At 72.4% G+C, this 47,819-nt stretch carries 39 protein-coding genes and 2 tRNA genes; 17 read left to right on the top strand and 24 right to left on the bottom strand.

Features of this window, described 5'->3' with window-relative positions; translation table 11 throughout:
• Positions 1-50: 50 nt before the first annotated feature.
• The 5 genes from lat to J0911_RS19820 all read right to left on the bottom strand — a co-directional run bounded on the left by lat (position 51) and on the right by J0911_RS19820 (position 5,280).
• Positions 51-1,367 (bottom strand): L-lysine 6-transaminase, encoded by a 1,317-nt coding sequence (lat, locus tag J0911_RS19840; RefSeq protein ID WP_207277239.1) that lies wholly within the window; start codon positions 1,365-1,367, stop codon positions 51-53.
• 109 nt (positions 1,368-1,476) lie between these two features.
• Positions 1,477-2,163 (bottom strand): hypothetical protein, encoded by a 687-nt coding sequence (locus J0911_RS19835; protein WP_207277238.1) that lies wholly within the window; start codon positions 2,161-2,163, stop codon positions 1,477-1,479.
• 13 nt (positions 2,164-2,176) lie between these two features.
• A complete protein-coding gene (locus J0911_RS19830) occupies positions 2,177-2,734 on the bottom strand; it encodes a peptidoglycan-binding domain-containing protein (RefSeq protein ID WP_207277237.1) in 558 nt (185 codons plus the stop codon).
• Between the two features lie 138 nt (positions 2,735-2,872).
• The gene (locus J0911_RS19825) at positions 2,873-3,319 is read right to left on the bottom strand and encodes an Lrp/AsnC family transcriptional regulator (protein WP_278186886.1); all 447 of its coding nucleotides are present in this window, start codon (positions 3,317-3,319) and stop codon (positions 2,873-2,875) included.
• A 2-nt stretch (positions 3,320-3,321) separates the two neighbouring features.
• On the bottom strand, positions 3,322-5,280 hold the full coding sequence (locus tag J0911_RS19820) for an ABC-F family ATP-binding cassette domain-containing protein (RefSeq protein WP_207277235.1): 1,959 nt from the start codon (positions 5,278-5,280) through the stop codon (positions 3,322-3,324).
• A gap of 116 nt (positions 5,281-5,396) precedes the next feature.
• Between J0911_RS19820 and J0911_RS19815 the strand changes: the two genes are divergently transcribed.
• From J0911_RS19815 to J0911_RS19805, 3 genes are all read left to right on the top strand, one after another.
• A complete protein-coding gene (locus tag J0911_RS19815) occupies positions 5,397-6,428 on the top strand; it encodes an acetylxylan esterase (protein ID WP_207277234.1) in 1,032 nt (343 codons plus the stop codon).
• Positions 6,429-6,492: 64 nt separating this feature from the next.
• The gene (locus J0911_RS19810; RefSeq protein WP_207277233.1) at positions 6,493-7,314 is read left to right on the top strand and encodes an acetylxylan esterase; all 822 of its coding nucleotides are present in this window, start codon (positions 6,493-6,495) and stop codon (positions 7,312-7,314) included.
• A gap of 108 nt (positions 7,315-7,422) precedes the next feature.
• On the top strand, positions 7,423-8,673 hold the full coding sequence (locus J0911_RS19805; protein WP_307865188.1) for an MFS transporter: 1,251 nt from the start codon (positions 7,423-7,425) through the stop codon (positions 8,671-8,673).
• 8 nt (positions 8,674-8,681) lie between these two features.
• Here the strand turns inward: J0911_RS19805 and J0911_RS19800 are convergent, their stop codons facing one another.
• Both J0911_RS19800 and J0911_RS19795 read right to left on the bottom strand, forming a co-directional pair.
• Positions 8,682-9,272 (bottom strand): MarR family winged helix-turn-helix transcriptional regulator, encoded by a 591-nt coding sequence (locus tag J0911_RS19800; RefSeq protein WP_207277231.1) that lies wholly within the window; start codon positions 9,270-9,272, stop codon positions 8,682-8,684.
• A gap of 62 nt (positions 9,273-9,334) precedes the next feature.
• Complete coding sequence (locus tag J0911_RS19795) at positions 9,335-9,934, bottom strand: TetR/AcrR family transcriptional regulator (RefSeq protein ID WP_207277281.1); 600 nt, start codon at positions 9,932-9,934, stop codon at positions 9,335-9,337.
• 234 nt (positions 9,935-10,168) lie between these two features.
• Here J0911_RS19795 and J0911_RS19790 point away from each other — a divergent pair.
• The 6 genes from J0911_RS19790 (at position 10,169) to pth (ending at position 15,509) form a co-directional block, all read left to right on the top strand.
• Positions 10,169-10,240, top strand: a tRNA-Gln gene (locus J0911_RS19790).
• Between the two features lie 64 nt (positions 10,241-10,304).
• Positions 10,305-11,807, top strand: a complete 1,503-nt coding sequence (glmU, locus tag J0911_RS19785) for a bifunctional UDP-N-acetylglucosamine diphosphorylase/glucosamine-1-phosphate N-acetyltransferase GlmU (RefSeq protein WP_242637070.1) — start codon at positions 10,305-10,307, stop codon at positions 11,805-11,807.
• A 1-nt stretch (position 11,808) separates the two neighbouring features.
• The gene (locus tag J0911_RS19780) at positions 11,809-12,792 is read left to right on the top strand and encodes a ribose-phosphate diphosphokinase (RefSeq protein WP_207277229.1); all 984 of its coding nucleotides are present in this window, start codon (positions 11,809-11,811) and stop codon (positions 12,790-12,792) included.
• A 101-nt stretch (positions 12,793-12,893) separates the two neighbouring features.
• A complete protein-coding gene (locus J0911_RS19775) occupies positions 12,894-14,078 on the top strand; it encodes a glycosyltransferase (RefSeq protein ID WP_207277228.1) in 1,185 nt (394 codons plus the stop codon).
• 207 nt (positions 14,079-14,285) lie between these two features.
• Entirely contained in the window at positions 14,286-14,882 is a 597-nt protein-coding gene (locus J0911_RS19770; RefSeq protein ID WP_207277227.1) for a 50S ribosomal protein L25/general stress protein Ctc, read from the top strand.
• 21 nt (positions 14,883-14,903) lie between these two features.
• On the top strand, positions 14,904-15,509 hold the full coding sequence (gene pth / locus J0911_RS19765) for an aminoacyl-tRNA hydrolase (protein ID WP_207277226.1): 606 nt from the start codon (positions 14,904-14,906) through the stop codon (positions 15,507-15,509).
• 110 nt (positions 15,510-15,619) lie between these two features.
• Here the strand turns inward: pth and J0911_RS19760 are convergent, their stop codons facing one another.
• Both J0911_RS19760 and J0911_RS19755 read right to left on the bottom strand, forming a co-directional pair.
• Positions 15,620-17,230 (bottom strand): amidohydrolase family protein, encoded by a 1,611-nt coding sequence (locus J0911_RS19760; protein WP_207277225.1) that lies wholly within the window; start codon positions 17,228-17,230, stop codon positions 15,620-15,622.
• Between the two features lie 151 nt (positions 17,231-17,381).
• Positions 17,382-18,437, bottom strand: coding sequence for an acyltransferase family protein (locus J0911_RS19755; protein ID WP_207277224.1), 1,056 nt, complete (start codon positions 18,435-18,437; stop codon positions 17,382-17,384).
• 205 nt (positions 18,438-18,642) lie between these two features.
• Here J0911_RS19755 and mfd point away from each other — a divergent pair, with 205 nt between their 5' ends.
• Positions 18,643-22,326 carry a transcription-repair coupling factor gene (gene mfd / locus J0911_RS19750; RefSeq protein ID WP_207277223.1) on the top strand — a complete coding sequence of 1,228 codons (3,684 nt, stop codon included), beginning with the start codon at positions 18,643-18,645 and terminating at the stop codon, positions 22,324-22,326.
• 55 nt (positions 22,327-22,381) lie between these two features.
• On the opposite strand, the gene J0911_RS19745 is transcribed toward mfd, so the two are convergent.
• The 12 genes from J0911_RS19745 to J0911_RS19690 form a co-directional block, all read right to left on the bottom strand.
• Complete coding sequence (locus J0911_RS19745) at positions 22,382-23,650, bottom strand: type II toxin-antitoxin system HipA family toxin (RefSeq protein ID WP_207277222.1); 1,269 nt, start codon at positions 23,648-23,650, stop codon at positions 22,382-22,384.
• Between the two features lie 35 nt (positions 23,651-23,685).
• Positions 23,686-23,988 (bottom strand): helix-turn-helix domain-containing protein, encoded by a 303-nt coding sequence (locus tag J0911_RS19740; RefSeq protein WP_207277221.1) that lies wholly within the window; start codon positions 23,986-23,988, stop codon positions 23,686-23,688.
• Positions 23,989-24,086: 98 nt separating this feature from the next.
• The gene (locus J0911_RS19735; protein ID WP_207277220.1) at positions 24,087-24,896 is read right to left on the bottom strand and encodes a serine hydrolase; all 810 of its coding nucleotides are present in this window, start codon (positions 24,894-24,896) and stop codon (positions 24,087-24,089) included.
• Positions 24,896-25,597: a type 1 glutamine amidotransferase gene (locus J0911_RS19730; protein ID WP_207277219.1), complete on the bottom strand. Its 702-nt coding sequence runs from the start codon at positions 25,595-25,597 to the stop codon at positions 24,896-24,898. The genes J0911_RS19735 and J0911_RS19730 overlap by 1 nt, the downstream gene beginning before the upstream one ends.
• Positions 25,594-26,697 (bottom strand): ABC transporter ATP-binding protein, encoded by a 1,104-nt coding sequence (locus tag J0911_RS19725; protein ID WP_207277218.1) that lies wholly within the window; start codon positions 26,695-26,697, stop codon positions 25,594-25,596. Before J0911_RS19725 ends, J0911_RS19730 begins: the two co-directional genes overlap by 4 nt.
• On the bottom strand, positions 26,690-27,889 hold the full coding sequence (locus J0911_RS19720) for an ABC transporter ATP-binding protein (protein WP_207277217.1): 1,200 nt from the start codon (positions 27,887-27,889) through the stop codon (positions 26,690-26,692). The genes J0911_RS19725 and J0911_RS19720 overlap by 8 nt, the downstream gene beginning before the upstream one ends.
• Before the next feature lie 70 nt (positions 27,890-27,959).
• A complete protein-coding gene (locus J0911_RS19715; RefSeq protein ID WP_207277216.1) occupies positions 27,960-28,850 on the bottom strand; it encodes an ABC transporter permease in 891 nt (296 codons plus the stop codon).
• Positions 28,843-29,847, bottom strand: a complete 1,005-nt coding sequence (locus J0911_RS19710) for an ABC transporter permease (RefSeq protein ID WP_207277215.1) — start codon at positions 29,845-29,847, stop codon at positions 28,843-28,845. Before J0911_RS19710 ends, J0911_RS19715 begins: the two co-directional genes overlap by 8 nt.
• 46 nt (positions 29,848-29,893) lie before the next feature.
• Positions 29,894-31,543, bottom strand: coding sequence for a peptide ABC transporter substrate-binding protein (locus J0911_RS19705; protein ID WP_207277214.1), 1,650 nt, complete (start codon positions 31,541-31,543; stop codon positions 29,894-29,896).
• Between the two features lie 192 nt (positions 31,544-31,735).
• Positions 31,736-35,815: an endo-1,4-beta-xylanase gene (locus J0911_RS19700; protein ID WP_207277213.1), complete on the bottom strand. Its 4,080-nt coding sequence runs from the start codon at positions 35,813-35,815 to the stop codon at positions 31,736-31,738.
• A 330-nt stretch (positions 35,816-36,145) separates the two neighbouring features.
• On the bottom strand, positions 36,146-36,823 hold the full coding sequence (locus tag J0911_RS19695) for an ABC transporter ATP-binding protein (RefSeq protein ID WP_207277212.1): 678 nt from the start codon (positions 36,821-36,823) through the stop codon (positions 36,146-36,148).
• A gap of 69 nt (positions 36,824-36,892) precedes the next feature.
• Positions 36,893-38,410 carry an ABC transporter permease gene (locus J0911_RS19690; RefSeq protein WP_207277211.1) on the bottom strand — a complete coding sequence of 506 codons (1,518 nt, stop codon included), beginning with the start codon at positions 38,408-38,410 and terminating at the stop codon, positions 36,893-36,895.
• A 124-nt stretch (positions 38,411-38,534) separates the two neighbouring features.
• Here J0911_RS19690 and J0911_RS19685 point away from each other — a divergent pair, with 124 nt between their 5' ends.
• Positions 38,535-39,311, top strand: a complete 777-nt coding sequence (locus J0911_RS19685) for a nucleoside triphosphate pyrophosphohydrolase (protein ID WP_207277210.1) — start codon at positions 38,535-38,537, stop codon at positions 39,309-39,311.
• Between the two features lie 141 nt (positions 39,312-39,452).
• Here J0911_RS19685 and J0911_RS19680 read toward each other — a convergent pair whose 3' ends face one another.
• Positions 39,453-39,854 (bottom strand): PPOX class F420-dependent oxidoreductase, encoded by a 402-nt coding sequence (locus J0911_RS19680; protein ID WP_207277209.1) that lies wholly within the window; start codon positions 39,852-39,854, stop codon positions 39,453-39,455.
• Positions 39,855-40,059: 205 nt separating this feature from the next.
• Between J0911_RS19680 and eno the strand changes: the two genes are divergently transcribed.
• The 6 genes from eno (at position 40,060) to J0911_RS19650 (ending at position 45,707) form a co-directional block, all read left to right on the top strand.
• Positions 40,060-41,340 carry a phosphopyruvate hydratase gene (eno, locus tag J0911_RS19675; protein WP_207277208.1) on the top strand — a complete coding sequence of 427 codons (1,281 nt, stop codon included), beginning with the start codon at positions 40,060-40,062 and terminating at the stop codon, positions 41,338-41,340.
• Between the two features lie 683 nt (positions 41,341-42,023).
• Entirely contained in the window at positions 42,024-42,416 is a 393-nt protein-coding gene (locus tag J0911_RS19670) for an FtsB family cell division protein (RefSeq protein ID WP_207277207.1), read from the top strand.
• Between the two features lie 48 nt (positions 42,417-42,464).
• A complete protein-coding gene (locus J0911_RS19665; protein ID WP_207277206.1) occupies positions 42,465-42,959 on the top strand; it encodes a DUF501 domain-containing protein in 495 nt (164 codons plus the stop codon).
• A gap of 53 nt (positions 42,960-43,012) precedes the next feature.
• Positions 43,013-44,059, top strand: a complete 1,047-nt coding sequence (locus tag J0911_RS19660) for a Ppx/GppA phosphatase family protein (RefSeq protein WP_207277205.1) — start codon at positions 43,013-43,015, stop codon at positions 44,057-44,059.
• Between the two features lie 92 nt (positions 44,060-44,151).
• Positions 44,152-45,588, top strand: coding sequence for an NAD(P)/FAD-dependent oxidoreductase (locus J0911_RS19655; protein ID WP_207277204.1), 1,437 nt, complete (start codon positions 44,152-44,154; stop codon positions 45,586-45,588).
• 45 nt (positions 45,589-45,633) lie between these two features.
• Positions 45,634-45,707 (top strand) — tRNA-Leu (locus J0911_RS19650).
• Between the two features lie 19 nt (positions 45,708-45,726).
• On the opposite strand, the gene J0911_RS19645 is transcribed toward J0911_RS19650, so the two are convergent.
• Positions 45,727-47,037, bottom strand: coding sequence for a cytochrome P450 (locus J0911_RS19645; RefSeq protein ID WP_207277203.1), 1,311 nt, complete (start codon positions 47,035-47,037; stop codon positions 45,727-45,729).
• 1 nt (position 47,038) lies between these two features.
• The coding region (locus J0911_RS19640; RefSeq protein WP_207277202.1) for a DUF1702 family protein at positions 47,039-47,819 on the bottom strand (781 nt) is incomplete at its 5' end.

Here is a 47,819-nt window from a genome sequence, read left to right as displayed (position 1 = left end):
CCGACCCTGGCCGACAACCAGCCGACCGCATCACCTGGCCGCGCGAACTCTTACGAACCCTGGCTCGCCAGTGCCTTGTCGAGGATCTGGACGCCGTGGGCGAGGGTGTTCTCGTCCACGGTCAGCGCCGGGCGGAAGCGCACCGAGCGGGTGCCGCAGCCCAGGAGCAGGACGCCGTCGTCGGTGACGGACGCCAGCACGGCGTCGCGCACCTCGCGTGACGGCAGGCTCAGCGCGCACATGAGGCCGCGGCCGCGGACGTCCGACACGAGAGCGGGGTGACGGCGCGCGAGGTCGTGCAAACCGGCCATCAGGGACTCGCCCATCCGCGCCGCGCGCTCGATCAGCCCCTCGGACTCGACGACCTCGAGGATGCGGCGGGACCGCACCATGTCGGTGAGGTTGCCGCCCCACGTGGAGTTGATGCGGCTGGAGACGGCGAACACGTTGTCCGGCACGTCGTCGACGCGGCCGCCGGCCATGATCCCGCAGACCTGGGCCTTCTTGCCGAAGGCCACGACGTCGGGCCGCACGTCGAGCTGCTGGTACGCCCAGGCGGTGCCGGTCATGCCGACGCCGGTCTGCACCTCGTCGAGGACGAACAGGGCGTCGAACTCGTGACACAGGGCCTGCATGCCCCGCAGGAACGACGGGCGGAAGTGGTGGTCGCCGCCCTCGCCCTGGATGGGCTCCATGACGAAGCAGGCGATGTCGTGCGGGTTCGCCTCGAACGCGGCACGCGCGGCGTCGAGCGCGGCGGTCTCCACGGCGTCCATGTCGCGGCCCTCGGCGAGGTACGGGGAGGGGATGCGCGGCCAGTCGAACTTGGGGAACCGGGCCACCTTGCCCGGCTCGGTGTTGGTCAGCGACATCGTGTAGCCGGACCGGCCGTGGAAGGCGTGCTCCAGGTGCAGCACCTTGGTGCCCAGCTCGGGGGAGCGGCCGTGCGCCTCGTTGTGCCGGGACTTCCAGTCGAAGGCGGTCTTGAGGGCGTTCTCGACGGCCAGCGCCCCACCGTCGACGAAGAACAGGTGGGGGAGCGCCGGGTCGCCGAGAACGCGCGCGAACGTCTCGACGAACCGCGCCATCTCGACGCTGTAGACGTCGGAGTTCGAGGGCTTGTTGAGGGCGGCGCGGGTCAGGTCGGTCAGGAACTCCGGGTCCTCCACCAGGGCGGGGTGGTTCATGCCGAGCGCCGAGGAGGCGAAGAACGTGAACAGGTCCGTCCACTCGCGGCCGTCACGCGCGTCGACGAGCGTGGAGCCGTGGGACTTCTCGAGGTCGAGGACAAGGTCGAACCCGTCGACCAGGAGGTGCTCGCGAAGGGTGGGGAGCGCCTCGGAGGGGGAGAGGATCGTCTCAGTCATGCCCGTCACGTTACGGGAGAAGTTTCCGTGCGTACAGCCCTTCACGGGACAATTTCTGTTGTCGGTGCGAGGTGCGGCACGGGCGATTTCCGTGGTGGTTCCGGCGGGCTCAGCCGGCGAGGCTGCCCGCCATGCGGAGCAGGTCCTCGACCCCCACGCCCGAGCGGCCGTCCGGAGTACGGCCGAGGACGGTGAGGAGCAGGTACGAGCCGCCGTCGTCCGTCCACTCCACGCGGACGGGGCCGTAGCCGTTGTTCTCGACGCGGGTCACGCGTGCGTCGCCCCCGCCCTCGGGGAAGTCCATCCAGGCGACCTCGACCGTTCCGCCCCCGAGCTCGGACGAGAGCTTCTCCGAGCCGGGGTAAGCGACGTAGGTGATCGTCGTCGCCGGGTGGATCGCACCGGACTCGACTTCGGCCTGCGGCCACGAGCCCGGGGCGGCGCCCGGCACGGTCTCCTCGTTCGCCGGCCCGTGCAGGTCGTAGACGATCCACGTGCCCAGCCGGTCGGGCGACGTGCTGTCGCCGACCCGGCGGGAGATGTCCTCCGGGCACGCGACCTGGGCCCGCATCACGCCCTCCGGCACCCAGGCCGGCTGCCGCAGGCCGGCCGCACAGGTGTCCGCCGTCAGTTCCCGGGCGTCGGGGGCGCCCTCCGGCGGTGGCTCGGGTTCGCCGCCCATCGTGATCAGGAGCGTCACGGCCACGACGGCGAGGACGACGACGAGCCCGACGGCTCCACCGAGGACCAGCTCGTTGCGCCGGGTCGCCTTGCGGTAGTCGGTGATCATCGTCATGCCGCGGCCCCCGTCATCCCTCGCATCGCAGCTCGGTCAGCGGCTCGCGCGAGAACTCGTACGGCGTCCTGGACGCGACGGGGCTCTGGGCGATGCCGGGCAGCACCCACGAGGCCCAGTCGCAGTCGGCGTCGAGGAACCAGGCGTCGCGCGACTCGCGCGCCGGCCCCCAGTGCAGAAGCTGGTCCGGCCCCTGGCACCGGTACTCGGGCGCGCACACCGGCACGACGAGGGCGCGCATCGTCACCCAGGTGTTCGTGTTGACGCACCCGTCCGGCGGCAGGCCGGTCCATGCCTGGAACGCGCGGACGGCCGCCTCGGAGTCGGCGTCCCAGCTGCTGGTCGCCGGTTCCAGGGCGTGGGTGGCGGACAGGACGTTCTGGGCGGCCAGGACCTCGCCGCCGCTGTCACGCCCGATCTCGCCTCCCAGTGCACCGGTGCCGCAGTCCCCGACGGGGTCGTTGGCGGTCCAGGTGTCCTCGGCGGCACGTCCTTGCAGGAACGCGGCCGTGACGAGCGCGGCCAGGATGACACCGCCGCCGAGCTGCAGCCAGGTCCTCGAGCTCACCATGGTCCGGTTTCCTTGGAAGAATGCCGTTATTTCCCCATGAGACTAGCAATCCCCCCGGACCGCCCGGAGGAGGCGCGCCCGGCCGCCACGCGGCGACACCCTCCGTGGCCGCGGCGGCCACGCCGCTCTCCGGAGTGGTCAGGAGGCTTCGACCGGCCGGCCCTCGAAGTACGTCTGGAGGACCACCGTGCTGCGGGTGCTGACCTGCGCCGTGCGGCGGATCTGGCCCAGCAGGCCCTCCAGCTCACGCGGGGACGGCACGCGAACCAGGAGCAGGTAGTTCGCGTTGCCCGCCACGGAGTAGCAGGCCTCGATCCAGGGCAGCTCCCGCAGCCGCATCGGGGCGTCGTCCTCCTGCGCCTGGTCGAGCGGCGTGATCTCGATGAACGCGGTGAGCGGCAAGCCGATGGCCTCCGGGTCGACCACCGCGCGGTACCCGGAGATCACGCCGCGCGACTCGAGCTTGCGTACCCGGACCTGCACCGCCGAGAGCGAGAGCCCCGTCGCCTCGGAGAGCGCCGCGAGCGTGGTGCGACCGTCCGCCCGCAGCGCGCTGACGATCGTGCGGTCGACATCGTCTTCCAGGGTCATCCGGCCACCTCCGCAGCCTCGAGCCAGGCCGTCTCGAGCTCACCCTTCTCCGCGGCCAGTTCCTTCAGACGTGCGTCCAGCCTTCCGACGGCCTCGAAGTCGGTCGCCTGGGTCACCATGTCCCCGTGGAGCTGAGCCTCTTCCTCCGCGATTCTCTCCAACCGCCGCTCGATCCGAGAAATCGTCTTCTTCGCCACCCGAATCTCCGCCTGTGTCCGCACCGGAGCCCCTGGCCTCACTCCACCGCCCCCCGGCTCCGCGCCCGACGTCGACGTCCCGTGCGAGGCGGCAGGGTCGGAGGCCCCGCGCGCGGACGTCACCCTTCCCGAGGTGGAGGGCCCCTCGGGGCCCGTGAACGGGTCCGCGCGCGGGGCCTGCGGTCCTGCCGCCGCCCCAGCCCGAGCCCCCCGCCGCAACGCCAGGTACTCCTCGACACCCCCGGGCAGATCCCGGATCTTGCCGTCCCCCAGCAGAGCGACCTGCCGATCCGCCACCCGCTCCAACAGGTACCGGTCGTGCGACACGACCACCAGAGTCCCCGGCCACCCGTCGAGCAGGTCCTCCAGCGCCGCGAGGGTGTCGGTGTCCAGGTCGTTCGTCGGCTCGTCGAGCAGCAGCACGTTGGGCTCGGCGACGAGCAGCCGCAGCAGCTGGAGCCGCCGCCGTTCCCCGCCGGACAGGCTTTCCACCTTGGTGTACGCGCGCTCCCGGGTGAACCCGAGGCGCTCGGTGAGCTGCGCCGCGGTGAGTTCCTTGCCGTCGATCTCGATCCGCCCACGTTCGCGCTCGACCACCTGGACGGCGGTGAGGTGCCCGAGCTCGTCGAGCTCGTGCACCTCCTGGCTCAGCTGTGCCACCTCGATCGTCTTGCCGCGCCGCACCCGGCCGGAGTCCGGGACGCGGCGCCCGGTGAGCAGCGCGAGCAGCGTCGTCTTCCCGGCGCCGTTCACGCCGACCACGCCGTACCGGTCCCCGGGACCGAGCCGCCACGTCACGTGGTCGAACAGCACCCGCCCGGGCTCCGAGCCCGGCGCGTCCGGCAGCCGCGGCGGCAGGACGACCGTCACGTCCTCCAGGTCGAGGACGTCCTTGCCGAGCCGCCGGGTCGCCATCTGCGTCAGCTCCATCGAGTCGCGCGGCGGTGGCTCGTCGGCGATGAGCGCGGCGGCGGCGTCGAGCCGGAACTTCGGCTTGGAGGAGCGGGCCTTCGCGCCCCGGTGCAGCCACGCGAGCTCCTTGCGCAGCAGGTTGTCGCGCTTCTCGGCGGCCGCGGCGGCCAGCCGGGCGCGCTCGGCGCGCGCCAGGATGTACGCCCCGTAGCCGCCGTCGTACCCGTCCACGGCGCCCGAGCCGTCGCCGCGCACCTCCCACGTCCGTGTGCAGACGGCGTCGAGGAACCACCGGTCGTGCGTCACGACGACGAGCGCCCCGCGTGCCCCCGGGCGGCCGTACCGGTCGGCCAGGTGGCCGGCGAGCCAGGCCACACCCTCCACGTCGAGGTGGTTGGTGGGCTCGTCGAGCAGCAGCACGTCCGGGTCGTCCGCGAGCAGCCCGGCGAGCGCGACCCGGCGGCGCTGGCCGCCGGACAGGGTGTTGACGGGGGTGCCCAGGTCGAGATCGGCGAGCAGGCCCTCGTGCACGGCACGGACGCGGGGGTCGGAGGCCCACTCGTGGGTGTCGGCCGACCCGTGCACGAGATCGAGAACGGTGACGCCGTCGGGCACGTCGTCGCGCTGGTCGAGCATGCCGAGCGTGGAGCCGCCCACCCGCGTGACCCGGCCGGCGTCGGCCTCGGAACGCCCGGCGAGGATCCGCAGCAGCGTGGACTTGCCGGCGCCGTTGGGGCCGACGACGCCCACCCGGTCGCCGTCGTCCAGCCCGAGGGAGACGTCGGAGAGCAGGGAGCGGGTAGCGATCCGGAGGGAGATGCCGTCGGCGCCGAGAAGATGTGCCACCCCGCAAGGTTATTCGCCGTCGCGGGATGGCCGGTCCGCCGCGGGCCGGCCGCGGATATGCTCACGGGCGCAGGAGCGGACAGACAACGCTTTCCGCAGTGACGCAGGAGGTACCAGTGGCCCAGTTCGACATGCCCCGCGCCGAGCTCGAGCGGTACGCGCCCGAGATCGACGAACCCGACGACTTCGACGACTTCTGGGCCCGCACCGTCGCGGGGGCCCGCGCGGCCGGCGACGCCCTGCCGGGCGGGGGCGTTCCACGGCTGGAACGTGTCGACACCGGCCTGACCCAGGTCACGGTCGACGACGTCACCTTTCCCGGGTTCGGCGGGCACCCCGTGAAGGCCTGGCTCACGCGCCCCGCGCACGCCACCGGCCCGTTGCCCGCCGTCGTCCAGTACCAGGGCTACAACGGCGGCCGCGGGCTGCCGCACGAACACCTGGGCTTCGCGGCAGCGGGCTACGCGCACCTCATGATGGACACGCGCGGCCAGGGCTCGGGCTGGGGCGGCGGCGGCGCGACACCCGACCCGGTGGGCGCGGGGCCCACCGTCCCCGGGTACATGACGCGCGGCATCGAAGATGCGCACGACCACTTCTACCGCCGTGTCTTCACCGACGGCGTGCGCGCCGTCGACGCCGTCCGCGTGATCGACGGCATCGACCCGGAACGCGTGGCCGTCACGGGCGTCAGCCAGGGCGGAGGGATCACGATCGCCGTCGCCGGCCTGCTCGGCGACGTGGCCGCCGCGATGCCCGACGTCCCCTTCCTCTGCCACTACCGGCGAGCCGTGCAGATCTCCGACGCCATGCCCTACGGCGAGATCACGCGCTACCTCCACGTCCACCGCGCGCCGGAGGCCGAGGAGCGCACCTGGCGCACGTTCTCCTACCTGGACGGGGTCTCGTTCGCGCGGCGCGCGCACGCCCCGGCGCTCTTCTCCACCGCGCTGATGGACGACGTGTGCCCGCCGTCCACGGTGTACGCGGCACGGAACGCCTGGGGGACCGGGTCGGGGAGCGCGGCGACGGAGCCGCCCCGGATCGACGTCTACCCGTACAACGGGCACGAGGGCGGCGAGGGGTACCGCTTCGCGCGGCACCTGGAGTTCCTGCGCGAGCACCTGCGACAGTCCCCGCACGGGTAGGGGCGCGCGCCGAACGGCAGTACGCTGCCAGGCGCAACACCCGCCCAACGGAGGGACTCCCACCGTGTCCGAGTTCGACATCCCCCCGGTCGCACTCGCGCCTGCCGCGCCCCCGGCCGTCGACGAACCGCCCCGGTTCGACGACTTCCGGTCCGACCTGCTCGTCCGGTCACGGACCAAGGCCGCCACCCGGCTCGAGCCGGAGCGGCCCGCCGCCGGAGGCCTGGCGACCGACGCGGTGACCCTGCCCGGGCTCGGGGACCATCCCCTGCACGGCTGGTTCGTCACGCCGACCGAGAAGCCGGGCACCCTGCCGGGCGTGGTGGAACTCGTGCCGCCCGGCGGCCTCGGCAAGGCCCGTGACCACACCTGGCCCGCGTCCGCGGGCTATGTGCACCTCGTCGTCGAGATGCGGCACGACGGCGACCCGCAGGATCCCTACAACCGCGAGATCTCGGCGGACGCCGTGCGCGCCGTCCAGGAGGTGCGGTCCCTGCCCGGCGTGGACCCCTCCCGCGTGGCGGTCCTGGGCCGTGCCGGCGCGGGCGGCGCCGCCGTCGCCGCGGCGGGACTCCTGCAGGACATCGCCTGCGTGATCGCCGAGGCGCCGTTCGCCGGGCCGCACGCTGCCGCCCTCCGGGCCTTCGCCCGGCGCGCGTCGTCGCCGGTGCTCCTCGGCCCCGGTCCGGGCGCGCCGGAGATCTTCGCCGCCTGGGGAGCCCACTCGGCACAACTGGTCTCGGAACTCTCCGGCGTCACTGCGCCCGACGTCGTCGAACGCGTCATGGACGAGTCCGCCCCCGCAGCCCGCCGGTCCACCTACCAGAACTGGCTCACCACCCACACGGAACTGAGCCAGATCTTCCGTCCCGAGGTCGCGTACTAGGGCCGCCGACCGGCCGGCAACCGTCCGCCGACAGTCCGGCCGTGCGCACCCGGCGCGCCGGACGTGCGCGGCAGCCGGGCGCCGCCGTCGGACACAATGGGGCCCATCGTGAGCTCCTCTCCCTCCCGCCGCGCCGTCTCGACCGGTGCCCTGCTCGTCGCCCTCCTCGTCGTCGGACTGAACTTCCGCGCCCCCATCACCGCGGTCCCGCCCGTCCTGCCCGACGTCGCCGCCGGTCTGGAGATGTCCTCCGTGGCGGCCGGGCTGCTCACCGGCCTGCCCATCCTCTGCTTCGCCCTGTTCGCCCCCGTGGCCTCGTGGCTCATCGGCCGGATCGGCCCCTACCGCGCCATGACGGTCGCCGTCGCCGGCGTGCTGGCCGGCACGCTCGTGCGCTCCGCCGCGACCGGCGCGGCCGGCACCTGGATCGCCGTGGCCGGAACAGCCGTCATCGGCGCCGCGATCACCATCGGCAACGTCGCCGCACCCGTGATCGTCGTCCACGACTTCGCCCGCCGGGCCGCCGTGGCGACCGGCCTGTACACCGCCTCGATGAACCTCGGCTCGGTGTTCACGACGACGCTGGCGGTCCCCCTGGCGACCTGGCTCGGCTGGCAGGCGGCGCTCGCGGCGTGGTCCGTCCTCGCGGTGGTCGCGCTCGTCTGCTGGGCGTGGGTCATCCGCGGCAGGTCCCCGGCGGAACCGTCCGACGGCGCTCGCCCCGCGCCGGGGCCACCGGCGGAGGGCTTCGGGGCGGCGTCCGCGAGGCCCGCCGACCGGGTGCTGCGCCGGCCCATCACGTGGGTGCTGGCCGTGGCGTTCGTCGGGCAGTCGTTCTCCTACTTCGCGGTGACCGGTGTGCTGCCCGAACTGCTCGGTGACCGGATCGGATTCACCCCCGCCGAGGCGGGGGTCGCGGCGTCGCTGTTCCAGGGGCTCGCGATCCTCGGGTCGCTCGTGCTGCCGGCGACCCACGCGCTGCGGCTTCCGCTCGGGGTCGCGTCCGCCGTGGTGACCGCCTGCTGGCTGTCCCTGCCGCTCGGGCTGCTGTTCGCGCCCGGCTGGTGGGCGCTCTGGTGCTCCCTCGCCGGTTTCGCGCAGGGCGGGAACTTCGCCGTGATCTTCACCGTCGTGGCGCAGCGGGCGGGAAGCGCGGTGGCCGCCCGGCGCATGGCCGCGGCGGTCCAGGCGTGCGGGTACGTGGTCGCCTTCACCGGGCCGTCGGTCATGTTCGCGGTGCACGACGCCGCCGGGGACTGGAACGTTCCGCTGCTGGTGCTCCTCGCCGTGCTGACGATCATGGCCGCAGCCCTGGTGCTCGCGACCGTGCGCGTCCGTGCGCCGGCATCGCGCGGGTAGGCAGTGGCCTATTCCTCGAACTGGGTCGCCAGGGTGCGCAGGAGGCCCGCCAGGTTCGGGCGGTCGTTCTTGCCGAGGGCGGACAGGACGTCCGCCTCGACGGCGAGGAGGTCCGCCATCGCGGCGTCCACCTGCTTCAGGCCGGCGGGGGTGAGTTCCACCTGGACCCCGCGGCGGTCGTCGGGGGAGCGGTGGCGCTCGACGAAGCCGCGTTCGGCGAGACGACCGATGCGGTTCGTCATGGTGCCGCTGGTGACGAGCGTCTGCTGGACGAGCGCACCGGGGGAGAGCCGGTAGGGCTCGCCGGCGCGGCGTAGCGCCGAGAGCACGTCGAACTCCCAGATCTCCAGGTCGCGCCGTGCGAACGCCCGGCGGCGGGCCAGGTCGAGATGCCGGGCGAGGCGCGAGATCCGGCTGAACACGGTCAGTGGTTCCAGGTCGAGGTCGGGACGCACCCGCAGCCAGGCCGCGACGATGCGGTCCACCTCGTCGTGCGGGGCGTCGAGCTCGGTGGCGCCCGGTGCGGCCGAGCCGGGCACCGTACCCCGGCGGCCGTCGTCGTGCGGCCCCGGGAACGAACCGCTGGGGGACTCCTCCATGGCGCGAGACTACCCGAAGTGTCTTGACATCAAGAGTCTTGACCGGCCCGGCCGGTCGCGGGTCAGGGCCGCCTCATCAGGGACGGCTTCTTCTCCATGCGGCTCAGCCCGTTCCACGCCAGATTCACCAGGTGCGCCGCCACCTCCGACTTCTTCGTCGCGCGGTGGTCGAGCCAGTACTGGCCGGTCAGCGCGATCATGCCCACGAGCATGTTCGCGTACAGCGGCGCGGTGCGCGGGTCGAGCCGGTTGATCCGGAACTGCTCGGTCAGGATGTGCTCCACCTGCGTCGCGACGTCGCCGATCAGGCTGGAGAACGTACCGGTCGCCTGCGCGACGGGCGAGTCCCGGACGAGGATCCGGAAGCCGTCCTCGCTGTCCTCGATGTAGTCCAGCAGGGCGAGCGCCGTACGCTCCAGCAGCACCTTGGGGTGGCCGCCGGCGTCGAGCGCTCCGGTGAGCGCCGTGGTGAGCTCCTGCACCTCGCGGTCCACGATCACCGCGTACACGCCTTCCTTGCCGCCGAAGTGCTCGTACACCACCGGCTTGGAGACCTCGGCCCGGGCGGCGATCTCCTCGACGCTCGTGCCGTCGAACCCCTTGGAGGCGAACAGTTCCCGCGCCACCGACAGCAGCTGCTCCCGACGCTGGCTCGCGGTCATGCGGGGTCGCGGAGTGCGTCGGGAGTCGGGTGCCATGGTGAACATTGTGCCGTGTGTCCGGGCAGACACCGCCGGTCGCCGCACGCACCCCCGGCGACCTGGCAGACTGGGCCACGGTACGGGACGGCGGTCTGCCTGCCCGGCCCGCCGGTCCTCGTGGACCCCGATGGTGCTCTGGAGCGTCCTCGGGGTGCGGGACCCGGGCTCGGGGCGGTGCTCCGCCGCGCGCACCGGTCCGCCTTGGTGTAATCGGCAGCACACGGGTTTTTGGTGCCCTTGGTCCAGGTTCGAGCCCTGGGGGCGGAGCGTGAGCACGGAAACACATCGGCCGGCCGCCGTCGTCGTCCTGGCGGCCGGGCAGGGCACGCGGATGAGGTCCCGCCTTCCGAAGATCCTTCATCCCGTGGGCGGGCGGCCGATGGTCGGGCACGCGATCGCAGCCGCGCGAGCGCTCGACCCGGCGCAGCTCGCCGTCGTCGTGCGCCACGAGCGCGACCTCGTCGCCGCTCGCATCGCGGAGCTGGACCCGGGGGCACGCGTCGTCGACCAGGACGACGTGCCCGGTACGGGCCGCGCGGTGGAGTGCGCGATGGAGGCCTTGGGCGAGATCGAGGGCGCGGTGGTGGTCCTCGCAGGTGACGTCCCGCTGCTCGACGGCGGCACCCTGGGGCAGCTGCTCGCCACCCACCATGCCGAGGGCGACGCGGTGACGATCCTCTCCACGCGGCTGCCGGACGCCACGGGCTACGGGCGCATCGTGCGGGGTGCGGACGGCCAGGTGGAGGCGATCGTCGAGCACAAGGACGCCACGCCCGAGCAGCTCGAGGTGCGCGAGATCAACACGTCCACGTACGTGTTCGACGCCGCCACCCTGCGCCGCGGGCTCGCGAGCCTGGACCGTGCGAACGCGCAGGGCGAGGTCTACCTGACCGATGTCGTCGCGTTCGCCCGCGGGGAAGGCGGGTCGGTCCGCGCGATCATGACCGACGACGCCATGTCGGTCGAGGGCGTCAACGACCGCGTGCAGCTCGCGGCTCTCGGTGCGGAGCTGAACCGGCGCACCCTGGAGCACTGGATGCGGGAGGGCGTCACGGTCGTGGATCCGGCGACGACCTGGGTCGACGTGGACGTCGAGCTCGCTGCCGACGTGACGCTCCTGCCCGGTACCCAGCTGCACGGGGCCACGAGGGTCGGCGAGGGCGCGACCATCGGCCCGGACACGACGCTCCGCGACACCGAGGTGCACGACGGCGCCTCCGTGGTGCGGACCCACGCGGAGCTCGCCGTGGTCGGTGCGGGTGCCAGCGTGGGGCCGTTCTCCTACCTGCGTCCCGGCACCGTCCTGGGCGCTCGGGGCAAGATCGGCGGCTTCGTCGAGACGAAGAACGCACGGATCGGCGAGGGCGCGAAGGTGCCCCACCTCAGCTACCTGGGCGACGCCGAGATCGGGGAGCACACCAACATCGGCGCGGCATCGGTGACCGTCAACTACGACGGCGTGCACAAGCACCGGACCGTGATCGGGGCGCACGCGCGCACCGGGGCGGACAACATGTTCGTCGCGCCGGTGACCGTGGGCGACGGCGCCTACACGGCCGCCGGCTCGGTCATCGTCCGCGACGTGCCCCCGGGCGCGCTCGGCGTCGGGCGCTCCGAGCAGCGCAACATCGAGGGCTGGGTGGCGCGCCGACGGCCCGGCACCGCGGCGGCCGAGGCCGCGGAGTCCGCCGCCCGGGGCGTCCCGGTCGACGCGGTCGCCCAGTCGGCCGCGTCCGCCGACGCCGAGGGTGACGCGACGCACCGCGGCACCACGTCCGACGTCGCACACCCTGCCGATGCCGGACACACCGACCAGGAACGAGAGGCCCACTGACATGCCCACCACCGCCCTGCGCCAGATCCAGCGCCCGCTCGTCGTCGCGTCCGGGCGCGCGCACCCCGAGCTGGCGCAGGACGTGGCCAAGGAGCTCGGCGTCGACCTGCTCCCGGTCAGCGCCTACGACTTCGCCAACACCGAGACGTACGTCCGGTTCAGCGAGTCGATCCGCGGAGCGGACATCTTCCTGCTCCAGTCGCACACCGCACCGATCAACCAGTGGATCATGGAGCACCTGCTCATGGTCGACGCCGCGAAGCGCGCCTCCGCGCACACGATCACGGCGGTCGCGCCGTTCCTCGGCTATGCCCGGCAGGACAAGAAGGGACGCGGCCGCGAGCCGATCTCGGCCCGGCTCATGACCGACCTGCTGGCGACCGCGGGTGCGGACCGGCTGATGTCCGTGGACCTGCACACCGCGCAGATCCAGGGCTTCTTCGACGGCCCGGTCGACCACCTGTGGGCCCTGCCCATCCTCGTGGACTACGTGCGCACGCGCGTGGACGTGGACAACGTGACGGTGGTGTCGCCCGACGCCGGCCGCATCCGCGTCGCGGAGATCTGGGCGAGCAAACTGGGCGGCGGACCGCTGGCGTTCGTGCACAAGACCCGTGACGTGACGCGCCCGAACCAGGCCGTCGCGAACAGGGTGGTGGGTGACGTGGAGGGCAAGGACTGCGTCCTGGTCGACGACCTCATCGACACCGGCGGCACGATCGCCGAGGCGGTCAAGGTGATCATGGCGGCGGGGGCCCGGTCGGTGACCGTCGCGGCGACGCACGGTGTGCTCTCCGGCCCGGCGCCGCAGCGGCTCGCGGACTGCGGGGCCACCGAGGTGGTGGTGACCGACACCCTGCCGATCGAGGCGTCCAAGCGCTTCGACTCGCTGACGGTGCTGTCGATCGCGCCCCTGATCGCGACCGCCATCAAGGAGGTCTTCACGGACGGGTCCGTGACGAGCCTGTTCGACGGGAACGCGTGACGACCGCCGGGTAAACAAAACGGTTCGTACCCGCTCGGGAGTTGACTCGAACCTGGTCGAGGGTGGACCGTTCTGTGACACAGACCTGTCCAGGAGGCTCCGTGGCCATCACCGTCGTGGTCCCCACGTTCAACGAGGGGCCGAACATCGTCGAACTCGTGCGCCGGCTCGACGAGGCGCTGGGCAGCACCCCCGGCGCCGGCGTGCTGTTCGTCGACGACTCGCGCGACGACACGCCGTCGGTCATCGAGCGCGTGAGCGCGGAGCAGGCCGCTCGCGGCGGCCTCCCGGTCCGCATGATCCACCGCGAGGCGCCCGACGGCGGCTTGAGCGGCGCGGTCGTCGAAGGGCTGCGGTCGGTCGGGACGGAGTGGGCCGTCGTGATGGACGGTGACCTCCAGCACCCGCCGGAGCTCGCCCCCGTGCTCGCGCGGCGGGGCCAGGAGTCCGGCCTCGACGTCGTCGTCGCCTCGCGATACATCGGCGGAGGGGATGCCGGCGGGCTCGACGGCTACTGGCGCCGAGCGGTGTCCACGGGCTCCGCGCTGCTCGCGCGGTCGATGTTCCCGCTTCGGCTGCGGAACGTGACCGACCCTCTGACCGGGTTCTTCGCCGTCCGCGTCGCGGCGCTCGACCTGGACACGCTGCGGCCACGCGGGTTCAAGATCCTGCTCGAGGTGCTCGCACGCGGCAAGCGCGCACTGGCGGTCGGCGAGGAGCCGTTCGTCTTCGGCGAGCGGTACGCGGGCAGGTCGAAGGCGACGCTCCGGATGGGACTGCGCTACCTGGAGCAGCTCGCCTCACTGCGGTTCGGGCGGATGTCACGGTTCGCGATCATCGGCGGGATGGGCGCGGTGTGGAACGTGCTCATCCTGTGGGCCCTCAACGATCTCGCGGGGATGCACCACGCCTGGGCGGCGGTGATCGCCGCCGTCGTGACGATCGCCCTCAACTTCGCGCTGCAGGAACGGCTGGTGTTCCGGGACCTGCTCGGGCTGGGGCGGCTCGGGTTCTGGTCGCGGCTGGCGCACTCGTTCGCCTTCAACGGCACGGAGGCGGCGATCCGGCTGCCGATCTTCGTCTGGATCGTGGCGGCCACGGGAGCGTGGCCGGTGCTGGTGCAGGCGGTGCTGCTCGTGGTGGCGTTCCTGCTGCGGTTCGTCTTCCACTCCCAGGTGGTGTACCGCCCGCGGCGGACCCAGCCGCCGTTCGGGGACACGCTGTCCTCCTCGCAGTCCCATGACGGTCTCCTCGGTGCATCGGGCACCGACAAGCGGGTACAGTAGTCAGGTTGCCTCGGCGAGGGACGTCGGACGGCCGCGACGGACATGTTCCGCACGCGCCGCAGTCCGTGATCGACTGGGCGGTGAGTCGGTGACCCACTGGGTCAACCGCTACGCAGCGAGCTCGCGCGCTCCGCGTCCGTCGCCCGTCCCACGCCGACGCAGCCGCTCGCCCGAGATAGTCCGACATCACCCTCAGGAGTTACTCCCGTGTCCGAGATCAAGCTTGTCGCCGAGCCCCGCACCGAGTTCGGTAAGGGTGCCGCGCGCCGTATCCGCCGCGACAACAAGATTCCCGCCGTGCTCTACGGCCACGGCACCGACCCGGTGCACGTGACGCTGCCGGGCCACGAGTCGATGCTGGCGATGCGCCACTCGAACGCGCTGCTCAGCATCGAGCTGGACGGCAAGGGGCAGCTCGCCGTCGCCAAGGACGTGCAGCGTGACCCGGTCCGGAACGTCATCGAGCACATCGACCTGCTCGTCGTGCGTGCCGGCGAGAAGATCGCCGTCGACATCTCCGTGAACATCGTCGGCGACTCCGCCCCGGGCACGATCCACCTGGTCGAGGCCCAGACCCTGTCGGTCGAGGCCGAGGCGACGCACCTGCCGGAGTCGGTGGACGTGTCGATCGAGGGGCTCGCGTCCGGCTCGCACGTGTACGCGAAGGACGTCCAGCTGCCGGCGGGCTCCTCGCTGCTGACGGACCCGGAGCAGGCCGTCGTTCTCATCACCGAGCCGCGCGGCGAGGCCGCCGCCGACGAGGAGGCCGAGGGCGAGGGCGCCGAGGAGTCCGCGGAGGCCTGATCCGTCAGGGTGTCTGAACCGATGACCGATCAGCCATGGCTCGTCGTCGGGCTCGGTAATCCGGGTCCGAAGTACGCCGGGAACCGGCACAACGTGGGCCAGATGGTGCTCGACCTGCTGGCAGAGCGCTCGGGCGGCAGGTTCGCCCGGCACGGCCGGGCGCAGGCCGTGGCCGCCGACGTGCGGCTCGGCGTGCTGCCCGGTGGCCGGCCCGGCCCCCGGGCCGTCCTCGCCAAGCCCTCGACGTACATGAACGTCTCGGGCGGCCCGGTCAGCACGCTCGCCCAGTACTACGGCATCGAGCCCGCACGCATCGCCGTCGTGCACGACGAGGTCGACATCCCGTTCGACACGATCAAGCTGAAGATCGGTGGTGGCGAGGGTGGCCACAACGGGCTGCGGGACATCACCAAGGCGCTCGGTACCCGCGAGTACCACCGCGTCAGGGTCGGTGTGGGCCGCCCTCCGGGCCGCATGGACACCGCCGACTACGTGCTGCGGGACTTCACCGGTACGGAGCGCAAGGAGCTCCCGATCTTCGTGGACGACGCCGCGGACGCGGTCGAGCTCCTGATCACGGAGGGCCTCCTGGCCGCGCAGGGAAGGTTCCACCCGGCGAAGCCGTGAGAGCCCGTGCTCGCTGTCATGCCGTTCCGGCCGCCGGCCGCGCAGCCGGCGACCGGAACGGCATGACCGCACCGGGTGGTACGCCTCTGCGGGGCGCACCGGTCGCCGGGTCAGCTCCTCGCGTCCGACTCCGCCGCCTCCCAGGTGCGCAGGTAGTACTCCGCGCCCCGTAGCACGTCGTCCGTCAGGGCCTCGCCGCCCGTGACGCGCAGGTCCTCCAGGTAGTCGGGCACCAGGCCGTAGTGGGCGACGCCGTCGGTGTTGACGTCCCACACGCGCTCGCCCGTGACCTGCCGGTCGAGGACGGAGCCGCCGTCGAGCGAGGTGAAGGGGTAGACGACCCGGCCGTCCGACGGGCCCGGGGTGCCGCCGAAGCCGTTCATGTCGAAGCCGAAGCCCACTCCCGCCACGCCGTGCCGTGCCCGCGCACCAGCCGTCCGCTCGTACTCCGCGACCGACTCCTCGGCGTCGTGCCCGTACATGGTCGCGAAGCCACCCAGCGCGTAGATGCGGTCGAGGCTCCGCTCGTCGGTCCACGAGTGGGTGGAGAGCACGCCGCCGTAGCCGGCGTCCTCCAGGAGGTCGAGCGTCCGGTCCGCCGCCTTGGCCGACATGTGGTCCACCTCGATCAGCATGCCGCGCTCCATCAGCTCCGCGACGAGGTACTCGCCCTTCGCCGTGAGCCCGTACCTGTTGCAGACCGTGCCGGACGGGTAGCGCGGTGGTACGGGGAGCCAGTCGAGCTCGTCGGGCAGCTCGACGTTGCCCGGGTTGTTGTCGTGCGGCTGGTCCGCCGGGCACGACTCCACCCGCCAGAACGTGCCCGTGCTGAGGAACTGGCCCGCGTTGACGAACGTCCCCGTCGCCCCGGAGTCGAACCGCACCCCGCACAGCGCGTTGTCGAACTTGTGGCACACGAACATGGACCGGACACCGAGGTCGTACAGCTCGTCGAGGCCGGCGGAGATGTCGGACCGCGTGCACCCGTCGAACACGCGGAGCGTCTGCTTGCACCCGAACGGTTCGGAGGTCTCCACCCCGAGCACCACGGCGAGCTTTCCCTCCGCGACGACCTGGCGTGCCTGCGCACTGTCCGTGACGATCCGGAACCAGCCCTCGCCGGGCCCGCCGTACTGCGCGTCGACGAAGTCCTGCAGCGCGTACGCGTCGTCGATCTGCAGACGGATCGCCGCCATCTCGTCGCAGTCCTGGTGCGTGCCCGGGTTGACGGAGCACAGGAGGCCGTTGCTGGTGAGCTGGTTGACCAGCACCCGTTGCCCGGCGCGCCACGAGCGCTCCACCCAGCGGTAGTACATCTGCTGATGCGTGAGGGAGTCGTGGGCGGGCCAGTCGGCGAAGGTCGGCCAGCCCGTCGTGTCGTGCGTGCCGAACGGGGAACCGTGGCGCGTGAGGTTCTCCAGGAGCGCGGTTCCGCCGTGCCGGCCGTGCGCGTCGCAGTCCTGCAGCGCGTCGGCGATGCCGTGCGCGGAGAACACCTTGCCGCACAGGGCCGCGCCGCCGATGCCGTCCTCCATGAACAGGTGGCTGTGCGCGTCGACGTAGCCGCGCACGCTGCCGTCGGGCGTCGTGCCGGTGAACGGCTCTCCGCTGAGGTTGAGCCCGGACTCCGGCTGGGGGAGGACGGGATCGGGGAAGACCCCGACGGCGCCGGTCGCGGGTGTCGCGAGACCCGCCGCGCCGAGGCAGGTCACCAGGGCCATGATGGTCAACGTTGCCGTTCGTCGTGGACGTCGCACGTCGCCTCCTGGGTCGGAGCGGGGGCCGACGACGTTGTCGGCCCCCGATAACTGACCCAAACTTTAACAAGAGCTGGCGCAAATCGGAAGAGTCGTACAAGATGTACGCTCCGCGTCAGGGAGTGGCGAGCCAGCGGCGGGGTGGTCCCCAGATCCAGCCCAGGCCGATGCGACGGGTGGCGGCGTCCAGCGCCAGAGCCGTGGCGACGATGGTCATCGCCATGAACAGCGGCATCCACTGGGACTGCGGGACCGGGACCCAGATGCCGTTCGACCAGTAGACCCAGAGGATCGTGTGGATGAGCGGCGTGTGCGTGACGTACACGGGCAGGGTCCGCGCACCGACCCAGCCCAGCCCCGGGACGAGCCGTGCGAGTGCGACGCTGATCGCGATGCCCGCCATCGACCCGACGACGTTCGCCAGCAGGTAGGCCCCCGGTACCGGCTCCAGCCCGTACGCCTGAACCAGCCACGTCACGCCGTACCACGCCCCGACGACCAGCAGGCCGGTCCACCACCGCAGCCGGGCGGCGTACTCCTCGACGAACGGCCGCAGATGAAGCCCCACCAGGAAGAACACGATGAACTGCGCCGCGCCGCGATAGGCGATGCTCTCGGGCTCCCAGCCCGCCAGGGCCCAGGCGCTGACGCCGGCCGCGGCGAGGATCTGCACCCACGCCGGGAGAGGACGCAGCAGCCGGGCCGCGAGGAAGAAGGCCGCCAGCGTCCAGATGAACCAGAGCTCCGACCGGGGGATCAGCAGGGACCAGGCCAGGTCCCCGGTCAGGGTGGACCAGTCGGCGTCCGGAACCTTGTAGTAGCCCGTGACCAGCCGCACCACGAGCGTGATCGGCTCCCACAGCACGAACACCCACGCGAAGTAGAAGATCTTGCCGCGCAGCAGCGTGGACCACGACGCCGCCACCCACTTCGCCGCGAACATCCCGGCCACCGTGAAGAAGAGCGGCATGCGCAGACTGCGCAACGGCTCGTTGAACTCGCGCAGCACACTGACGTCGTACCCGGTGCCGGCCGTCCAGTTCGTCGCGTGGTACAGCACCACGAGGCAGATCGCCAGGCCGCGTGCGGCATCGGCCCACGCGATGCGCGGTCGCGGGATCTCCCGGAGGGCATCGGATCTGGACGAGAACTCGCGGGGCTGGGTGGACATCGCCTGTGATCGTAGCGACCGCGGCAACCTCCGGTCGATGTCGGTGTCGAGCGCTACGCTGTTCACAGCCCATCCACCCCTCCGCAGGGGAGAAGTGGGCCGGTCGTCGTGTGCCCGCTGATGCCGTGGGCCCGGCCGGTCCCTGGAGGGCGCCGTCGCCCGGCGTCGCGTCGTACCCCGTATCCGCACCGTCGTAAGGACCCCGATGCATCTCACCGGTCTGCTCCCGCTCCTGCTCGCCGATCCCGGCGTCGCGGCCGCCGTCGAGCACGTCGGCGCGCGCGGCGAGGCCGATGTCGTCGGACCTGCCGGCGTGCGGCCCGCGCTCCTGGCGGCCGCCTCGGAACGGCGGCCCCTCGTGGTGGTCACCGCGACGGGGCGTGAGGCGGACGAGCTCGCCGCCGCGGTGCGGACCTACCTGCCCGGGGGACGCGAGGACGACGTCGCGGTGCTGCCCGCGTGGGAGACCTTGCCGCACGAGCGGCTCAGCCCGCGCGCCGACACGGTCGCCCGCCGGCTGGCCGTCTTCCGCCGGCTCGCCCACCCGTCCGAGGAGCGTGGCCAGGCGGGTCCGCTCCGTGTGGTCGTCATGCCGGTTCGGGCCCTGCTCCAGCCGGTGGTGGAGGGTCTGGGCGAGCTCGCCCCGGTCTCGCTCGCGAGCGGTGGCACGGCCGATCTGACCGACGTTGCCCAGCGGCTGACCGACGCCGCCTACACCCGCGTCGACATGGTCGAGCGCCGTGGTGAGTTCGCCGTGCGCGGCGGCATCCTGGACGTCTTCCCGCCCACCGAGGACCACCCGCTGCGGTGCGAGTTCTGGGGCGACGAGGTCAGCGAGATCCGCTGGTTCGCCGTCGCGGACCAGCGCTCCCTGGAGATCGCCGACCGCGGGCTGTGGGCTCCGCCGTGCCGCGAGATCCTGCTGACCGATGCCGTCCGGGAGCGTGCGGCGGGCCTCGTCGAGGCGTTGCCCGGTGCCGCCGAGATGCTGGAGAAGCTCGCGGACGGCTCGCCCGCGGAAGGGATGGAATCCCTCGCGCCGTTGCTGGTGGACCGCATGGTGCCCGTCCTCGACCTCGTGCCGGACGACGCGCTGCTGATCCTCAACGAGTCGGAGCGGGTCCGGCGCCGCGCCCATGACCTCGTCGCGACCACCCAGGAGTTCCTGGAGGCGGCCTGGGTCGGCGCTGCCGCGGGTGGGTCGGTCCCGCTGTCGGCCGAGGGCGGAGCGGACCTGTCGGCGGCGTCGTTCGCGACTCTCGCCGAAACGCGGGCCGTCGCGGCCCGTCGCGGTCTGGGCTGGTGGACGTTGTCGTCGTTCGGCCAGGACACGGAGCTCACGCAGCTGTCCGGCGACGGCGGAGCGGAGCAGGACCGGTCCGAGGACGCCCCCGCGGCCGGACCCGCCGGCCCGTCGGAGGATCGGGTGATCAATCCGGTGGGGGAGGTCTTCACCGTCGGCGCACGCGACGTGGAGTCCTACCGGGGCGACTTCGCGCGGGCGCTGCGCGAGGTCGACGCGCTGCAGAAGTCCGGCTGGACCCTCGTGCTCACGACCGAAGGGCACGGACCCGCCAAGCGCATGAGCGAGCAGCTGTCGGAGGCGGGTACCGCCGCGCGGCTGGAGTCGTCGATGGAGGCCGAGCCGGAGCCGGCCGTCGTCCATGTCGTCGCCGGCGGGGTGGGCCGCGGTTTCGTGGCTCCGGAGCTGCGGCTGGCCGTTTTCTCCGACCAGGACCTGACCGGACGGGCCGGCGGCGCCGGCACCCGGGACATGCGGAAGATGCCGAGCCGGCGCCGGAACGTCGTCGACCCGCTGCAGCTGCGGGCGGGCGACTACGTGGTGCACGAGCAGCACGGCGTCGGGCGGTTCATCGAGATGGTGCAGCGGAGCCTCGGCGGGGGCGCGAACGGCGCCACCCGGGAGTACCTCGTGATCGAGTACGCCTCGTCGAAGCGCGGCCAGCCGGGCGACCGGTTGTTCGTGCCGACGGACCAGCTCGACCAGGTCACCAAGTACGTCGGTGGCGAGGCCCCCAGCCTCAACAGGATGGGCGGCGCCGACTGGAAGAACACCAAGGCCCGCGCCCGCAAGCACGTCAAGGAGATCGCGAGCGAGCTCATCCGCCTCTACTCCGCGCGGATGGCCACCCAGGGCCACGCGTTCGGCCCGGACACGCCGTGGCAGCGGGAGCTGGAGGACGCGTTCGCGTACGTCGAGACGCCGGACCAGCTCGCGTCCATCGACGAGGTCAAGGCGGACATGGAGAAGCAGGTCCCGATGGACCGGCTGATCTGCGGTGACGTCGGCTACGGCAAGACGGAGATCGCACTGCGCGCCGCGTTCAAGGCGGTGCAGGACGGCAAGCAGGTGGCCGTGCTCGTCCCCACCACGCTCCTGGTGCAGCAGCACTTCGAGACGTTCTCCGACCGGTATGCCGGGTTCCCCGTGACCGTGAAGGCGCTCAGCCGCTTCCAGTCGGACAAGGAGTCCGAGGCGGTGGTGGACGGCCTGCGGAAGGGCTCGGTCGACGTCGTCATCGGCACCCACCGGCTGATCACCGGCGCGGTCCGGTTCAAGGACCTCGGGCTGGTGATCGTGGACGAGGAGCAGCGGTTCGGCGTCGAGCACAAGGAGACGCTCAAGCAGCTGCGCACCAACGTGGACGTGCTGGCGATGTCCGCCACGCCGATCCCGCGCACCCTGGAGATGGCGGTCACGGGAATCCGCGAGATGTCCACGCTCGCGACCCCGCCCGAGGAGCGCCATCCCGTGCTCACGTACGTCGGCGCCTACGAGGAGAAGCAGATCGCCGCCGCGCTGCGCCGCGAGCTGCTGCGCGAGGGCCAGGTGTTCTACGTGCACAACCGGGTCGAGTCCATCAACCGCGCGGCGGCGAGGCTGAACGAGCTGGTGCCCGAGGCGCGCATCGGCGTCGCGCACGGCAAGATGAGCGAGCACCAGCTCGACCAGGTCATCCGCGCCTTCTGGGAGAAGGAGCTCGACGTCCTGGTGTGCACCACGATCGTCGAGACAGGGCTGGACATCTCCAACGCGAACACGCTCATCCTGGAGCGCGCGGACGTTCTCGGGCTCTCCCAGCTGCATCAGCTGCGCGGGCGCGTGGGCCGCGGGCGGGAGCGCGCGTACGCCTACTTCCTGTATCCGCCGGAGAAGCCGCTCACGGAGCAGGCCCACGACCGCCTGGCCACCATGGCCGCTCACACGGACCTCGGGGCCGGCATGCAGATCGCCATGAAGGACCTGGAGATCCGCGGCGCCGGAAACCTGCTCGGCGGGGAGCAGTCGGGCCACATCGCCGGAGTCGGCTTCGACCTCTACGTGCGGATGGTCGGAGAGGCCGTGGCCGCCTTCCGGGGCGACCGCGAGGAGGAGGCGCCCGAGGTCACCATCGAGCTCCCGGTCGACGCCCACCTGCCCGAGACCTACATCGCCACCGAGCGACTGCGTCTCGAGGCGTACAAGAAGATCGCCACCGCGCACGACGACGCCGCGCTCTCCGAGGTCCGGGCGGAGCTCGTCGACCGGTACGGCACGTTGCCGGAGGTCGCCTCGGCGCTGTTCGACGTCGCCGCGTTCCGCAACCATGCCCGCACGGCCGGTCTCACGGACGTCACGGCCCAGGGCAAGTACGTCCGGTTCGCGCCGGTGGACCTGGCCGAGTCGCAGGCGCTGCGTCTGAAGCGTCTGTACCCCGGCACCATCCTCAAGCCGGGGATCCGGGCGTTCCTCGTCCCGTTCCCGACCACGGCGCGCCTGGGCGGGCGGCCGCTGCGCGGTGCGGAGATCCTGGACTGGGCGAAGCAGCTGATCGACGCGGTCGTCCTGGGTGAGGTGGCCGCGGCGGCCAGGGCGGCCACCCGCTGACCCACCGGACCCGCCGGTCCCCGGCTCCGCTGCCCCGGCACCGCCGGCGGCGAGGTTAGGCAGCCAGGTCCCGCGCCTCCGTGCGGTTCGGGTTCTCGAAGGCTTCCGCCATGAGCGCGATCTCACCCTCGGGCAGCGACAGCTCACGGGCCAGACCGGCCCAGCCGGCCGTCGCGTCCGAGACCTCGGAGACCACCCGGCGCGCGTCGTCGGGCCGCAGCCCGTAGCTGCCGCACGTCTCCAGCAGCACCCGGACCTCCCGCTCGATGCGGTTGCCCATCGGCCGCAACGGCGTGGACTCCGCTACGGAGAACGGGTCCGGGTTGACGTCGAACAGCGGAGCCAGCGACCAGCCGTCGGCCCGGCGCAGGAAGCCGTGGTTCTTCATGTGGTCGTCCACGTTGCGCACGAGCAGGGTGAACGCGACACGGCGGAACAGGTCGTGCCCGTCCGCGCTGGGCCTGCCGGAGTGGTCGGCCAGCGTCTCGGCCAGCGTGCGGTAGTCGATCGTCTCGAAGAACGCCTTCTGCACGAGGGACTCCGCCGACAGGAACCCGATCCGCCGGCCGTCGGACAGCCGGTCGAACCGCCGGGTGAGCAGGATGCTGTGGCGGCCGCGATCCCCGTCGACCCGGTGCAGCCGTGCCACGGGGACCTCGATGCCCGCGCGGGACGCGAGCCGGAGCGTGAGGTACTCCCACGCCTGGACGTCCCAGCGGTCGGTCCGGCGGGGAAGTTTCGCCATCCACAGCTCGCCGTCGGCGTCGCTCACGGTGGCCTTCGGCCTCGCTCCGCCCATCGACGTGCCCGCGGCCACCAGCAGCCGCAGGTGCTGGTCCGACACGCGGTGGTCGGCGACGGCGTCCGCCGCCTCGGTCAGCGCGGGCAGGTCCACGAGCTCCGGGACGTCGCTGCGGGGTGGTGCCAGGAACGTCTCGCCGCCGTCGAGCGAGAGCCGCAACGCGCCGAGCCGGGTCGCGTCCTGCACCCCGAGCAGGAAGTCCTTCTCGGTGAGCCGCACGGAGGCGCGGTCCTCGGCGCGGGCACTGTTCCGTTCCGCGTGGAACAGGAGCGTGCGGCCCCACTGGTCGGGCTGACAGTCCGCGAACGTGCCGAACATCGGCCGGTCGCCCGCGGAGGGGATCGGGCCGGGCGTCAGCGGCAGCTCCGGGCACAGCGCGTAGGCGCCGGGAGTGCGGAGGTAGGCGTCGTCGTACCGGAACGTACTGCCGACGAGCGCTCCGCCCGTGTTGAGGTGCAGGTCGAGATCACCGGCGTGCACCTGCCGGCCGCCGGGCAGTTGGAGTTCGACACGGATCGCCACGGCGGCTCAACTCCTCACGTAGTGTTCGGTGCTCCTCAGCCGGGGATCCGCACGCGCTGCGGCAGGGTGCGTTCGGCGTGGAAGCGCCCCAGCTCGGTGGTCAACGGATCTGTCGCACCGACCACGGCGTCGGCCACCCCCAGTACCCGGAGCACCGCGAGGGTGTTCTCCAGGCTGACGGTGCCCGTGCCGTTCTCGATGCTGCGCAGGGTGGTACGGGTGATGCCGGCGCGATCCGCGACGAGTTGTGCGGTGAGGCCGTGGATCTTGCGCCAGTTTCGGACGTGCTCGCCGATCGAGGCGAGATCTCGAAGGGTTCGTTGGGACGTGCGGGCCATGGTGTCGGACTTTCTGGACGACGGCGGTCTGGGCGCGCCGCTCGGACTGTGGTCACCAGAATAGCCGTCGCATGGCCTAATGGACAGCTTGGTGGTCATTACGGGCCAGCCGTGGTCGGGCGGCTCATCACCGAGGCCATCGCGCCGAGCGCCTTGAGCGCCTCCTCCGCGTCCGGGTTCTCGTAGCCCCGCGTGCACACGGCGATCACGAGGGCGTCGGGGCCCGGGCCACCGAGGAACGCCACGTCGTGCCGGATTCCGTCCACCCAACCGGACTTGGAGCCGAAGACCGCGCCCTCCGGGAACGCCGCGGTGAGCTGGCGGTCCGTCTGGCGGGACAGGAGTTCCAGCATCCAGGCCGTCCGCCCGTGGCTCGCCAGCCGCCCGGTGACGAGGGCGCTCATCAGCCGGGCGAGGTCGCGCGCGGTCACGCGGTGCGAGGGGCCGGCTCCGGCCGCGGCGAGGTCGGAGTACAGGCGGCTCAGCACCGAGTCCGCACAGCCCGCGTCCGACAGCACCCGGTTGCACGCCTCGAAGCCGACCCGCTCGATCAGCATGTTGGTGGCCTCGTTGGAGGAGACGACGACCATCCGCTCCGCGACGTCGGCCAACGGCATGGGCGTGCCGTCCGGAGGAAGGCCCGGGTCGACGTCGTCCGGTTCGATCGTGAAGGTGCCGGCGCCCGGCACCTGCGAGGTGAAGGTCCGGGTCGCGAGCAGCTCCTCGTCCGGTGACGCCGTGCCGGCGTCCAGTTCGCGGGCGGTGGCGGCGAGCACGGCGAGCTTCACCGTCGAGGCGGCGTAGACCACCACGTCGTCCTCACGGGCGGCGAGCACCTCCCCCGAGGCCCGTGCGACGTGGAAGGCGATGAACGGCACGCCGTCGCTGTGCGTTCCCGTGCGAGGCATCACGAACCACCCGCCAGCGAGGCCCATGCCCTGACCACGGCGCGGGAACCGGCCTCGTTCTCCTCGGCGTGCTCCTTCGCGGCCGCCGCGAGGGCGGCGCGGTCCAGGCCCTGGTCGGCCAGTGCGGCTTCGTCCCAGCGCAGGATCGCGTCGGGTGGCGCCTCCGGGTGGAACTGCAGCCCCCACGCCGCGTGTCCCACCCGGAAGGCCTGCACCCGGCACTCCGCCGACGTGGCCAGAAGCGTCGCTCCCGGCGGGAGCGCGGTCACCGAGTCCTCATGGTTCTGCAGCATCCACAGGGTTCCGGGGGTGAACCGCCCGAGGATCGGGTCTCCCGCCGCGGCCGGCAGGACCTCCAGCGCGCACATTCCGCGCTCGGTCTCGCCCGATCTCGCGGTCACCTCGCCGCCGGCGACGTGGGCGAGCAGCTGTTCCCCCAGGCAGATCCCCAGCAGGGGGACCGCACGCTCCAGCGCCTCGGCGGTGAGCGCGCGCTCGCCGGGCAGCCACGGATGCTCCGCGTCGTCGTCGGGGAGATAGCCGCCGCCCAGCAGCACGACGCCGTCGTACCCGTCCAGGGTTCGGGGCAGGCCCTCCCACGCCGTGACGACGTCGGCGGTCACGCCGGCATCGGCGAGCCATCGCGTCAGACGCCGGGGCCCGGAGCCCTTCGAGTTCTGGACCACCAGCACACGTGTCATGACTCCACCTTCACCGCAGCAGGAACCGAGCGCGCGAAGTGACACGCCGCCCGCGGCTCCAGAACCGGGGCCGTCCGCGCGCACCGTTCGGGAACGTGGTGCCCGCCACCGGGCCGTTCGCCCGTGAGCACGGCGGTCTCCCCGGCGAGGGCGCCGTCGGCCGCCTCCGATCCGAGCGCTCGTGCCAGCGGGCACCGGGTGTGGAAGACACACCCCGCCGGAGGGTTCGTCGGCGACGGCGGTTCGCCTTCCAGCGTGATGGCTCCGTCGCCCCTGCCCGCGTCCCCCGCGGGGGCGAACCGCACCGCCGGGTCCGGTACGGGTGCGGCCGACAGGAGCGCCCGCGTGTAGGGGTGGCGGGCGTCGTCGTAGACGTCACCCGAGGGACCGTGTTCCACGACGTGCCCCAGGTACATGACCGCGACCTCGTGCGCGATGTGCCGCACGACCCCGAGGTCGTGCGCCACGAACAGGTACGACAGGCCCAGTTCCTCCTGCAGGTCCTGCAAAAGGTTCACCACCTGGCCCTGGACGGACACGTCGAGCGCGGACACCGGTTCGTCGCACACCAGGATGCCGGGACGCAGCGCGAGCGCCCGTGCGATGCCGATGCGCTGCCGCTGCCCGCCGGAGAACTGGTGCGGGTAGCGGCTCGCGTGGCCGGGTTCGAGACCCACCAGTTCGAGCAGCTCGCCCACGGCGGCGCGGCGCCCGCCGGCCGGGGTGATCCGGTGGATCGCGAAGGGCTCGCCGACGATCTCGCCCACGGACATGCGAGGGTTCAGCGAGGTGTACGGGTCCTGGAACACCATCTGCACGTCGCGTCGCAGCCGCTTGCGTCCGGCTCGGGAGAGGCGGGCCACGTCCTCACCGTGCACGAGCACCTGGCCCGCCGTCGGCCGCTCGATCCCCGCGAGCATGCGGGCGAGCGTGGACTTGCCCGACCCGGACTCGCCCACGAGCCCGAGGGTGCGCCCGGCGGCGAGCGTGAACGAGACGCCGTCGACGGCCTTCACGGTGGCGACGGTACGGCGCAGCAGGCCGCGGCGTACCGGGAAGTGCCTGACGAGCTGTCGGACCTCGAGCACGGGTTCAGGCATCGGTGGGCTCCTCGGTCTCCCGGGCGTCCCGCCGGCCCGTCGGCCGGGGTCGTCCCGAGGCCGCCGCCGGCACGTCGTGGGACGCGAGCACCTCGGCGGCGAAGTGGCAGGCGGAGGCGCGGGGGTACGACGACGCGTCGTCGTGCGGCTGCGTGGTCAGGGCCGTGGTCAGCGGGGGCCGTTCGGACCGGCACAGGTCGCCCGCCAGGTCGCAGCGTGGATGGAAGGCGCAGCCGGCCGGGAGCGCGGCCGGGCTCGGCGGCCGGCCGGGAATGACGGACAGGCGGGGCCTGCGCGCGTCGGCTCCCTGGGGGCCGCCCGAGGCAGCCGACGGGATCGACCGCAGCAGCGCGCGTGTGTAGGGATGGGCGGGTGCGCGGAACGTGTCCCGCACCGGCGCCCGCTCCACGACCCGTCCGGCGTACATGACGGTGACGTCGTCGGCCACCCCGGCCACCACGCCCAGATCGTGCGTGATGAGGACCAGGCCCATCCGCCGCTCGGCCTGGATCTCGGCGAGCAGCCGCAGCACCTGCGCCTGCACCGTGACGTCGAGCGCCGTCGTCGGCTCGTCCGCGATGAGCACGTCCGGGTCCATGGCCAGCGCGATCGCGATCATCACGCGCTGTCGCATCCCGCCGGAGAACTGGTGCGGATGGTCCTTCACCCGGCCACGGGCGTTCGGCACCCGCACGAGGTCCAGCAGTTCCACGGCCCGGCGTGCGGCGTCCCTGCGGGACAGCCCACGCCGCGCGCGCAGGGCCTCCGTCAGTTGGTATCCGACGGTGTGCACGGGGTTGAGCGCCGCCAGCGCGTCCTGGAAGACCATCGCGACCCGGTCCCCGCACCGGTCGCGGTGCTCCCGCCGGCTCAGGGTCAGCAGGTCCTCGCCCGCCAGGAGGACCTGACCGCGGGACACCCGTGCGCCGTCGGGCAGCAGTCCCATCACCGCGAGCGACGAGACCGACTTGCCCGACCCCGACTCACCGACCACCGCGAGCGTGCGCCCGGCGTCCACGCGGTACGACAGCCCGTCCACCGCCCGCACGGTGCCCTCCGCGGTGCGGAACTCCACCGCCAGGTCGCGCACCTCGAGCAGGGGAGCGCGCGACGACGCCGTCCGGCCGTCCCGCTCGGCCGCTGCCCGCCCCGTCCCCTCGGGCCCGGTGCCGCCCGCCTTCCGCACCCTCATGCGTCGCTCCCTTCCGCTCCGTGGCGCCCGTCGATGGTGCGCCCGCCGTGGTCGACCGCCGCTGCGCCGGTCATCGAGCCAGCCTCGGGTCGAGCGCGTCCCGCAGCGCGTCGCCGAGCACCACCAGCGCCAGCACCGTCGCCACCAGGCAGACCAGCGGGGCGAGCAGGATGTGCGGCGCGCCGCCCGTCACCCATTCGGAGCCCTGCTCGATCTGGATGCCCCAGCTCGTCGCCGGGGGCCGCACCCCGATACCCAGGAACGACAGCACGGCCTCCGCGCTGATCACGCCCGCCACGGAGGTGGGCAACAGCGCCGTCACCGTCCCGATCGCGTTCGGCAGCACGTGCCGCACCATGATGCGCACGTCGGAGGCACCCAGCGAACGGGCCGCGGTGACGTAGTCCAGGTTCTTCGCCTCCAGGGTGCTGGCCCGGACGTAGCGGGCGTACGGCATCCAGCCGAAAAGGATCAGCACGACCGCCGGAAGCAGAATGACCTGGAAGGTCCCGGCGCCCAGGTCGACGCCCTGGAACAGCGACAGCACGAGGAGCGCCGCCAGGAGCAGCGGGACCACGAGGAACACCTCCACGGCCCGCGAGACGAGGTAGTCCACCCAGCCGAGGTAGTACCCGGCGAGCAGCCCGAGCGTGACGCCGATCATGACCGAGACACCGACGACGACGGCGGCGAGCAGCAGCGACGGCCGGACACCGTGCACGAGCGTGGCCAGCACGTCGCACCCGAGGGCGTCGGTGCCCAGCGGATGCGCCGCTCCCCAGCCCTGCGGGTCCAGGCGCGCGTCCCGGATGGGGCACGACCGGGGGCTCGTGCTCGTGAACAGCGCCGGGAACGCCGCCATCAGCGCGAAGAACAGGACCACGGTCGCCGCGGCCACCGTGTCGGGGCGGCGCCGCAACGCCCGCCAGGCCCCGGCGAGCGGCCGGGCTTCCTCACTCATAGCGAATCCTCGGGTCGAGCACGGCGTAGGCGACGTCGACGACGATCATCACCACCACGGTGACGGCGGCCAGCAGGGTCACGATGCCCAGCACGAGCCCGACGTCGTCGTTCCGGACGGCCTCCCACAGGACGCCGCCCATCCCGTAGATGTTCATCAGACCCTCCGTGATCACGGCGCCTCCGAGCGCCTCGGCGAACGTGAGCCCCACGGCGGTGACCACCGGCACCGACGAGTTCCGCACCACGTGGTGCACGACGACGTGCCGCTCCGCCAGACCCTTCGACCGCGCGGTGCGCACGTGGTCGCCCTGGTAGGACTCGAGCTGTCCGGCCCGGACCAGGCGGATGAACGCCGCCGACCCGGCCAGGCCCAGCAAGATGCCCGGCACCACCACCGTGGCCCACGGATGGTCGGGGTCGAAGGAGGGCTTGAACCAGTACGGCGGCCAGCTGTCCTCACCGAACGTCTCCTCGGCCCACCGGTGCAGCGGCACGGCCACGACGTACCGGTAGACGATCAGCAGCACGAAGACCGGGAAGGCGTCGATGAGGACCGAGGTCAGCCGGATGCCGTGGTCGCCGGCCGACCCGCGCCGGCGCGCCGCGACCGAGCCGAGCACCATGCCGAGCGTCAGCCAGGTGATCAGCACGACGCAGAACAGCCGCAGGGTGTTCGGCGCCGCCGCGGCCACGATGTCGGACACCTCGCGGCCGCGCAGGTTGGTGCCGAAGTCGCCGCGCGCGTACTGGCCGAGCCGCTCGGCGAACGGGCCGAGGCACGGATCGCCCACCCGGTCGAAACAGGGATCGTCGAGCCCGAAACGCTGCTCGACGGCAGCCAGCTGCGCCGGCGACGCGACCTTGTCCCCGAAGAACGCCTGCGCCGGGTTGCCGTTGAGCTGGATGGCTACCGTGGTGAGCAGGTGCAGCAGGAACATCACGAGCAGCAGCGTGCCGACTGCCTGCAGCACCCTTCTGGTGACGTAACGGCCCATGGACTCCCTCGGTGCGGTTCTCGCGGTCGGTCGGGTGTGTGACGGCTCAGCCGTCCGAGACCTCGATCTCGCGCAGGATCGGCGCGCCCGAGAACGGGTTGAGGATCACGTTGTCCAGGCGCTCGCTGTAGTAGGTGGAGCTGAAGCCCCAGCGGAACGGGATGGTCGGGAACTCCTCGGCGAGGATGGCCTCGGCCTCCTGGTAGAGGGCCACGGACTCGTCGAGCGACGGCGCCGCCGCGGCCTCGGCCAGCTTGGCCTCGAACTCCTCGCTGTACCAGCCCCAGTGCCCCGCGCCGGGTTCACCCGAGGCGTAGAAGCTGAGGTAGTTCTCGTTCAGCGGGTAGTCGGGGAACCAGTTGTTCCGGAACATGCCGTCGAAGCCCTGCTCCGCGCGCGTGGTGAAGTAGTCGGTGGAGGGCAAGATGTTCAGTTCGTACGGGATGCCCAGCACCTCCTCGATGGAGTTGCCGATCGCGGTGAAGTACTCCACCTCGGCGTCGTCGTCACCCAGGCTGATCTGCAGCTTTTCGCCCTCGGGCCACCCGCCGGCCCGCTCCAGCGCGGCGCGGGCGGCCTCCGGGTCGAACACGCACCACTCGCACGTCCCGGCCTCGCCTCCGGGCACACCGCCCGGGACCACCCAGGAGTCGGCCGGGGTGGCCTGGCCGCTGCCGAGCGAGGCGATGATGCCCTCGCGGTCGATCGCCATCGAGATCGCCTTGCGGAACTCGATGTCGTTCCAGGGGCCGTCGGTGTAGCCGGAGAAGCCGAGGTACGTCAGGGCGGCGCCGGGGCGCTCGACGTACCGCTCGGCGAGCTCGGGATCGTTCCTCGCGGACTCCACCTCGGCCGTCGGCGGGAAGGAGAGATCGAGGTCGCCGGCCTTGAAGTCGGCCCACCCGGACGTCTCGCCCGTGGCGTACTCGGTCCAGTGGATCGCGTCGTACGCCGGGGTCTCGTCCAGCGGGTAGTCCGCCCACTTCTCGGCGGTCAGCTCCTGGCTCTGCTGCCACTCCGTCACCCGGAAGGGCCCGTTCCCGATCGGCTGCGTGGCGCACGCGTCGACGTCGTCCAGGCACTCCTGGGCCACGGGGAAGAAGCCGGTGTAGCCGAGCATCGTCGCAAACCCGGCGAACGGGGCGTCAAGGGTGACCTGGAGCGTCAGCGGGTCGAGGATCTCGAGCCCCGACAGCTCGTCCGCGGCGCCCTCGGCGGTGATGTTGCCCTCGTCGTCCGTGGTGGGCTGCATCTCGTCGTAGCCCTCGATGATGCCGAAGAAGTAGTTCGAGTACAGGCCGTTGTCGCCGTCGGCCGTGTAGTTCCAGGAACGCGCGAACGCCTCGGCGTCGACGGGCTCGCCGTTCTGGAACGTCAGGTCCGGCTTGATCGTGATGGTCCAGACGGTGTTGTCCTCGTCCGGCTCGATGGACTCGGCGACGTAGTTGTAGGGCTCGGTGGTCTCCGGGTCGTAGCGGACCAGGCCGTCGTAGACCACGTCGAGCACGCTGATGTTGTCGTAGCTGCCCGCGTCGCCCGGGAACAGGGTCTCCATGTCCTGGCTGATCCAGGTCTCCAGGGTGACCGGCCCGTCGGTGTCACCGCCGTCGGTGTCGCTCGGGCTGCAGGCGGCGAGCGTGAGTGCGACGGCGGCCACGCCGGCGGTCGCGGTGATCCTGGTGGTGATCTGCGCCATACCGGTAACTTTGGCATGAGTACGCACTAATGCAAGTAAAAGCTGGGTAACGGTGCGCGTGACGCCGGCCTGGGTGGCGTGACGCCGAGGCGGCGGCCCGCCGAACGGGCCGCCGCCTGGGCGGTGGTGCGGTGCCGAGGTAGCGGGGCGATCGCGCGGCCCGCTACCTCGGCAGCTCGGGGAGCGGCGGCGTCAGCGCCAGGGCCAGTGCCAGAAGGGCGCCAGCCAGCCCCAGACCCACTGCCAGGGGCTCGGATGCCGGACGGTGACCGGCTCCGAGGTGACGGCGACCGGGTCGTAGCCCTCGGCCTCGGCGGTGACCTCCACGGTCAGCTCGTGCCCGGCGTCCCACGGCTTGACCTTGTAGGTCTTGCCGGTTCCCGAGTGCTTCGGGTGGGGGTGCCCGGCCATCGGCTCGCCGTCACGCAGCCACTGGTAGGTGAACGTGACATCGTCGACCGACCACTCGCCGGGCTCGGCCGTGAGCGTCTTGCCCGGACGTGCCGTCCCGGTGATCTCCGGCGGTTCCGTGTTCCGGATCCCCGGCGCCTCGACGAGCCGGCCCACGCCCCAGTGCGCCGTGGACTGGTAGCCGGCCCCGGTCGGGTCGGCCCAGTTGCGGATCGCGGTCCGGGCGCCGTCGGTGGCGTCGTTCACCTGGAAGTCCAGGCCGTGGAACGTGCCGACTCCGCCGTACTCCAGCAGGTCGACAGCGGCCTCGACGACGTAGCCGCCTTCGACCTGCCGCACGGCCGACGTCAGCCGCGCCGCCTGGTCCGCCTCGTCGCCGGTACCGAACGACACCACGTTCTCGGCCGAGATCCGGATCTGCGTGTCGTCGGCGCGGTAGCCGCCGTTCTTCGCGTTGCCGGCGTCGACGTAGATCTCCACGGAGTCCTGGATCCACGGGTCCGAGCCCGACACGTCGATCGCCGGGTCGGCGACCTCCGCGAGCACGTACAGCGTGCTGCCGTGCCAGGTGGTCGACACGGTGGCCTCGGCGCCGTCCTCGCCCTCGACGGACTTGGCGGTGACCACGGGCTCGGCGGCGTCGTACGCGGCGTCGGCCGCACCGTCGATCACCGGCGCGGTCGCCGTCCCGGGGATCCGGGTGTACGAGAGCTCCTCGACGAGCGTCAGCGTGCCCAGGGCGCCGGGCGAGTTCCACGCCCCGGCGTCCTCGCCGCCGTCGGACACGCGCACGTCGAGGCCGAGCGTGTCGCCCTCGGCGGCGGCCTCCAGCGGCAGCCGGACGACGACGTCGTAGCCGCCGTCGCGCTCGGACACCACCGCGTCCGCGTCGCCGGATCCGTCGCGCGCGATCGTGTAGCCCGTCTCGCCCAGCGTGAGGGTCACCGCGTCGTCCGACGCCGTGGTGTCGTCCACCGACACGTAGGCGGTCAGATGGTCGGGTGCCCACCGCAGCTGGAACGCGGCGTTCCCGTCGGCGGCCGCGAACGTGTGCAGCGGGAGCTTGTCCCACTCCAGGGAGCCGGTCGCGTCGTCGTCCAGCGGCACGTCGCCCGCGAACACGTCCGCCGTGCGGAGCTTGGCGGGCAACTCGCCGTCGACCACGCCGTGGTACGCGGGCTTGGCCTGGTAGGCGTCGTCGAACACGAGCGGGGCGCCGCTGTCGACGCGCCACGAGCGGCCGTCCGTCAGGCCCCACACGGTGGCGCTGTACAGGTCGCCGGACCGTTCGCGGAAGGCCCGGAACGCGTCACGGTAGTAGTAGCCCTGCTCGATCAGGGCGGCCTGGGTGACGGGCGTCCCGGTCGTCACGTCCAGCTCGGTGACCGCCTGCGTCACCGGCAGGTCGGCGAACCGGTCCAGAGCCGTCTCCAGCGCGCCGACCGGCATCGACAGGTTCACGTGGAACTGGTGACCGACACCGTCCACCGGCACGCCGCGCGCCAGCAGCCGCTCGGTGAGCGCGAGGTACCGGTCCTGCTTGCCGGACTGCTCGGTGTTGTAGTCGTTGATGAACAGCGTCACCGGACGCTCCGGGACGGTGTCCGACGGCGGCGCGGCGTACGTCTCGTTGAACGCCTCGTCGGCGTAGCGGAACGCGAGGTCGACGAAGTCCTCGCCGAGGATCCGGTACCACTCCGAGCGACGCATGCCGTCGTCGTACTCGCCGCTGTCGGAGATGACCTCGTTCACCACGTCCCAGGCGACCAGCGGGTTCGTGTCCGAGCCGAAGGGCCCGTAGTCCGCCGCGAGGTCCTCCGCGACCGCGAAGATGTGCGTGCGCAGACGCTCGCGCAGGATCTCCTGGCCGGCGGCGTCCGCGGGCAGCGGGTCACCGGCGTCGTCCTGGAAGAACCATTCCGGCGTCTGGCTGTGCCACACCAGCACGTGCCCGTAGACGTTCAGGTCGTTCGCCGCGGCGAAGTCCATGAGGGCCGTGGCCTCGGAATGACGGCGGAAGTTTCCCTCGTCGTCGTACCAGGCCTCGGGCTTCATGTGGTTCTCGGGCGTGAGCTGGTCGAAGTGCCGGGTGGTGAGCTCCGCGGCCGGGCCGGTCGTCTCCCGGGCGTCGATCGCGACGCCGACCGGGAAGTCGGTGGTCTCGTGGATCGGCGTGAGGTCCTCGACGACCGGCGGCTCCGGGACCGAGATCTCGATGTCGTCCACGTACCAGTCGCTGAGGTTCTCGCCGTTGTACGCGGTCTCGAGGTAGAGCAGGGCGTCGTCGGCGGCGGGCATGGTGAAGGTCGCCGTGACCTCGCGCCACGAGCTGCTCGACATGCCGTCGAACTGGGCGACGGTGTCGTACGTGGTCTCGCCGCCGGAGGTGTGCGCGAGGCTGAGCCAGACATCACCCGGCGTGGCACCCTCGGCGAACCGGACCCAGGCGGACACGTCGTAGGTGACGCCGGCCCGGAGCGCCTCCGTCACGTCGAGACCGATCCCGTCACCCGTGTTCTCACGGTTCGTGATCCCGGCCGAGTACGTGGACTCGTGGGCGTAGGCGTCCGTGACCGCCACGTCGAAGCCGCTGCCGTCCGCGCCGTTGCGCGGTCCCCAGCCGCCGAGCGTGCCGTCCTCGAAGTCGGTGGTCAGCACCGTGCCCGACGCCGGGGGAGTGCCCTGCGGGAACACGAACTCCCAGCCGTCGGCGAGACGCTCGGTCACCACGGTCCGGACGGCGGCCAGGGTGCCCGAGCGGTCACCGCCGCCGTCGTGCGCCAGCACGAGCTCGCCCGGCACCATCGCCGCGCGCAGGTTCTCCGTGAGGACGGCCTCGTCCTGCGTCTCCCAGTCCGCGATCGTGTTGCGCACGTCCAGCGGTTGCATGCCCAGTTCGACGGCGACGTCGGGCGTCACGCCCCAGGAGCCGTTCGGCGCGCGCCAGAACGGGACCTTCTGGTTCGGGTTCCCGAGCGCCTGCCGGATGATCCGCAGGTTCTCGACCATGTCCGCGCGCACCTCGTCGGCGGACCAACCACCCATGTCGGCGTAGCCGGTCGAGTGGTTGCACAGCACGTGGCCCTCGTCCACGATCCGGCGCAGGATCTCGGCGCCGCCGTCGGCCTGGACGTTCTGGCCGATGACGCAGAACACGGCGGAGAGGTCGTGCTCGGCCAGGAAGTCCAGCAGCGCGGGCGTCGTGCCCGGGTTGGGGCCGTCGTCGAACGTGAGGGCGGAGACGTCGCCCGTGCCGTCCGCGAGGTACGCGGGCGTGGGCACCGGGTTGATCGCGCCGCCGGGGGCGGTGCCCGGGTCATTTCCGCTGTCCTCGCTGGTCACGAGGATGTCGTCGACCATGATCGTGTAGGGGCCGTCCTGGTCGGTGGTGCCGAGGTACGCCTGGAGGGCCGTGGGATCGGCGTCGGCCGCCGCGGTGAAGGACCCGGTGACGGTGGTCCACTCGGACGTGATGGTGGTGTTGCCGATCCAGTCGTAGTCCGGCTTCATGACGAAGCGGACGCCGGTGGAGGCCGGCTGGGTCTCGCCGTCGGCCGCGGGGGCGATGCGGGCGCGCATCGAGAAGTCGTAGGTGGCGCCCGCCTCGAAGATGCCGGTGGGGGACTGGATGCCCTCGTAGTCGGCGGCGCGAGTGATGGACAGGACGTTGTTGCCGGCGTCGTCCGGGTCGGGGACCACGTTCAGCGTGGCGCTCCCCGAGGCGGTCCAGGCGCCGGTGGTGCCGTCGGTGAAGTCGGCCTCGGTGATCGTGACCGGTGCGGCGGCGGCCGGTGACGTCATGGCGAGGGCCGCCGCGGTGCCCGTGAGTGCCAGTGCGGCGGCCGTGGCGGCAGCGGTCACGCGACGGCCGGGTCTGGTGCGGGGGTGTGTGAAACGATTTCCAGATGTGAAACGATTTCGATCGAACATCAGAGGCGCTCCCTTGCGCAGTCCGGGTGCTTGGTCGCGATCGTAGCCACATCCGGGCGACGGGGGCCAGTCGGCCCGGGGTGATTCCCCGGTACCGTCGCTCCGCTGCACCCCGCGGCCGGTCCTCCGCGCGGTGCGGCCGGCTCTCCGCGGTGTGGTCGGTCCTTTGCGCGCGGAGGTCGGTCCGTTGTCGAGCGGTCGGTCCCCTGAGGGACCGACCGCACGGACAACCAACCGACCGCTCGACAAAGTGCCGACCGCTCAGCGGCCGGTCAGCTCCTTGACCCGCCCCTTCGCGATCCGGATGCGGCGCGGGCTGCGGGCCGCGACGGCCGAATCGTGCGTGACCAGGACCAGTGTCAGGCCCTGTTCCTTCCACAGGCCCTCCAGCAGGTCGATGATCTCGTCGCGGGTGTCCTCGTCGAGGTTCCCCGTGGGCTCGTCGGCCAGCAGCACGGTCGGGTCCTTCACCAGCGCCCGCGCGATCGCGACCCGTTGCTGCTGGCCGCCCGACAGCTCGCCCGGCAGGTGGTCGGCGCGCTCACCCAGCCCCACCGACTCCAGCGCGGCCACCGCCCGGCGCGCCCGGTCCGCCTTCGCCGCACCCGCGGGTACCAGCGCCGTCTCGACGTTCTCCTGGGCAGTGAGCGTCGGGATGAGGTTGAAGTTCTGGAACACGAAGCCCACCGTCCGCGCGCGGACCCGCGTCAACCCGGCGTCGTTCATCGTGGCCAGGTCCTTGCCGTCCAGGACCACGCTGCCCGACGTCGGCCGGTCCAACCCGCCCAGTGCCTGCAGCAGCGTGGACTTGCCGCCTCCGGTGGGTCCCTGGATGGACAGCAGCTCGCCGTCCTCGATCCGCAGGGACACGTCGCGCAGCGCGTGCACGGTCCGCTTCCCCTGGGTGTAGGTCTTGGTCAGTTTCTCGATCTGGTACATCACATGCCTTCTCTCGTTGTCCGACGACGTGCCGTGGTTCCGTGGGCCCGTGCCACGTGGTGACCGGCCTCAGGCGAGCGAACGGAACGCCTCCGCCGGCCGCAGGCGCGCCGCGCGCTGCCCGCCGACGACGCCCGCCACGAGCCCGCCGAGCACCGCCAGGCCGACCGCCGCGGCGACGACCCACACGGAGACCGGCGCCTGCAGGACGACGTCGGACACCGTCCCGGCGAGCCCGCCTCCGGCACCCCCGCCGAAGCCCGCCGGGCCGCCGGCCGCGGCCTCGCCGGCTCCTTCCGGCAGGGCCTGGCCCATCCGCCGACCACCGCCGAGCGCGACCTGCGCCCCGGTGGAGCCGCTCAGCGTGATCCCGGAGAGGTTCACCGCCAGGACGGAAAGGCCGCCGAGCGCCACGCCCGCGACGCCGCCGATCAGCCCCTGGGCGACCGACTCACCCGCGATCTGGCCCACCACACGGCGCTGCGACCAGCCGAGCGCCTTGAGGGTGCCCAGCTCGCGCGTGCGGCGGTTCACGCCGGACACGGTGAACAGGATCGCGAGCCCGAAGGCCGCGAGCAGGACGATCACGGACAGCCACGTGCCGAGCGTCGAGACGAGGGACGACGCCGTGGACAACGAGCCGGACACGCCGTCGGCCAGGTCGGCCTGGGTGGAGACGGTGGCGTCGGGCAGCTCCGCGGCGATCGCCTCGGACACGGCCTCGACGTTCGACGAGGAGTCCACCTGCACGTACAGCGTCGTGACCTCGGCGTCCAGGTCGGCGAGCGCGGCGGCCACGTCGAGGGGGAGGTAGACGTTCGCCGCCGTCTCCACACCTTCACCGGTGGTCGAGGCCACCGTGCCGATCACCTCGACGTCGGAGCCTCCGACCGAGACGGTGTCACCAACCCCGATCTCCTCCTGTTCCGCGTAGACGGCGTCGAGCACGGCGACGTCCTGGCCGGCGTCGGACGCCTCGAAGGCGCGGCCGTCCGCGACCTCGGTCGTGGTGAGGGGGCCGACCGCGGCCGCCGCGGGGTCGATGCCGGTGACGGTCTGCTGGTCGATCTCGAACGACGACGGCCCACCCTGGCCGCCACCCCCGGCGCCGGCCCGGGGCGCGACCGCGATCCCGCCGCCCTCGCCGAGCTGTTCGAGGTCCGGCATCTCGCCGGAGAAGCTCGTGCTGGTGAGTTCGAGCGTCGCGGCCGCCCCCGAGACGTTCTCGAGGCCGCTCACCGTGTCGAGCGTCCCGGCGTCGAACGACGTCGTCCCGGGAGTCGTCGTGAGCCGCTCCTGCGCGAGCTGCCGCGTGCCGTCCTCGGTGGCCTCGCCGTCCTCCGCGCCGAAGTCGAACCGGCGGGGACCGAAGCCGCCGCCCTCGCCGGGCTCGGCGGTCTGCGTGACGGTGATGTCCGTGCCGACGCCGTAGACGGACTCCAGCACGGCGGCCTGCGCGTCCCGCACTCCCGCCGACACGGAGGAGACCACCATGACCAGCGCGATCGCGACGGCCAGCCCGATCGCGACCACGGCCGTCTGCTTACGTCTGTTGCGCAGCTCCCTGCGCAGGTACGTGAGAAACATGGGGCCGAGGCTCGCGAGGACCGCTGGACCCGGCCTGCCGTGACGCTGTGGCGAGCCTGTGAGGTCACGAGGACCGGTACGGCGCGTGGGGCGCGGGCGGTCCGCCCCGTGGGACCATCAACACATGGATGAGCTGCGCCGCGCCGTCGACGTCATGGACCGTCTCTACTCGCCGGGCGGGTGCCCGTGGGACCGGAGGCAGACGCACTCCTCGCTCGTGCCGTACCTCCTGGAGGAGGCGCACGAGCTGGCCGAGGCGATCGAGTCCGGCGACCGCGGTCACATGCGGGAGGAACTCGGCGACGTGCTGCTCCAGGTGCTGTTCCACGCGCGGATCGCGGCCGAGGAGACGGAGCCGTTCACGGTCGACGACGTCGCCCGCGAGCTCGCCGACAAGCTGGTACGCCGGCACCCGCACGTGTTCGCCCCGGACGGTGAGGATCGCTCCGTCGACGACGTGCTCATGGGCTGGGAGGACGCCAAGCGGGCGGAGAAGCGGCGCGCGTCCGTGCTGGAGGGCATCCCGCTCGCGCAGGGCGCGCTCGCCCGGGCACAGCAGGTCGTGTCGCGGGCGACGAAGGCGGGGTTCGCCGAGCTGTTCGACGGCGGCCTGCCGGACATCACGCTGCCGGACGACGACATCACATCGCCGGACGAGGCCAGGGCGCTGCCGGACGACGACGAGAGCGATGCCCCGCGACCGGGCAGGGACGAGTCGGTGTCTCGCTCGGCGACGGGTGCCCCGGGGGCGCCGGGTGAGCTGGCGCGGCACTACGGGGTGGAGCTGCTCGACGTCGTGCGGCGGGCGGAGGCGGACGGGATCGACGCCGAACAGGCGATGCGTGCCGTGAGCCGGGCCCTGGAGGCGCAGGTGCGTGCCGAGGAGTCGGCCAGGTCCTGACCGGGGAGCCGCCAGGTCTTGACGTGGGGAGCCGGCCAGGGCCTGACCCGGGTACGCATCCCCTCGCGGGCGGCGGAGGGACGCGCGGCACGGGCGTCGGAGGGACGCGCGGCGTCCCCGCGCCGCGCGCCCGCCGCGCCCTCAGCTCTCGGCGGTGAAGTCCATTCCGCCCGAGGCGATGACGTCGACCAGGTAGGCGTTGCGCGCGCCCGCGTCGCGCGGGTACGGCCCGCCGGTGTACTTCGCCGAGAGCCGGTCGACGAGTGCCCAGCCGTCGTCCCCGTCGACCGTGCGGACGACGCGCCCGCGCAGCCAGGCGCCACGTAGCGGTGTGGCGGAGTCGAGCACGGACACGGCGACGCGCGGGTCGGCCGTGACGTTGCGTGCCTTGCGGCTGTCCGGTCCGGTCAGGAAGAGGAGGCGGTCGCCCTCCCAGTCGACCCACAGCGGGACGGCGTGCGGCGACCCGTCCGGCAGCAGGGAGGCGAGGTGTCCGATGTTCGCGCCCGCGACGAGCTCGCGGGCCAGGGCGTGGATGGTCATGTGGGGTGGACGACGTGGACACGCCTGACTCATCGGCGTCGGTCCGCACGGGACCCGGCCCGTGCCCCGCACGGGACCCGGGCCCCTGTCCCGCCCGGGGCACGGCCCCGTGTCCGCTGGTCGGTCCGGGTTATCACGAGGGGCCGGGCTTGCCCATAGGCTGGGGGCCGTAACCTCCGAGCAACAACCTGATCGAGGAGAACCCGTGGCTAGCATCGAAGCCGTTGGAGCACGCGAGATCCTGGACTCGCGCGGCAACCCGACCGTCGAGGTCGAGATCGTCCTGGACGACGGGACGTATGCCCGTGCCGGCGTGCCGTCGGGCGCGTCGACGGGCGCGTTCGAAGCCGTCGAGAAGCGTGACGGTGACAAGAGCCGCTACCTGGGCAAGGGCACGGAGCAGGCCGTCGCCGCGGTGAACGACCAGATCGCCCCCGAGCTGATCGGGTACGACGCCGAGGAGCAGCGCATCGTCGACGCGACGATGCTCGAGCTCGACGGCACTCCGAACAAGGGCAACCTCGGTGCCAACGCGGTGCTCGGCGTGTCTCTCGCGGTCGCGAAGGCCGCGGCGAAGTCGTCCGGCCTGGACCTGTTCCGCTACGTCGGCGGTCCGAACGCGCACGTGCTGCCCGTCCCGATGATGAACATCCTGAACGGCGGCTCGCACGCCGACTCGAACGTGGACATCCAGGAGTTCATGATCGCGCCGATCGGCGCCCCGAGCTTCAAGGAGGCGCTGCGCACCGGCGCCGAGGTCTACCACGCCCTCAAGTCGGTGCTGAAGGAGAAGGGCCTCGCCACGGGCCTCGGTGACGAGGGCGGCTTCGCGCCGAACCTCGCGAGCAACCGCGAGGCGCTGGACCTGATCCTCGTCGCGATCGAGAAGGCCGGCTACACGGCGGGCTCCGACGTGGCGCTCGCGCTCGACGTCGCCTCCACGGAGTTCTTCGCCGAGGGCTCGTACTCCTTCGAGGGCGGCAAGAAGTCGACCGAGGAGATGGTCGACTACTACGGCCAGCTCGTGTCCGACTACCCGCTCGTCTCCATCGAGGACCCGCTGAGCGAGGACGAGTGGGGCGCCTGGTCGGCCCTCATGGAGTCGGTGGGCGACAAGGTGCAGATCGTGGGCGACGACCTGTTCGTCACCAACCCGGAGCGCCTGGCCCGCGGCATCGCGGAGAAGTCGGCCAACTCGCTGCTGGTCAAGCTCAACCAGATCGGCACGCTGACCGAGACGCTCGACGCCGTCACGCTCGCCCAGCGCAACGGCTTCACCACGATGACCTCGCACCGCTCCGGCGAGACCGAGGACACCACCATCGCGGACCTGTCCGTGGCCACCAACGCCGGCCAGATCAAGACCGGCGCCCCGGCCCGCGGCGAGCGCATCAACAAGTACAACCAGCTCCTGCGTATCGAGGACGCCCTGGACGACGCCGGTGTCTACGCCGGCCGCACGGCGTTCCCCCGCTTCCAGGGCTGAGACCGGCCCGCGGGACCCGCCCGGGCCTCCGGGTGGTCCGCGAGCCGCCTGCCCGCCGAGCACGGCCTGGGCGTCGACGGAACCACTTCCGTCGGCGCCCGCATCGTGCCCGGGCCGGGAACACGGCGCGTCCGCCGGGAGACCGGCGGACGGCGCGCCGCTCGAAATGTCGTGATCAGCGCGGTCCGGGTCGGCACAATCATGGCGTGTCCTCCTCTCGTCGCCCCGCGTCGCCGTCCGGTCCGGGGCGGCGCCGTCCGGCTGCCCGGCCGCAGCCGGCCGACGACCCCACGACGAGGGCGGCAGGTGGCGGCGACGCTCCGGGGACCAAGGCCGCCCCCGGTGGTCGGCCTGCCTCCGAGAAGACGAAGGGGGCGAAGACCCCCGGGCGAGAACCCGCGCCCCCGGCGTCCGGCGCCGGCCGTAAGCGTCCCCCGTCCGCGACGAGAGCCTCGGACAGGTCCACGGTGTCCGCGCCCGGCGCCGCCAAGGGCAGCGGTGCCCCGGGCGGCCGGCGGCCGACGTCGTCGGGCGGCTCGAGGAGCCCGCAGCGCGGGCCGGGCAGCGCCAAGCGGCCCCCGCAGCCCCGCCCGCGCCGTACCGCGGACGCGAGTGCGCCGGCGAACGGTGGCAGGACCCGGCCCACACGGTCGCAGAGGCAGAGGTCCCGTTACGGGTTCGCGGTGCCCGAGGTCCTGACGGTGCGGGCGCTCGTGCTGTCGGTGGTCGTCCTGCTCGCCGTCGTGCTGCTGCTGCCGACGGTACGGGCGGTGGTGACGCAGCAGGCGCAGCTGTCGGACCTGCGGCAGGAGCTGTCCGAGCAGCAGGAGCAGAAGGCCGCGCTGGAGAACGAGCTGGCGCGGTGGGACGACCGGTCGTACGTGATCGAGCAGGCACGGACCCGGTTGCGCTTCGTCATGCCGGGCGACACCCCCTGGCGGACGCTCGACGGCGACTCGGTGCAGGAGGAGGAGCCGGAGCCGGGCCCCGTGCGAACCCCGCGCGAGGAGCAGGACGAGGACACCCCGTGGTACACGACGCTCTGGGACTCGCTCCGCATCGCCGACTCGGGCTGAGGGCCCGCGCGAGTGGGGGAGAATGAGCGGGTGAGTGAGAGTGCCGCCGTGAGTTCCGAGACCGTCGACCCGCAGGATCTCGCCGTGCTCCAGGAGCAGCTCGGGCGGGTGCCGCGGGGCGTAGTGGGGATCGCGGCGCGCTGCGTGTGCGGGCGTCCCCTCGTCGCGCGGACCGCGCCGCGCCTGCCCGACGGAACGCCGTTCCCCACCACGTTCTACCTGTCGCACCCCGGAGCCGTCGCGGCGGCGTCGCGCCTCGAGGCGAACGGTGTCATGAAGGAGATGAACGAGCGGCTGGGCGAGGACGAGGACCTGGCCGCGCGTCACCGCGCGGCACACGAGCACTACATCGCGCGGCGTGAGGAGCTCGGCCACGTCGAGGAGATCGACGGCATCTCCGCGGGCGGGATGCCCACGCGGGTGAAGTGCCTGCACGCCCTGATGGCCCACGCGCTCGCCGCGGGGGCCGGCGTGAACCCCTTGGGCGACGAGGCGTTGGAGCTGGCCCGGGAGGACTGGCGTCCGGACCGCTGCACCTGTTGACCTCCCGCGCCCCGTCCTGCGACTCACCGAGCGACTCCTGAGGAGCCCGATCCATGACATCCCGCGTCGCCGCCATCGACTGCGGCACCAACTCGATCCGTCTGCTCGTCGCGGACGTCGACGACGCCGGCGGGCTCACCGAGCTCGACCGCCGCATGGAGATCGTGCGGCTCGGGCAGGGCGTCGACCGCACCGGTGAGCTGCACCCGGAGGCCCTGGCACGGACCGTCGCGGCGACGCGGCGGTACGCGGAGGCGATCGAGGCGCTGGGGGCGGCGAAGGTGCGGTTCGTGGCCACGTCGGCCACCCGGGACGCGCGGAACCGGGACGAGTTCTTCTCCGGTGTGCGGGACGTCCTCGGGGTGGACGTCGAGGTCGTCTCGGGCGACGAGGAGGCGGCGCTGTCGTTCCGCGGTGCCACGAGTGCCGTGGCCCGGACGCATCCCGGGCCGTTCCTCGTGGTGGACCTGGGCGGCGGGTCGACGGAGCTCGTTCTCGGCGAGGACCGCGTGGATGCCGCGCACTCCATGGACGTGGGATCGGTGCGCCTGACCGAGCGCCACTTCCTGCCGGGGGCCCGCGTCGAGGCGGGCGCGACGACGGCAGCCGTCGCGGAGGGCAGTTCCGCGGGCGCCGCCCTGCCGCCGCGGGGCGCGGTGGCCGCGCCGGAGGGACCGCCGACGCCGGCCCAGGTGGCGGCCGCTCGGGCGGACGTCCGGGCGGCTCTGGACGTCGCCACCCGGGTGGTCCCGGTCGCGAAGGCCCGGACGCTGGTGGGCCTCGCGGGCTCGATCACCACGGTCACCGCGCACGCGCTCGGCCTGACGGCGTACGACCGTGGCCGCGTCGGCGGTGCCGAGCTGCCGGTGAGGACCGTTCTCGCCTCGTGCGAGGCGCTGCTGACGTCCTCGCGTGACGAGCGCCGGGCGATGGGCTTCCTGCATCCCGGGCGGGTCGACGTCATCGCCGCGGGTGCGCTCGTCTGGTCGGAGGTCGTCGAGAGGGTGGTGCACGAGGTGGTGGCGGCCGGCGGGACGTTGACGGACGTGGTGACGAGTGAGCACGACATCCTGGACGGGATCGCGTTGTCGCTTGCCTGACGTGTTACCGCGACCTCACCGTGTCGCGTGTCACGGCGAGAGCCGGTGGACACGGGGATGTGAGTGAGTTGGCGCGCGGTAGTCTGAGAGTCATGCCTCAGAACGACCTGACCTCGGTCAGCCATGCCCAGACCGCGGCTACCTCGCCCCGTCCGCGCAAGGTGCCGCGGATCCTGGTGCTCGGCGGAGGGTCCGTCGGCCTCTATGTGGCGCGCCGCCTGCGCAAGAAGCTGAAGAAGCGGGAGGCGGCGATCGTCGTCGTCGACCCCCGGCCGTACATGACGTACGCGCCGTTCCTGCCCGAGGCCGGTGCCGGTTCCATCGACGCGCGCGACGTCGTCGCGCCGCACCGTCGTGCCCTGAAGGGCGTCGACGTGCTGCAGGGCAAGGTCACGGCCATCGAGCACGGGCGCAAGCACGTCACGATCACGCCCGAGGAGGGCGACCCCTACGAGGTCTCGTACGACGAGCTCGTCGTGGGGCTGGGATCCGTCTCCCGCACGCTGCCCATCCCGGGCCTCGCCGAGACGGCCATCGGCTTCAAGAACGTGGAAGAGGCCATCGCGGTCCGCAACCACGTGATCAACCGTCTCGACGTCGCGTCCTCCACCTGGGACGCGGAACTGCGCACCCGGATGCTGACCTTCACGTTCGTCGGCGCCGGCTTCGCGGGCATCGAGGCCCTCGCCGAGATCGAGGACATGGCGCGGTACGCGACCCGTCAGTACGACACGATCTCGCCCGAGGACCTGCGCTTCGTCATGATCGAGGGCACGGGCCGCATCCTGCCCGAGGTCACGGAACCGATGAGCCTCTACGCGCTCGACACGATGAAGGAGCGTGGCATCGAGTTCCACCTCGAGACCTTCCTGTCGTCGTGCGAGGGCGGGCACGTGGTGACCTCGACGGGGGTCGAGTTCGACTCCGACACCATCGTGTGGACCGCGGGGGTCAGGGCCAACCCGGTGATCAAGGAGCACTCCGACCTCCCGGTGGACAAGATCGGCCGGGTCGCCGTCACGCCGGCGCTGCAGGTGGTCACCGAGGACGGCGAGGTCGTCGAGGGCGCCTGGGCCGCGGGAGACTGTGCCGCCGTTCCGGACCTCGTGAACCCGGGCTCGTTCTGCCCGCCGAACGCTCAGCACGCGATCCGTCAGGCGAAGCGCCTGGCCGACAACATCGTCGCGCAGTACAAGGGCCGCGAGCCGCAGGACTACGAGCACAAGAACCTCGGGGTCGTGGCGTCGCTCGGTCTGTACAAGGGCGTCGCCGAGCTGTTCGGCTGGCTGAAGCTGCGCGGCCCGCTCGCGTGGCTGGCGCACCGCGGCTACCACGTCATGGCGATGCCGACGGGCAACCGCAAGATCCGCATCCTCATCGGCTGGGTCGGGCAGTTCCTCATGGGCCGCGAGCTCGTCTCCCTCGGTTCGCTGCACGACCCGCGCAACGAGTTCCGCGCCGCCGCCGTGCCGCCGCCGAAGCCGAAGGAGAAGGTGGTGCAGAAGGTCACGGCGTCCGCCGGGAAGTAGGCATGGCGCGGGCGTCGGCTCCGGCCGATTAGGCTCTGAGCCGACGCCCCCATAGCCCAACTGGTAGAGGCAGCCGGCTTAAACCCGGCGAAGTACGGGTTCGAATCCCGTTGGGGGCACGCGATGTCGTCCCACCGGTCACCGGGCGTCCGCACCGCCGCGAGGCACGGCGGTCACCGGAAGGGGCTCGAGGGGCGACTGCGACATCCGGGCGTTCGGGGTGGTCGGGACGCCCGGCCGGAACTCCAGGAACAGGTGCCGTGCGGCGGTGGCGAGCCAGATCACGGCCTCGGTCTGGGCCAGTGCCCCGCCCGGACAGGCGCGGGGACCCGCACCGAACGCCAGGGACGGCACACCGGCACGTGCGTCGAGGTGGCGTTCGGCACGGAACTCGTCCGGGCTCTCGACGCGTCGGCCGACGGCGCCGGGCAGGATGAGCACCTCGTCGCCCGGCGCGAGCTCGACCCCGTCGACGACATCGGCCGCCACCGCTCGGCGGCTGATCAGCCAGACCGGTGGCCGCAGTCGCAGGGTCTCCTTGAAGACCGCGTTCGCCCACTCCAGTTCTCCGACGTGCGCCGCGGTCGGCGTCTCTCCCGCGAACACCCGTTCCGCCTCCGCACGCAGCGTCTCCTGCAGCCCGGGCCGGGCGGCGAGAAACGTCGATGCCCAGGTCAGGGTGCTCGACGTCGTCTCGTAGCCGGCGAGGAACAGGCTGATCATCCCCTCGGGCCGAGCCCACGCCTCCTTCCGGCGCAAGCCCGACAGGGCCGTCGCCGACGCCGCGGACAGAGTCCGCAGGGCGGCCCGGACCCGCCGGTTGCTTCGCGGGCGCAACGCGATGGGAACCAGGCCCTGGACGATGCTGCGGAAGATCGCCTCGTCCTGGACGGCGTCGAACGCCTCGTGGATGTCCTCCGCCGAGGGGGAGGGAAATCCCATGGTCTCGGCCAGGCAGTCGAGGGTGTAGGCCGTCAGCGCGATCGGCAGGGACGGAGGTTCGGCGGAGCAGAGCCGGCGGACGGACCGGTCGGCGTGACCCGCGATGGCCGCCGCATGGCCCTCCACCTCCTTGGCGCGTAGCGGCCGGGAGGCGTCTCGTCGTTGCCTGCGCCAGTGGTCGCCCTCCGCGGTGAGCAGGCCGTCGCCGATGATCTGCCGCGCGTGCGACTGCCCCAGTCCCTTCTCGTAGGCCGCGGCGTTCGTGACGAGGACATGCTTCGTCGCCGACGGCGTGGCCGTGATCAGCATCGCGCCGAACGGCGTACGCAGCAGTACACCGTGCGGGTGCGACTCGACCTGGTCGACCAGGCGGTCGACCCGGTCATGACGGGTCAGCGCCCAGAGCACCCGCGCCGTGGCGCCGGCGCCGAGCGCCAGCGGCCCGTCGCCGGTGGCCGCGGGGCCGGCGTGCTCGACCCCCGCCGGGCTGGTCGGTTGCAGGGTCATGTCACACCGGCCTCGGGTCGGCGTCGGCGTGCGCTGCCCGGTCCGACCGCGCCAGGTGCTCCGCGAGGCGGTGCCGCCACTCCTCGTAGACGGACCAGTCCCCTCGGTCGGCCCGCTGGCCCGGCGGCCGGGTGATCGCGCAGGCGTTGACGGCGTCGTCGAGGTCGGTGCCGCAGAGCACCCGTACCGCCACGGGTGTGTGGGCGGTCACGGTGCCGGCCCGGTGCCGGGCCTCGGCGGCGAAGGCGCTCCCTTGCCGCAGCCATGCCAGGTCGGTGCCGGCCGCCTCCCGGAGCTCGTGCAGGGCCTCGGCGTCCCGGCCTCCCGCGTAGGTGGCGGCCAGGCCGACGCCGGCCCACATCGACCCCCGCTGGTCGGCGGCGAAGGACGTGATGATCGTGTCGAGGCGGGCGGGTGACCCGCCGCTCACGAACCACAGGCCACGGCCCACGCCCTGCATGAGCTGCTGGATCCCCTGTTCACGAGGGCCCGGCCACCGGTCGAACGGGAACGGCCCCCGTTTCCGCGACAGTCCGCGGTTCCGCAGGACGGTCTTCTCGGAGAGGACCTGAGCGGTGTGGAAGAAGACCTCGTGGAAGCCGTAGCCGTCGAGGACGAGCGGGCCGATCATCGGGTCGACGCGGCGCAGGTCGGGCCAGAGGGGCAGCGGCATCCTGGCGAGTGCCCAGCCGAGGCCGACGTGCATCATGTAGCTGTGCCGGCCGCCGCTGACGGAGACGAGCTCATGGAACGCGGCCCGGTGCCACGGCTCCAGCATGCCG

The organism is Myceligenerans salitolerans (assembly GCF_017349295.1).
Lineage (GTDB): Bacteria > Actinomycetota > Actinomycetes > Actinomycetales > Cellulomonadaceae > Myceligenerans > Myceligenerans salitolerans.
This window is presented reverse-complemented; position numbering and strand designations above follow the sequence as displayed.

Excerpts from the sequence above, each read along its gene's own strand:
- J0911_RS19760 (WP_207277225.1), bottom strand. The coding sequence starts at position 17,230 with ATGGCCCTGGTGACCTGCCTCGGCGCGGCGGGTCTCGCGACACCCGCG.
- J0911_RS19705 (WP_207277214.1), bottom strand. The coding sequence starts at position 31,543 with ATGGCGCAGATCACCACCAGGATCACCGCGACCGCCGGCGTGGCCGCC.
- J0911_RS19755 (WP_207277224.1), bottom strand. The coding sequence starts at position 18,437 with ATGTCCACCCAGCCCCGCGAGTTCTCGTCCAGATCCGATGCCCTCCGG.
- J0911_RS19725 (WP_207277218.1), bottom strand. The coding sequence starts at position 26,697 with ATGCCTGAACCCGTGCTCGAGGTCCGACAGCTCGTCAGGCACTTCCCG.
- glmU (WP_242637070.1), top strand. The coding sequence starts at position 10,305 with ATGAGGTCCCGCCTTCCGAAGATCCTTCATCCCGTGGGCGGGCGGCCG.
- J0911_RS19645 (WP_207277203.1), bottom strand. The coding sequence starts at position 47,037 with ATGACCCTGCAACCGACCAGCCCGGCGGGGGTCGAGCACGCCGGCCCC.
- pth (WP_207277226.1), top strand. The coding sequence starts at position 14,904 with ATGACCGATCAGCCATGGCTCGTCGTCGGGCTCGGTAATCCGGGTCCG.
- J0911_RS19710 (WP_207277215.1), bottom strand. The coding sequence starts at position 29,847 with ATGGGCCGTTACGTCACCAGAAGGGTGCTGCAGGCAGTCGGCACGCTG.
- J0911_RS19655 (WP_207277204.1), top strand. The coding sequence starts at position 44,152 with ATGCCTCAGAACGACCTGACCTCGGTCAGCCATGCCCAGACCGCGGCT.
- J0911_RS19690 (WP_207277211.1), bottom strand. The coding sequence starts at position 38,410 with ATGTTTCTCACGTACCTGCGCAGGGAGCTGCGCAACAGACGTAAGCAG.
- J0911_RS19735 (WP_207277220.1), bottom strand. The coding sequence starts at position 24,896 with ATGCCTCGCACGGGAACGCACAGCGACGGCGTGCCGTTCATCGCCTTC.
- J0911_RS19695 (WP_207277212.1), bottom strand. The coding sequence starts at position 36,823 with ATGTACCAGATCGAGAAACTGACCAAGACCTACACCCAGGGGAAGCGG.
- J0911_RS19680 (WP_207277209.1), bottom strand. The coding sequence starts at position 39,854 with ATGACCATCCACGCCCTGGCCCGCGAGCTCGTCGCGGGCGCGAACATC.
- J0911_RS19660 (WP_207277205.1), top strand. The coding sequence starts at position 43,013 with ATGACATCCCGCGTCGCCGCCATCGACTGCGGCACCAACTCGATCCGT.
- J0911_RS19800 (WP_207277231.1), bottom strand. The coding sequence starts at position 9,272 with ATGGAGGAGTCCCCCAGCGGTTCGTTCCCGGGGCCGCACGACGACGGC.
- J0911_RS19730 (WP_207277219.1), bottom strand. The coding sequence starts at position 25,597 with ATGACACGTGTGCTGGTGGTCCAGAACTCGAAGGGCTCCGGGCCCCGG.
- J0911_RS19740 (WP_207277221.1), bottom strand. The coding sequence starts at position 23,988 with ATGGCCCGCACGTCCCAACGAACCCTTCGAGATCTCGCCTCGATCGGC.
- J0911_RS19795 (WP_207277281.1), bottom strand. The coding sequence starts at position 9,934 with ATGACCGCGAGCCAGCGTCGGGAGCAGCTGCTGTCGGTGGCGCGGGAA.
- lat (WP_207277239.1), bottom strand. The coding sequence starts at position 1,367 with ATGACTGAGACGATCCTCTCCCCCTCCGAGGCGCTCCCCACCCTTCGC.
- J0911_RS19835 (WP_207277238.1), bottom strand. The coding sequence starts at position 2,163 with ATGACGATGATCACCGACTACCGCAAGGCGACCCGGCGCAACGAGCTG.
- J0911_RS19830 (WP_207277237.1), bottom strand. The coding sequence starts at position 2,734 with ATGGTGAGCTCGAGGACCTGGCTGCAGCTCGGCGGCGGTGTCATCCTG.
- mfd (WP_207277223.1), top strand. The coding sequence starts at position 18,643 with ATGCATCTCACCGGTCTGCTCCCGCTCCTGCTCGCCGATCCCGGCGTC.
- J0911_RS19685 (WP_207277210.1), top strand. The coding sequence starts at position 38,535 with ATGGATGAGCTGCGCCGCGCCGTCGACGTCATGGACCGTCTCTACTCG.
- J0911_RS19715 (WP_207277216.1), bottom strand. The coding sequence starts at position 28,850 with ATGAGTGAGGAAGCCCGGCCGCTCGCCGGGGCCTGGCGGGCGTTGCGG.
- J0911_RS19720 (WP_207277217.1), bottom strand. The coding sequence starts at position 27,889 with ATGAGGGTGCGGAAGGCGGGCGGCACCGGGCCCGAGGGGACGGGGCGG.
- J0911_RS19780 (WP_207277229.1), top strand. The coding sequence starts at position 11,809 with ATGCCCACCACCGCCCTGCGCCAGATCCAGCGCCCGCTCGTCGTCGCG.